Here is a 43,016-nt window from a genome sequence, read left to right on the forward strand (position 1 = left end):
GTGTATAAGAGACAGGTCCCGCCCCCGCGCTCGCCCCCTGCCTGTCGGGGCGCGAGGGCGGGCGCGGGGGCGGCGCGGGCCTGTCTCAGCCGGCAGGGCCGGCCCCACCGCCCGTGCCCAGGTGGTCAGTCCGGCAGCTCGCTCAGTGGCCGCAGGCCGTCCTTCGATGCGCCCCGGTTGAGCATCGTGCCCCGGGTCCGTTCGAAGGCGAGCCGGTACTGGGCGCGTTCCTCCGCCGACAGGTCCTTGTCCGTGCGCAGCGCGCCCGCGATGTCCAGCAGGCGGTGGTTCTTCGCCGCGCCCTCGGCGCCCGCCGTGGACCGCTCGACGGCCGCACCGTCCGCGTCACCCGTGTCGCTCTCCTCCTCCGGCGGGATCGTGACGAAGGTCGGCACGTACCGCGCCTCCACGTCCCACCCGCCACCGGACTTCTTGTGGAACTCGAACCAGCCGATGACGCCTTCCTCGGTCAGCCCGGACGGCACGTCGTGCCGCGCGAGCTGGTTCCCGAGGCCGTACGCGATCCAGGTGCCGTCCACCTTCTCCATCGGCTGCACCACATGCGCGTGGTGGCCGATGACCAGGTCGATCCCGGTCTCCTTCGCGATCCGCCGGCCCAGCTTGAGCTGTGAGGCACTCGGGTCGGGATGGTGCTCCCGCCCCCAGTGGATGCTCAGGATCACCGCCTCCGCCCCCGCCTTGCGCGCGGCCTTCTCGGCGGCGTCGATCGCGTCGATCGAGGTCTTGTTGCCGAGCCAGGGCTTGTCGGCCGGCAGCTCGCGCCCGTTGAACCCGAGGGTGTACGAGAGCTGCGCGACCTTCACGCCCTTCACGTCCATGATCAGCGGCTTCGACCCCTCGGCGGCGCTGCGCGCGGAACCGGTGTGCTTCAGCCCGGCCGTGTCCAGGGCGTCCAGGGTGCGGGTCACGCCACCGGGGCCGTCGTCCAGCATGTGGTTGGACGCGGTCGAGCAGGTGTCGTACCCGGTCGTCTTGATCGCCTTGGTGATCTGCGGCGGCACCAGGAAGTCGGGGAAGCTCCGGAAGGGGCCCTTCGGCCCTGCCACCACCGGCTCGAAGTGGCAGATGGCCAGATCCGCCTTGCTGATCACGGGCTTCACCCCGGCCATGATCTTGTCGAAGTCCGGATCCGGGACGTCGGCGCCGACCTTCTTGCCGACCGCCTCGGGGACCTGGGTGACACCGGCGTCCCGGTACGCCTGCTCAGTCAGCTGCGGGTGGATCAGGATGTCTCCCGCGGCGGCGACGGTGAACGACGGGTCGCCCTTGGGCCCCGCCTCGTCGCTGTCGCCACCGACGAGGGAGCAGCCGGCCGCGGTCGTGGCGAGAAGCGCGAGCGTGAGTGCGACGGTGCTCCGGGGCAGGCGTATGCCTGCGATGGACGTGTTTCGGTGTGTTCTCACCCTGATACTTTCACTCGAACATGAGCCCTGATCCGACCAAAAAGATAACGGCACCGGCAAACCTGTCGCGCACCGCCGTGCTTCTGGCGCTCCTGGTCGCAGCGGTCGCCGTGGTCGTGCCCGCGCTCGACAGGTCCCGCACCGACGACCCGAACCCCGGCCCCGCCCCGACCGACGGGCCCTCGCCCGGTCTGGAGCGCCGGCTCTCCTCGTACGCCACCGGGGTCGTCGCCGACTCCCGCTACCGGCCCCCGGACCGAGCCGAACGCGAGGCCCTGGCCGAAGGCGTCGCGCTCTACGTGGACGGCGAGCGCGCGAAGGGTGAGCGCAGGCTGGCCGAGGTGGACTTCGGCGTACGGATCGTGCGCGACGCGCCGCGCGAGGGGGACGGGCCCGGCCGCCGGTACGCGGAGATCGCCGACCGTACGGACGAGACCCGGCGCGGCTGGGGACGGGTCTACGTCGACTTGGACACCGCGCCGCGCTACAGCGTCCAGGTCCCGCACCCGGTCGCCGACGCGTACACCGACCGGCTCGGCGCGGGCGTACTGCGCGGCGCGCCGGGCGGTGTCCTGGTCATCGCGGGCGCCCACCGCCGGGCGGGCGAGGGGAACGCGGCCGATGTCGCCCACCGCCGGGACACCGTCTTCCACGCGATCTCCGCCGAACTCGTCGCCCGTGGGATGCCCGCCATCCAGGTCCACGGCTACGCCGACCGCAGCGTCCCCGGCCGCGATCTCGTCGTCTCCACCGGCGCGGGCGACCGGGCGCGCTCCCAAGGGCACACGCTCGCGGACGCGTTGGACGACGACGGATTCCGGGTCTGCCGGGCCTGGGAGGACAAGTGCCCGCTCGAAGGGCGGAACAACAAGCAGGGGAGGCTCGCCGCCGACGAGGGGGTGCCGTTCCTGCACGTCGAGGTGAGCCGGGCCGTCCGCGGCGACGCGGCGCGCAGCGCGCGGGCGGTCGCGGCGATGGCGACTGCGGTCCGGGAGTGGGGCGCGGCCACCGGAGGTTGACCGGTCGCCGGCCTGGTCGCGCGAGCACGTGGCCGGAGCCGGGAACCCGACGTCGGGAACCCGGCCCCGTGCCCCCGGGCTACTGGCTCTTGAACGACCGGATCTGGTAGTTGCCCTGGAGGTTGCCCTCCCCGCCGGACGGGGTGGAGCCGACCCGGGAGTTGTAGTTGGTCTGCGTGTAGTACTGCACCCGGTGGTTGGTGTTGTTCCGCACCGAGCGGACGTTCTCCCCGCGCTGGATGAACGAGCAGTCGTCGGCGGTATTGGCCTTCCTCTCCTGGGACCACTGGCATCGGGTCCCGCCGCCGTTCCAGTCGCTGTAGATGCAGAAGTAGCCCGGCGAGCACGAATAGGCCGCGACGGTCGGTGCGACGGCGACGCTGGTGGTCGGAACGATCCCGAGAGCGGCGATCGCGGTGACCGAAGCGACAGCGAGCGAGCGGAGACGAAGCATGGTGAACTCCCTTTCGACGCAGGCACGCAGCAGCGCGATCTCACGCTGGGTGCCTGACTGAATCCTTTGCGTGACGTACGTTGCCATTACTTCCCTCCCACCCCCAGGCGCACAGCTCCCTGACCGGGGGCACCCGAAGCGCACCCGCGCACACCGCGACCGCCGCACGCCTTTCAAGGTCACCGGAGCTAGATCCTGTCCGGGACCGGCCGACGCTGTTCATGTCCGGGACGACTGACCGTTCCGCTACTCCGGGGAGATCCTTCACCGGACGGCTACATGGTGGATTCGCCGTGCTCGTGACAGGAAAAGGGATCACCTTGATGACTCAGCCTCGCCGATCGCACACCACCGTCGGCCGCCTCACGCTGTTCACCGCGCTCGCCGTACTCGCCACCGCCATGCCCCACTCGGCCCTGGCGGCCGGCGAACTGCCCGGCGTGCAGCCGACCGCCGAGACTCCGGCCGTGTACGACGACGAGGCGGGCGGCAACGCGGACGCCGACGACCCGGCGATCTGGCGCAACCCCGCCGACCCGGCCCGCAGCCTCGTCGTCGCCACGCTCAAGGAGGGCGGCCTGCGCGTCTACGACCTGGACGCCCGCGAAGTGCAGTCGGTGCCGGCGCCCGAAGCCCCCGGCCCGGACGACGCCCCCGGCCGGTTCAACAACGTCGACCTCGTACACGGCATGAAGGTCGGCTCCCGCAAGAGCGACCTGGCCGTCACCAGCGATCGAGGCAGTGACCGGCTTCGGATCTACCGTGTCGACGGCGGTAGGTCCCACACCCCGCTCACCGACATCACCGACCCCTCGGCGCCGCCGATCTTCTCCTCCTCGCAGGAGGAGATCAACGAGCAGCGCACCGCGTACGGCCTCGCCACCTGGACCGACCCGGCCAGCAAGCGCTCGTACGCGGTGGTCAGCCAACGCGAGCGCACCGCGCTGCGTCTGCTGGAACTGACCGCGGGCGCCGACGGCACGGTCTCCTACCGCACGGTGCGCACGCTCAAGCTCCCTGCCGAGTTCAAGCTGCCGAATGGCGGGACATGGACCCCGTGCGGCGAGCCGGGCGAACAGCCCCAGGTCGAGGGCATGGTCATCGACCCTGAAACCGGCACGCTCTACGCGGGCCAGGAGAGCGTGGGCATCTGGCGCCTGGGCGCCGACCTGAAGGGCACGCCGAAGCTGATCGACAAGGTCCGCGAATACGGGGTGCCGGGCACCTACGACGAGGAGACGGAGGAGTGCGCCCCTGGAGAGGACCCGGGCTACGGCGGCAAGCGCCTGTCGGCGGACGTCGAGGGCCTCACCCTGATTCACCGCGAGCGCGGCGACGACTACCTGCTCGCCTCCAGCCAGGGCGACAACAGCTTCGCCGCCTACGACCGCGAGAAGAACGGGTACGAGGGCGGCTTCAAGGTGACCGCCGCCTCCGAGACCCTGGACGGCACCGAGGAGAGCGACGGCGCCGCCGTCCTCAACGAGCCGCTCGGCAGGAAGTACCCGAACGGCCTGCTCGTCGTCCAGGACGGCGCCGACAAGCCGGGCGAGCCGGACCGGGACGCCACGAACTTCAAGTTCGTGGACCTGAAGCGCGTCCTGCACGCCCTCGACGACTGATCCACCGGCTCCGCGCCGGCCCGGCGGGCGGCGCGGAGCCTAGAACTCGCCCTCGGCGAGGGCGCGGACGAAGGCCGTCCAGGCGCCGCCGGTGAGGATGAAGGCGGGGCCATGGGGGTTCTTGGAGTCGCGTACGGCCATGGCTCCGCAGGGGAGTTGGGCGCCTTCGACGCATTGGCCGTTGCCGTCGTTGCTGTAGCTCGACTTGAACCAGTCGGCGCCGGAAAGCGCGTCAGCCATGGTTGCCATGCGAATCAAAGCTCCTTCATTGCGCTCTCGATCATGCTCAGAGACTCCTGCGGTCCCGGAGACAGAGCTTGCAACTCGTTGAAGGCGTCCTCGTACGCCTCCACATGTTCGCTACGCCGCAGCACCCAGTGGTCGGCCAAGTGCTCCAGATACACGATGGGCTTCAGGGCGAGGCTATCCGGGAAGCGGAAAGTGGTGAACGCTCCGTTCATCGAGCGATGAAGGCCGGCCTTGAAGGGCACAACCTGGACCTTGACGTTCGGCTCGGAAGCGGCCTCGACCATTCGGGCCAGCTGTGCCTTCATGAGCGAAGGGCCTCCCACCTGTCGGAGCAGCACCGCTTCGTTGATGACTACAGCGAACTTCAGTGGTGGATCCCGGCGAAGTACCTTCTGTCGCCTCAGCCGCAATTCGACCATACGGTCGATGTCCTCCTCTGGCCGTCCCTTGTGGGAATGCCGGTGGAGCACCCGTACATAGTCCGCAGTCTGGAACAGACCCGGAACGTACTCCGAGTTGTAGGCGTGCAGGGCAGCGGCCGAGGATTCCAGGCCAAGGACCGCCTTGGGGCCGGGGCCGATGATTGGGCGATACAGCGTCGATTGCCACCATTCACGCTTCGTCTTGGTGACCGCCGCATACTCCTTGAGCTGTTCGGCCGTCGCCTCGTCAACGCCATAGACCTGGCAGAGCGCCATGATGTCGGAGGGCTCGACGGTCGCGTTGTCTCCCGTCTCCAACCGGGTCAGCTTGGAGGGGCTCCAAAGGAGCTTCTTCACAACATGAGTTGACGTCAACCCTGCCTTCAACCGGATCTGGCGCAGCTCATTGCCGAGCTGCAAGCGACACAGCGTGGGCGTCGCCCTTGTATCCGTCATCGTCCGTTCTCCTCCCTGAGCACAGCTCAGGCGCAAATTTCGCGTCTGCCGGCGACGTTCTGCGTCAGAGCGGGAGTTGTCGCCTGGCAGTGAACGGCCCCGCTACCAACGGAAATTCACAATAGAACTTGTTCGCGCAATTCCAGCAGAACACTTCCGGGGCTCCCGCCCTGATGCGAGGCTATACCCGCAGCTCACCCAACGCAGTCACTTCAACGCATTCCGTGAGCGCGGAGATTCGACGACAAGGACTCCCGATGCCCCCCATCACGCGTAGCGCAACTCTCGCCCCGCCCGCCGCAGTCGACATACGGGACGCCGTCCGCCTCAACATCTCGTTCCGCCCCCACACCCGCCGCGTCGCGCATCTGCGCCGTGTCACCGGCGCGCTTCTGCGGGAGGGCGGCATCGGACAGGACGCGGTCGAGACCGCGCAGCTCCTCGTCAGCGAGATCGTCACCAACGCTGTTGTGCACAGCCGCACCGAACGCGTCCGGTTCTCGCTCTCGTACGACCGGAGCGGCGACGTGCTCATCGAGGTGGATGACGGCTCCCCCGCACGGATCGAGGTCCGTGACCCGGAAACCGACGACGAGACCGGCCGGGGGATACTGCTCGTCGCCGCGCTCGCCCGCGCCTGGGGCCGGCGCGGGACCTGTACCTGGTGCACGGTCGCCAGGGCGGAGGCGTCCACCTCATGACGTTCAACCGCCGTACGCCCGGCGCGCATTGGCGTCACCGGGCGCCGAGGTTCGCCCAGGACTCGCAGACGCTCCGCCGTCTCCTCGCCGCCCTCAGGCGCCGCCACCCCGTCGACCACCCGATCGACCTCGCGACCATCTCCCGCACGGTCGCCGACGCCCTCACTCTCCGGCTCCCCCTGCCCGAGCGTGCCTGGGTGGAGGTGACCACACGCGAACTCCGCGGTCATCTCCAGCTCCTGCTGAGCGAATACGACGGGGACGCCGACGCCCCGCCGACACTCGCGCTCCACGGGGACGCCTACCGGCTACTCACACTCTGCGACACCTTCGACGTGACCACCCCGCCCCTGCACGCGTACGAGCTGATGCGCGCTCTGGCCGAGACCACCCGCTCGTTCGCCGACCTCCACGAAGAGCACCAACAAGACGAACGGGCCAGGGAAAGGAACCAATGAGCGATGCCAGGGCCCAGCTCCTGTACGTCATCGCGGTCACCGCCGTCGGCGGCTCGATCGTCGTGGCCCTGTGGCGCGGTTGCTGACCTCCCTGCTCCCCGAGTTCGAGCACACCGTCTGGTGGCCGCCGCCGCGTCGCACCGCCGCTGCACCGCGATGTCCGAAGGTCCTACGCTTGCCGTTCCGTACGACGAGTCGAGAGGCCCCGCCCCCCATGCCGGCACCCGTGCAGCCCAACGACCGCTTCAGCCGGATGTTCGAGGAGGCGGGCGCGCACTACGCCGCCGGTGCCGTGGAGCAGTTGGGCGTCTACGAGCGGTATCAGCCCGTCGGCGGTGCCTGGTTGCTCAGTGACGAGGTGAGTACCCTGCGCGTCGGAGACGTGACGGTGCATCAGTCGCCGCTGGGCTCGCTCGGACACGACGGCAGCTGGCTGTGGGCCTGGGCGAACGAGCGGACGCACCCGCCCGGGTCGTCGCGGCTGACGCTCGCCAACTGGCTGCGGGAGTTCGGGGAGCGCAACCAGATCTACGAGTTCGTGACACCCCGGCTGGAACTGGCCGGGTTCCCCGATCCCGAACTGGCCGCCCGGCGGCTCGCGTTGCTGAGCCTGGGCGCCCTGGGCACCCGTGGCTTCGCGAGCCTGCCGCTGGAGTCCGGTGCCCGTGCCTTCGTGCTCGTCGACGACGCCGGAGTCCCGGAGGCCGCCTTCGACGGCGGCGCGCTCGTGGTGTCGGGTCTGCTCGACCGGGTGCTGAGCCTGTTCCCGTACGATCCGCGGCTCACGGTGGCGGGATATCTCCGGCGCCACGGGTTCGAGACCCACGAGTCGTCCGACGGGCGGCACGTGTACGGCGAGCGGGACGGGCGCACCATGGCCGTCCGGTTCACCGAGGACGATCTGGTCGCGGCGGTGTCCTACGGCGCCCGTCCGGAGTCCCCGAGTGCCCGGAGCGTGCCCGAGTAGCCCGCAGACGTCTCGTGGCCCTTCGCAGCGTCCTGCCCGGAGCAACCGTGAAACGAGAACCGGCGCCTCTGAGTCCCCGCACACCTCCCGCACAGGGACTCCGAGGCCGCCGTTCACCCGCGCCCGCTTCTCACCGGGCTCCGGCCGCGCCCCGCGCCTGGTGCTGACTGAGCTGGGCCGCCAGCAGGTGGGAGTCGAGCAGGGAGACGTCCGCCGTCCGGTCGGCCTTCGCGTAGCCGGCGAGCATGCGCTTGGTCAGGACGAGTGCCTCGGGCGAGCGCCGTACGAGCGGCCGTGTCCAGGCCGCGACGACCTCGTCCAGTTTCTCCAGCGGGGCGGTCTTGTGCAGGAGACCGAGCCGGTGGGCGGTGGCCGCGTCGAACACGTCGCAGGTGAGCATGAGTTCGCGGATCCTGGCCGACCCGGCTTCGGAGACCAGGCGGCCCATGGCACCTCCCCAGGCGGGTGGGAGCCCGATGCCGACCTCCGGCATTCGGAAGCGACTGGTGTCCGCGCCCGCGCGCAGGTCGCAGAACGAGGCGAGCGCGAGCCCGGCACCGATCACGGAGCCGTGCAGCCGGGCGATGGTGACCGCGTGGGTGTTCTCCAGCGCCTGGCACAGCCGGTGGGCCTTGTCCGCGATGCGCCGCAGTTCCCCTCCCGTGGGGTCCGCCGCGAGCGCGTCCTGGTACTCGTTGCGGTCGGAGCCCAGGCAGAAGTCCGCGCCCAGGGACGACAGCGTCAGGACGCGGATGTCCGGGCGCTCGTGGAGCTCGTCGAGCAGGCGGAGCAGATTGTCGAGGGAGGCGACGTCGAGCACGTCGTCCTGCTCCTCCCGGGGGTTGAGCCGGACATGGAGCACGGGACCGTCCTGCTCGACACCTATCTCCCCGCGGGCGGGGCCGACGAGCGTACGTCTGGTTTTCGTCATGCGAGGGCGACATCCAAGTTCAGCAGGCGCCGGAACGCCACCCGGGGCGCCATCGACGGGCTGCGCACGAGGGTGAGGCGGGGGAAGCGCCGTATCAGTTGACGGAGCAGGATCTGGGCCTCCAGCCGGGCCAGCGGCGCGCCGAGGCAGTAGTGGATGCCTCCGCTGAAGGCGAGGTGGGCGGGCTTGCGCAGCGGGTCGAACAGGTCGGGGTCCTTGTGCCTGGCCGGGTCCCGGTGCGCCGCTCCCACCATGAGGTGGACCATCTCGTCCTTGCCTATCTCCCTGCCGCCCAGGACGCAGTCCCGCGCGGCGACCCTGCTGATGACATGGGTGGGCGGGTCGTAGCGGAGCGTCTCCTCCACGAACGCCGGCACGAGGTCGGGGCGGTCGGCGACGAGGGCCCAGCGCTCCGGGCGCTCGACGAGGAGGAGCGTCATGGTCGTCAGGAGTGTCGCGGTGGTCTCCAGAGCGGCCAGAAGCACGAACAGGGCCAGGAAGTAGACCGCTTCGTCGGCCTTGTCGCGGTCGGGCTCGATGCCGTCCCACGTCCGTATCCAGCGGGACACGGGATCGTCCCCGAGGCGGGTGCGCCGCTCGCGTACCAACTCCATGAAGTAGGTGCGCAGTTCGGCGGTGGCCACGTCGGACCCGGCCAACTGGCTCGCGGAGGGCAGCAGTTCCTGGGTGAAGACCTGGTCGTGGGTCAGCTGCCGCAGACGAGGCCAGTCGGCGGCCGGCAGCCCGAGCCAGTCGCCGATGGTGGCGACCGGCAGCTCCTCGCCCACCAGGGCCGCGAAGTCGGCCTCACCATCGTTTAAACGCGCCGCAAGGGTGTCCAGGAGCTGATCCGTCGTCCGGCTCACGGTCCGGCCGATCTGCTCCACGGCGGTCCGGTCGAACGTGCCGGCCGCCCGGCGCACCCGTGTGTGGTCCGGGGGATTGAGCGCGGCCATCGTGTGGCTCATCTCCTGCGAGGAGGAGGCGTTCCACCGCGTACCCGATCCCTGCCGTTCGCGCCAGGCCCCGTCGGGCTCCAACCAGTCGCGGCTGCGCAACACCTGGTCGCAGACCTCGAAACTTGTCGCGAAAGAGCCGCCCCAGGGGGCCGGGTTGACCTCGCCCCTCGATCGCAGCTCCTCGTATATCGGGAAGGGATCCGCCTGCCCCCTCGTCGTCCGAAGACGCGAGAAGAGGGAGGCGGATTCCCTGCGGCTGTACGACGGAGCTGTGACAACTCCCATGTTGGGGGCCCCTTTCAGAGAACCAACCCGAGGCCTACCCGCATCGATGTTGAGGCATCCACTAACACAGGGGTCTCAGAGGGTTACTTAAATCACTCCCCCCTCGTCCATGCCAGGAATCGGCTGAACATGCCCCCCTTGTGCTGCGGCGCCGAGGACGACGTCGACCGGGGCGCCTGGGCGCCGGAGTGCTGTTCGGCGCCTCCTTGCTGCTGGGGCGTCTGGGGCTGGCCGCGCCCAGCGGCCATCGACGGCACCGTTCGGGGGCTGAAGCGGATCGGGACGGTCACCAGCGAGCGGCTCCACGGAGACGGCGCCCAGGCGAGGGTCTTGAACGGGACACGCATCTCGACATCGGGCAGCCGGTTGAGCAGGGCCTCGACGGCCGCGACCGCGATCACGAACGCCGGGTCCTTGGCGGGGCACGCGTGCGGACCCGCCCCGAAGGCCAAGTGCGCCTTCGCGCTGAGCTGTTGGCGGTGCTCGGTCAGCTTGGGGTCGGTGTTGGCCGCGGCGAAGGAGATCAGCACCGGGTCGTTGGCCCGGACCACCCTGCCGCCCAGCTCGACATCGTGGATCGGGTAGTGGGCCGCGTAGTTGGCGATCGGCGCGTAGTTCCACAGGCTCTGGGCGATGGCGTCCTCGACCGGCAGCCCGCTCTGCCATTCCTCGTCCAGGTAGAGCGCGCTGCTGGTGCCGATGACGGCGGTCAGAGGCGCGGTGCCGCCGGAGAGCAGCGTCACGAGCTGGTGCAGCACCTCCTCGTCGGTCAGCTGAGCCGGGTGCTCCATCAGACGGGTCGTCAGGTCGGCCGCCGGACGGCGCCGCTTGAGAGCGATCAGCTCGGTGAGTGCCCCGCCCAGCACCTCGTCGGCGCCGGGGGTGCCCTCGAAGATGCCGCTGATCCCGGCGATCACGCGGTCGCCGATCTCGGGCGGGCAGCCGAACAGCTCGCTGAAGACCAGCAGTGGCAGCGGCTGGGCGTAGTCGGCCATCACCTCGGCCTGGCCGCGGGGCTCGGAGCTGAAGCGGCTGATCAGGTAGTCGGCGGACTGCTGTGTCTGCCGCACGAGCTGGAGCTCGTTGACCGTGGCGAGACTGTCGGTGACCGCCTGGCGCAGCCGGGCATGGGCCGCGCCGTCGCTGAACAGCGCGTTGGGGCGGTAGCTCATCATCGGCAGCGCCGGGCTGTCCGCGGGGACACGGCCCTCGTTCAGCGCCTTCCAGCGACGCGAGTCGCGGACGAAGGACGCGGGATTCTGCAACACGTACAGGGCGGCGTCGTAGCTGGTGATCAGCTCGACCTGGACGTCCGGGGCGATGTCCACGGGCGCGCTCGGGCCGAACGAACGCAGGTGCGCGTAGTGGCCGTCGGGGTCGGCTCCGAAGGCGGGGCCGTACAGCGGGACGTTCCCGTGGGCGGGGCAGCCTGGGGGTATCTCTTGGGCGTCAAGCGGCTGTTGCATGGTGGCGCTCCTAGCCGAATTGGGACATGAGGTGTTGGACGAGGGTGATGAGCGCCGGCGCCGATGAGCCCTCGTCGCGTACGTCGCACTTGACGACGGGGGTGTCGGCGGTCAGGTTCAGCGCCTCGCGGACTTCTTCGAGCGGGTAGTCCGTGTTGCCCTCGAAGTGATTGACGCCGATGGCGTACGTCAGGCCGAAGCTCTCGACCAGGTCCAGGACGGGGAAGGACTCGTGCAGCCGCTCGGGGTCGACGAGGACCAGTGCGCCGAGCGCGCCGCGGGACAACTCCTCCCACATCTCCTTGAAGCGCTCCTGTCCGGGCGTTCCGAAGAGATAGAGGACGAGCGAGTCACTGAGGGTGAGGCGGCCGAAGTCCATGGCCACGGTGGTGGTCTTCTTGTGGGGTGTGCCGGAGAGGTCGTCGAAACCCTCGCTGGCCTCGGTGATCTCTTCTTCGGTCCGCAGCGGCTCGATCTCGGAGAGACTCGCGATGCAGGTGGTCTTTCCGACTCCGAAGTGCCCCACTATGAGGATCTTCACCGTCTGGGAGACGTCCGGATCCAGGTACACGCGTTACGCTCCGAATCGATTCTTGAGGCCCTCGAGCACGGCGCTGACCAGCTCTCTGTCGACACGTTCGGCGCGCGGTACCGCCCTCCTCACGAGGATGAGGCCGCCCTCCTCCAGCTGCGCCAGCAGAATGCGCACGATGCCCAGCGGCAGGTGTGTGTGCCCGGCCACCTCGGCCACGGACAGGAAACCGTCGGCGACCAGGTCCAGGACCTGGCCCACCTCGGGGGAAAGGGTGCGCGACGCCGCCGACGTGCCCGGTGCCGCCATGACCAGGGTGGTGTGTTCGAACTGGTGGGCCGGAGGCAGGGCCCGCCCGTTCGTGATCACGAAGAGAGGGACCAACGGGGACGTCAGCTCCAGCTCCTGCTCCGGCTCGTCAGGCATGGCCCGCCCTCTCTCCCCGTGCTGCCGGCGTGGTCAGTCTCGGCACCACCTCGTGCAGACGCGTGGTGAACTTCTCGATGTCGCAGTCGTGTTGGGCGGCGGCGGCCAGGAACGCCTCGGGCCCGGCGGCCATCAGGAAGATCCAGCCGTGCTGGAACTCGATGACCGTCTGCCGCCACTCGGCGTCCTCCAGGGCGCCGGCGAACTGCGAGGTGACCCTGCTGTACGCGTGGATGCCCGTCATGGCCGCGGCTATCGTGTCCGCCATGTCCCTGTTCATCCCGCTGGTCGAGCCCCGGGGCAGACCGTCGGACCCCAACAGCAGGGCGTGCCGGGCGCCCTGCACCTCGTCGATCACCCGGTCGAGGTCGGCGAGCACGAATCCCGAATCGCGTCTGCCCTCACGCCTGGTGGGCCCGCTGACCCCGGCACCCGCGTCGTCCTCGGCCTTCAGCCTCGGCGGCGAGGTGAGGTTGTTGCCCAGCCGGGCGACAAGGCGCTGCATACGGAAGGAAATCTGCTGCATGTCCACATCGGGCGCCGCGGCGGCGGCCAGATAGGCCCCCTGTCCCGCCCCGATCAGGAAGCTCCACCCGTGGGAGAACTCGATGATCGTCTGGTTCCACCGCCGGTCCTCCTCGGGACCGGCGAAGTGGGCCGTGGCACGGCTGAGCGACTGCATCCCGGCCATGGCGGCCGAGACCGTACGCACGTCCTTCTCGCCCAGGCCCTCCGTGGCGCCACGGGGGAGGCCGTCCGCAGACAGCAGGACGGCGTGCCGTGCCCGGGGCACGTTGTGCACGATGTCCTCAAGCATCCACGACAGGTCTGCGGTCATGTGTCTTCGGACCCTTCGAGCGGCGTGGCATCAAGGTTGCGGCCGGAAAGCGTGCCGCGCTGGAAGGCCCCCAGGCTGCGACCGGAGAATCGGCTGGGCTCCTCGGGGGCCCGGGGCGCCGGGGGGCCTTCGGGGTCGGGCACGCTCGCGATGGGCGCCTGGCGCGCCCCGCGCTTCGGCAGGCCGTGCGTCGTACGTGACCCGTTGTGCGGTCGCCCCTCGGTGCGCAGGATGTTGCTGACGGGCGCCTCGTAAGCCGACGGTGTCTCCTCCACGGTCCACAGCTCCTCGGGCAACAGGACGACGGCCCGGACGCCGCCGTACCGGGAGACTCCGGTGACATCCACCCGGAAGCCGTACTGCCGCGCGATGAGACCGATCACCGGGAAGCCGAACTTCGGCTGGTTCCCGAGCTGCGACAGCCGCGGGACGATGTCGCCGGAGAGCAGCTCGGTCGCTCGCAGCCGGTCCTCGTCGTTCATGCTGACACCGGCGTCGTCGATGACGATGCACAGGTTGTTCTGGATCCGCTGGAACGTGATCTCGATCGGCGCGTCGTGCTGGGAGAAGCTGGCGGCGTTGTCGAGCAGTTCGGCCACGGCGAGGGCCACGGGAGCGACCGCGGACGCCTTCAGCGCGAGGCCGGTCTGCTGCATGACGGAGACCCGGTGGAAGTTGCGGATCTGCCCCTGGGCGCTGCGCACCACGTCGTAGACGCTGGCGGCCCTCTTGCGGCGGCCGAGCGGCGCGCCGCACATGACGGCGATGCCCTGCGCCTTGCGCGCCATCTGCGCGTTGGCGTGGTTCACTTCCAGCAGGTCGCTGAGCACGGCGTGGCCGCCGTACTTCCGCTGCACGTCGTCCAGGAGCGTCGTCTGCTCCGCCGCGAGGCTCTGCAGGAAGCTGGCGGCGCCCTTGAGGACCGCCTTGGTGTTCTCCTCGGCCGCTTCCTGGGCCTCTCGGAGAGTTCTGTCCAGATCGTTCGTGAATCTCTGCAACTCGGCTCGCGAGAGCTGGAGTTGGCTGTCGGATATGTGAAGCTGGCGCCTCAGCTCGGCGTCGCTCTGCTCTTTCTTGGCCCCCAGCGCTCTGTTGCGGGCTGCGAGTGCCACGACCGCGACAACGGCTATCGCCGCCACCGCAACCAAGCACCACACAAGTGCGTCTTGAATCATGGAAACCTTTCCCGGCGCATGTCATGCGGACGGCGACGGATGCACCTCGCGAGGACCCGCGACACTGCTGCTCGGCGCCGCCCGGCCGCTGTTGGGTGGAGTGCGGGGCGCCGACCGCGAAACAGCGTCTGAGGCTAGTGGATCAAGATCACGGATGCGGGGATGCTATCACCGGCACCCTCTGTGGACCGAGGTCCGCCAGAGCCCTTGATTCGACCGGCATGCCGCCCGTCGGAGGCGTGTTGAAAAGGCGACTGCCTCCGCCACGACCGGCCCTCGTGCTCCCGCCGCCAACCGCTGAGTCATCCAAGGGCCTTCATTTGAGGGACGGGCGATTGCCTGGGACAGGCACATGCCAGCGTCATTAAGAGCCGTAACAAGCTTGGTGCGTGGGCCTGTTCGCCGCCACGGGCGGAAGGGGTCGTTCAGCGGTCGCTTGACCCCAGTGGCTTCACAATGTGAACCGCGCAAAAGCGGCTATTGGCTCGAACACAAAGGGCCCGTCGGCAGGGCGCGACGGAGATGCGACCGCCAAACGATCGATAACGCCGGGTACGGCGATCGGTATGGGGCCGCTCGTGAGGAGAACTTGAGCAGGGCTTGAGGAGCAACCACTCAAAGCACGCATTGGAATCCTCTCCTCAACTCTGCCCGACCGCAAGGTAGTTCAATCATGCTCGACCTTCACGAGGGGGAGAATTGGTGAACGCGACCGTGAATTGCCGTCAGCGGAATTTGAGCTGAACGCGGGGTTCCGTGACGCGGGTCACTTCGGCCCGGCCCGGCGTCATTCCGGTCCGATGTCATTTCCCCTCCGGGGCCACGTCCCCGGTGCGGTGTTCCGGGCGCCGTGTTCCGAGCGCCGTGTATCGAGCGCCGTGTTTCGAGCCCTACGCCCCGGCGCCCTGCCCCGTTCGGTATCACTTCGCGTCGAGTTCACCGACGAAGCGCAGGACCTCGTCCAGCTGATCCATGCTGAGCAGCCGGCTGCGCGGCCGGAGCATGCCGGAGCTGCCGTACGCCCCCAACTCCTGGCAGCGGCGGAGCAGCCAGGCCCAGTCGAGCGACAAGTAGTCTGCCAGCGCCCGCAGCCGGTGCGCCGACGAGGGCCCGTCGATCACGCTGTGTGCGCGGGCATGGTCGATCGCCTGGGTGTACGTACGGACCTGGGACCGCTGATCCGTAGTGCCGACACGCCAGATACCGTCCGAGCGGAGCCAGTTGGCCACGATCACCCGGTCGTCGGGTGCCAGGACGAATTCGTCGATCTGCGAGTACTCCTCCTCGGCGCAGACCCACACGGTCAGTCCGTGCATCTCCATCAGGGCGACGGTGAGGAAGAGCAGGATCCGTTCGTAGGGCTCGCTGTCCCTGACGGGCTGTTCCGGTATGCAGAACGCGTGCCCCGGCCGGACGGACGGATCGGCGCGCCGAGCCGCCGTGCGGGTGAGGTGCTCGTGCTTGTGCCGGAAGAACAGCCAGGCCGCGCCTTCCTCGCCCGTCTGCTCACGCGTCCAGAAGAAGGGCGGTTCGGTCACCTCGCCGAGATGGCGGTCGATGTGCAGCGCGCAGAAGTACGAGCCCAGCCAGGCCGCTCCCACCCGGGACAGTTCGGGTACCGCCGAACGTGCCACGGCTGAGCGGGGCATCGCTAAGTGGCTCTCCAGCTCCCGCTGTTCACTGTCGAGGATGTGGTCGTCCGCGAGGAGGCTGTCCTCCAGGTTGAGCATCGCCCACAGGATGCCGAAGGTCAGATCGTCCAGCCGGTACGGCTTCGGTATCGGCAGCGTCCCGCGCGGATCGGCGTCCAGCTGGTAGCGCGCGCGGGCGGAATCGAGCACGAAAAGCCCCTCGCCGCCGCTGCCGCCGAGCGAGGCCAGCAGCAAGGCGCGACGCGCGGGCTGCACGAACGCGCGTAGATGGGGATTCTCCTCGACAGCGATCGACACGACGTCGTCCTGCGACGTCGCCTCGTACATCTGGGCGGGCACCGCCGTACCGTCGAAGATCCGCAGACCGTCCAGATACCAGAGCCCGCCCGTGCCGGCCGCCGCCTCCGAGGGGGAGAGCGAGGAACTGGACCACAGGGCGTCCATCGAGCGGGCGGTGGCGAGCGACGAACCGTGCGGCAGCCGTGCGGGAACCACCTCGCGGCTGGGTACGCGCTGGAGCAGCAGGTCCACCTCGACGCCGAGCATGTACGCGAGGACGGTCGCGGCGTCGCCCTGGGGCGACTGCGTGCCGGCCAGCCACCGCTTGAAGGTGATCCGGGAGACGGAGACGTTGCCGACGCGGCTGTTGCCGTACTCCTTCGCGGCGCGGCGGGCGGCGAGGCCGAACTGCACGTCGAAGACGGCGAACCTGGCCCAGTTGAGTCGTTCGAGCAGCACCCGCAGGAGGGTCGGCGGGCGCTGCTCGGGGTGGCCGGGGGACCGCTCGGCGGCCCGCCCGGCCGACTTCCCCGCCGTGGTCGCGGCAGTGGCCCCCGGAGAGGTCCCGGCAGCAGTCCCGACCGTCGTCTCGACCGCCGTCTCGACGGGGTGCTCGTTCTTGTCAGGAGGGGTCACGAGCTGAGCCCTCCCCGGGCGACCGGGGCGGCGCGGTCAGATAGTCGAAGCGGAACTGCCATCCGGCTGACTCATCCTCACGGTCTCGTACGCACGGTCTCGAATGCCGAATATCGCGTCTCAGCAGAGACATGATCACTCCGAGTCCGCGCCGCTGTCCAGCAGAACCCTGGCCAGAGGATCGGCGGATAGTCAACAACCTTTACCGATAAGGCAGTTGGTGACGCCGCTGTGTGGGGACGGCGACGACGGGCGGGCGCGCATCCTCGCCGCGCCCCGCCCGCCCCCGGTCAGCTCCCTTTCCGCCCGCCGTGTGAGGCGGGTTTGCGCATCAGCTGGGCCAGCAGCGTCAGGACCCCGAAGAGGAGGATGACCACCAGTCCCGGCCGCAGCATGGACAGCTCCGTGCCGGGCATGATCGCCGCCGTCACGACGGCGAGTCCGAACGCGCCGCCGACCTGGAGCGAACTGTTGAGCATCCCCGCGGCGAGCCCCTGCTCCTCGTCGGGCACCCCGCTGGTCCCGGCGACCATCAGCGTCGCGATGCTGAGCGCGAACCCCACGCCCCACAGCAGCGACGCGGGCAGCAGGACCGTCCACAGATCCGGCTCCGGACCGATGCGCAGCATCAGCAGATAGCAGGGCAGGAAGGCGACGAGCCCGGCCATCAGGATCTTGTTCACACCGAACCTGTTCATCAGGGCGCCGAACTTGGGCCCGATGACGACCACCATGAGCCCGGCGGGCAGCAGGACGAGCGCCATCTGCCACGGCCGCCAGCCCTCCAGGTCCTGGAGGTAGAGGGCCATCACGAACTGGAAGCCCATGGCACCCCCGTACAGCAGCGCGATGCTGATGTTGGCGGTGACCAGCCCCCGGTTACGGAAGATGCCCAGCCGGATCAACGGCTCCCGCACGGTCCGCTCGATCGCGAGGAACCCGGCCAGCAGCAGCCCGGACAGGGCGATCCCGCCGACCGTCCGCCACGACCACCAGCCGGCATCGGCCGCGGAGACCACGGTGAAGACGAGGAGCAGCATGCCGGCGAGCAGGGTGAGCGCGCCGCCGATGTCGAGCCGTGGGCGCTCCGTACGGGGCGGGTCCGGCGGCAGGAAGCGCAGCGCGCCGATCAGCAGCAGTACGGAGAGCGGGATCGGCAGGATGAAGATGGCCCGCCAGTTGAGCCCGGCGAGCAGCCCGCCGACGAGCAGCCCGGAGGAGTACCCCGACGCCTCGAAGACGTTGAAGATCCCGAACGCCTTGTTGCGCTGCGGGCCCTCGGGGAAGGTCGTGGTCAGCAGCGACATGGCCGCGGGCGCGGCGAAGCCGGCCGCCATGCCCTTGACGAAGCGCGAGACGATCAGCAGGACACCGTCGTCGGCGAGCGCGCCGAACAGCGACACGACGGCGAACGCGCCCATCGAGATCACCAGCACCCGCCGCCTGCCGAACAGGTCCGCGACCCGCCCGCCCAGCAACAGGAAACTGCCGAACGCCAGGATGTAGGCGCTCACCAGCCACTGGGCGGTGGCCGTGCTCATCCCCAGCTCGTGCTGGATCTCGGGGATGGCGACGACGATCATCGAGATGTCGAGACCGTCGAGCAGGATCACCCCGCTGAAGATCAGCAGCGAGACCCACAGCCGCGCGGGCCAGCGGCGTGACTCCCCCTGTCGTTCACTCGTGGCCGGGCTGCCTGACATGAGACGTGTCCCCTCACAGTGGATGACTCGCGGTGGATGCCGCGAGCCTCACCCGTGGGACCGGGGCCTGCCAGGTCTCCGCTGTACGTGCGACGGCGGTTCCTGCTACTGACAGGAACACCCACGGCGCGGCCGGCGCGCGTACCGTCCTGACCCATGAACGCCCCGGAGAGGGACCCGCTGGACCCCCACGCCGAGACAGGCGCGTTCCTGCGTACCCGCAGGGCGCGGCTGACCCCGCAGGACGTGGGCCTGCCGGCGTACGGGCGCCACCGCCGGGTGCCGGGCCTGCGGCGCGAGGAGCTGGCGCAGCTCGCCGGGGTGTCGGTCGCGTATCTCACCCGCCTTGAGCAGGGCAGGGGTCACAACGTGTCGCCGGAGGTCCTGGGCGCGCTCTCCCGCGCCCTGCGGCTGACGGACACCGAGCACGAACACCTCACCCGTCTGGCCAAGTGCCACCGGACGAACAGACAGGCCGCGCCCCTGCCGTCCCAGGAGCGGGTACGGCCCGCGCTGCGGGAGATGCTGACGTCCCTGGACGGCGTACCGGCGTACGTAACGGGCTGGCGCTCGGACCTCCTGGCCTGGAACCGCACGGCGGCGGCACTCTTCGGCGACTGGGACCAACTGCCGCCCCGGGAACGGAACTGGGCGCGGCTGGTGTTCCTGCGCCCCGGATCCCGAAGGCTGTTCACGGACTGGGAACCACAGGCGGCAGCCGCCGTGGGCGCCCTGCGCCTGCACGCGAGCTGCCGCCCCGACGACCCGGGGCTGCGGTCACTGGTGGACGAACTCTCCACCGGAAGCGACGACTTCCGCCGCCTCTGGGCCCGCCACGACGTCAAGGAACAACACCACGGCACGACCCGCCTCCACCACCCCCTGGTCGGAGACCTCACGCTCTCCTACGAGACCCTCCAACTCCCGGACGGCTCCGACCAGACCCTCACGATCCACCACGCCGGCCCCGCCTCCCCGACAGCGGAGAACCTCCGCCTCCTGACGAGCTGGGGCACGCCGACCCCGGCACGCAGGTACTGAGCCCGGGCCTCAAGGCGGAGACCGGTGGCTGCCCGTCGTCGGGGTGCCGCGGTCAGGCGCCGATGAGGTGTTCGGCCTGGGTGCGGTCGGTGTGAAGGGCCCAGTAGTCGAGGGCGATGTCGTCGGGTGCGCGGTGGGGGACGCCTTCGGGGGCCTCGGTGCCGATCATCAGGTTGATGGCCACGTTGGCCGCGTAGATGCCTTCGCCGGCAAGGGTGTTGTGGAGGTTGACGGCCCAATTGCGCTGCCCCGCCTGGGCGATGTTGGCGGTGGCGAGCATCGGGTACGGGGTGATGGCGCCGCCGCCGGTGGTGAACAGCAGGGTGCCCGATCCGGCCCGGAGCATCCCGGGCAGCACGGTCTGGGCGGCGGCGACCGCGCCGTAGAGGAGGCTGTCTATCTGCGGTCGCAGGGTGTCGACGGTCACTTCCTTGGGCGAGGTCATGGACAGGCCCGCGTGCGGGGAGAATTCCAGGACGTCGATCCCGCCGAACCGCGTGATCGCCGCGTCGAGCGCGCTGGTGACCTGGGCGGGGTCGGCCACGTCGGCGGGGAAGCCTTCCGCGGTGATGCCGGCCTCGGAGAGTGCGTCGACGAGTGCGTCGAGGTTGGTCTTGGTGCGGGAGATCAGGGCGACGTCGAAGCCGTGGCCGCCGAAGACCCTGGCGATGGACAGGCCCAGGCCCGGTCCGGCTCCGACGATGGCGATGGTGGGCATACGTGCTCCTTGACGAGGGATGGTCGCGGGTCCCGGCCGGGCGAGGGCGCGGGATGTGATGCGGGCTCAGTCCCGGTCGGCCGGCTCCGGCGAGCCGGTGCCGGGCGGCGCCCAGTCGGTGGGGCACGGCGCCTTGAGGGCGTCGAGCATCCGCTGGGACACGGCTCCGAGCTGACGCCGCTGAGCCTTGGTGAGCGGGTCGAAGACCAGGCTGCGCACCGCGTCGAGATGTCCGGGGGCCGCGGCGGCGACCTTGTTCATGCCCTCATCGGTGAGGGTGGCGAGGGTGGAGCGGCCGTCGGAGGGGTCGGGATGCCGGCGTACCCAGCCGCGCTTCTCCAGGCGGATGACCACGTTGGACAGCCTTGAGAGCGTGCTTCCGGCGTACTGGGCGACCTCGCTCATCCGCAGGGTGCGCTCCGGCGCCATCGACAGCGCGGACATCACGACATATTCGAAGTGGGCGATGCCCGCGTCCCGCTGCATCCGCGCCTCCAGCGCGGCCGGCAGCTGGGTCAGCACATAGGCGAACGCGTACCACTGCTGCTGTTCGTCAGCGTCGAGCCAGCGAGGCCCGACGGATTCCCGTGCATCTTCCATGCCCTCAACATACTCCAAGCGTGGAGCGAAGTTCCAAGGAAGTTACTCTTCGCTTGAAGTAATCATGCGATACGTTTGATTCAACCTTGGAATTATTGGATGGAGTGGTGAGGGCTGATGAACGTCGTCCTGTGGGTCGTCGCGAGTGTGCTGGCGGCCGTGTTCCTGCTGGCCGGGGTGATGAAACTCAGCCGTACACCACAGCAGTTGGCTGCCTCGGGACTGGGCTGGGCCGAGGACTTCGGTGCCGGACCTGTCAAGCTCATCGGGGCACTCGAAGCACTCGCCGCCCTCGGTCTGGTCCTCCCGCCGCTGGTCGGCTTCGCGGAGATCCTGGCTCCTTCGGCCGCCACCGGACTCGTGCTGCTGATGACCGGCGCGGCCCTCACCCACGGGCGCCGCGAGGAGTTGCGGACGATCGCCGTCAACGTCGTCCTGCTGGCGCTCGCGGCGGTGGTGGCCTGGGGCCGCTTCGGTCCGTACGCCTTCTAGATCCAATGTGAGCACGGACCACGAACAGAGAGGGAAACGCGCCCACTCCGGTCCACGGCGAGGCCGGTAGGGAGCAGGCACGATGGAAGACGTGGCCGGCGACGTCGACCTCAACCGGTTTCCCTGCCTACCTGCCGGCCGGCGACCGGACCTCGCAGGAAGCGTGGCGGCTGCCGGCGAGCCGGAACGCCGATCCGGCCGCACCACCGGCGCAGCCCTCGCGCTCCGCGCCGACCCCCACACGAAGGAGCACCCTGTGAACGGGACCCCCGCCGCCCGCCCCCTGGCCCTGGTGACCGGAGCCTCTGCCGGTATCGGCTACGAACTCGCCCTGCTGTTCGCCATCAACGGCTTCGACCTGGTGGCCACCGGCCGCAGCGAGAAGACCGAGCAGGTGGCCGCCGAGCTCGCACACCACGGCGGTGAGGTCATCCCCGTACGAGCCGACCTCGCCCGGGCCGACGGCGTGGAGGCGGTGTGGCGCGCGGTGGAGATGACCGGCCGGCCCCTGGAGGCGGCGGTCCTCAATGCCGGACGCAGCATCGGCGGGCCGTTCCTCGACACCGATCTCGACGACGAACTCGCCCTGATCGACCTCAACGTCACCTCCGTCGTCCATCTGGCCAAACACGTGGCCCGGCACATGGTGGCCAACGGCCGGGGCCGCATCCTCATCACCTCATCGCTGTCCGCCACCCTGCCCACGCCCTACGAGACCGTCTACGGGCCCTCCCGCGCCTTCACCCGTATGTTCGCGCTCGGCCTGCGCGAAGAACTCAAGGAACACGCCGTCAGCGTCACCACCCTCATGCCCGGCGCCACCGACAGCGACTTCCACGCCCGTGCCGGCATGAACGACACCGCCTTCGGGGCCGGCATGAAGAAGAACAGCCGCAAGGACGTCGCACGCCAAGGCTTCCTGGCCCTGATGAGTGGGAAAGCCGAGGTGGTCGCAGGCGACGCGGCCACCCGGCGCACCGCCCTCAAGCACCGCCTCATGCCCGAACCCCTCAAGGCCGCCCGCCACGCGCGCCAGGCCCGGCCCCGATCCTGATCCCGCTCCCACGGGGCGAAGCCGGGGCCGCGTGACGGGACGTCGTCTCCCTCGTCCAACGGTCACCAACCGACCAGCGGCCAAGGGCGAACTGACATGAGCTGGAACGAAGAAGAGGACAACCGCACCTACCAGGTGCTCGTCAACCACGAGGAGCAGCACAGCCTCTGGCTGGCAGACCGGGAAATCCCGGCCGGATGGCGCGCGGAGGGCAAGACCGGTTCCAAGGCCGACTGCCTGACGCACATCAACGAGGTGTGGACGGACATGCGGCCGTTGAGCCTGCGCAAGAGGATGGAAGAGGCAGCCGAACAGAGCTAGGACTTCCCAGACCGATCACACGACGCAGAACCACGACCGACCGGACAAGACCCAGCCGGGCGTTCGGCCACGGGAGCGGCACGGCCGTGATCACGGCAGAGGGCCAGTTCGAGAGGATCATCCCTCTGAACTGGCCCTTGGCTTTGCCCCGGCAGGATTCGAACCTGCGACACCCGCTTCGGGAATTCCCTGGACGGTGCTGTGACCTGCGTAAATGTCTGCTGATAGCTGCCTGGCCCGGGGAAACTCCCCTCAGCGGTTCTCACGTCTTCGCGAGGCTTCCCGTCCTCGTGTGCGCCGAATCCGTTCTGACTGGGTCGGAGACAGCAACCTTCCCGGCTGTGCTGAGGTGGCAACGCGATCGGAGTAGGTGCAGCCCCGAGGTCCGCGGCGCCTTGCGGTATGCATTCTGAGGCATATACCGTTGGTTGCATGATGGAGCGGTGGCAGATCGAGATCGAGCCTGAGGTGCGGGACTGGCTGGAACTCCTTCCGTTCCGTCTCTACCGGCGGGTCGAGGACAAGACGGACCGACTGTTGGACGAGCCGACGACCCTTGGCGAGCCGTACTCGCGGCATCTGGGAGGCAAGCTCCGTGAGCTCCGCTTTGACTTGGACGGTGAGGCCGTACGCATTCCGTACTGGCTGGCGCCGGGACAACGGATCGTGCTGCTGACGGTCTTCCGCAAGACGAGGATGCGTGAAGCAGCGGAAGTCGAGCGTGCGCACCAAGTCCAGAAGGTCTGCGAGGCCGAGCACGGCCATGCCCAGTACACGTACGAACGGCGCAAGGAGAGCTGATGAACCACAGCACGTGGCGGACGCGCCGGACCCGGCAACTCGCGGGGGAGGCGGTGGAGTACGACCAGGAGTACGTCGACGCCCGCTTGGCCGGCGACCTCGGCCAGGCGGTCTACGACCGTCGCATCGAGCTCGGCCTGTCCCAGATGGAGCTGGCGGAGCGGGCCGGGATGACACAGCCCCAGGTCTCCCGGATGGAGGGCGGCGACACCGTGCCGACTCTTCCGCTGCTGCGGCGCTTGGCCAAGGCCCTGGACGGCACTCTCAACCTGACCATCGACGAAGGCGACTCGCACGTCAGTTTCACCCCGCACGCCGCCTGAGTCACCGAAGGGCACTTACGAGAGTCCGTAGGTGCCCTTTTCCCATGTGCCCCGGCAGGATTCGAACCTGCGACACACGCTTTAGGGGTGGGATCGAATCCTGCCGGGGTGTGCCTGGGCATGCCGCATGATGCTGTTCTTCCTGATCAGAGCCTTAGAGATTCACTGTATGACGGCTCTCTTCGCGTCGTCCGCTCACACAGCGCTCACGCAAGTGAGTAGGTGTCGAACTGACCGAGATCGCCGGGGCCCGGTCGAGCCCGCGACGTGTGTAGGAAACTGGGGCATCGATCTTGGACGCGGCCGGCTGTCCAATATTGTCTTCAGTACCCCGGACGACCCCGTCCAGCTCCTCAGGCGCGGCTTAAGCCAGATCCAGGACCGCAGCGAACTCGTAGACGACGGCCTCGCCGAGACCGGCCTGACCATTCAACCCGCCTGCACACCGAGCGGCATGACCAGTTCACGGAAGGCTTCCTGGACGTCTGCGCGTCTTTCCTGGCGGGCGCGGAGGAGTTTGAAGCCGTGGAGCCAGGCGAAGGGGTTTCCATTGTCGGGACGCACGCCAAAATCGACGCCGTCAGTTCATCGGCGTTGCGAGCAGCTTCCGGTAGCCGCCGCTGCAGAATTCTGTATTTCTAGATAGGGCGCGATAAAGTGCCGCCTTCCAGTGATTTACGCCCTTCCTTTCGGCTCCTCGAGCCAAGGCGCTAAGAGCCGATCGCAGCCCTGAATCACCAAAGCAATCGTATGTTTCATCGTATAGATCAACTTGATCCGTTAGCTCGGCTACGGCCTCCATCTGGTAGAAATCGAAAAGACCAAGTATCTCGAATTGCTTTTCAACCCTCTCGAAGGTGAGCTTGTCAAGCTCGTCGGAGCGGTGCAAGGAGTATCTGATCGAGACGGTATTGTCGACATTTATCTCCGCGAGTAGCATTTCTTTGTCCGGGAATTCGTCGAAGTATGCGTGAAACATGAGCAAGCCGTCTACCCTGTCGCACTCATCACCCTTTAGTCGATTGCATCTTTCGCAAACGGGGATAAGGTTGTCGGCTAGGATTGAATATTCTGGGAAGTGATTCTTTGGGAGGAAGTGATCGAGGGCGCAGACCTGGGCTCTTTCGCACAGCGGGCACCTATAGTTGCGAGACAGCGCTGTCTGGAAGATCGAGTTCCTGAGATCCTCCAGCGGGCGGCCCCTGTCCAGAAGCGCGTAATTTCCCAGAAGCGCCTTGGTGAGCACATCGGAACCGTTCGCGAGCGACGTAAACCGGCGAATATCCCGCAGTGCGTCCTCGTAGTCGCCGTAAGCGTCGATGATTCCCGTGCGCACGCCCATGAGGACCCGTCGAGAGGACGGACGTCTCCGGCTCACAGCGAGATCAAGATCGGCCAGACGGTCCCTGTCTGGGCGAGGGAGTCGAATCATCTCCCGGGCCGATCGCGACTGATGCTCGTCAGGTAAGAAATGGACTGCGCACTCATCTCGCCGTCGAACAGCTCCAGGATCTCATCCAGGGGGAAACTCTCCTGCATGGACCGGAGAGTTGAGTGATAGTCGGTCGCACTGCTGTCCAAGTTGAATACGTGGCGTGTCAGTAATCCTACATTTTCAGCGAAAGTTTCGATCTCCGGGGTGGCAACGAGTGTGAGGTCTCCGAATCGCTGCAGGACTCTGACGTAACGTCTGGGGACTTCCTGAAGGAGGACCGGGGAGTGCGTCGCCATCACGGCGTAGGAGTCGAACTGATCCAGGGATATGTTGATGCTTTTGAGCAGGGCGGCCAATAGTGGAGGGTGCAGGTGGGATTCGGGTTCGTCGATGAGAACCAGTGATCCGGGCTCCAGGTGAGCCACAAGCTGCACGACAATGTTGAGTACGAGTTTGTGCCCGGTGCTGAGACCCGAAAAGGAATCCCGCCACGAATCACTGTCGAAAGCGAAGGTGTCGGACAGCTCGACCCGTTTGAACGAGGGCTCTCGGCTCAGCGGATCGAGGGCTGCCACCAGTCTCTGTTTACGCTCGGGAGTACTGGCCCTGACGAGGGCGGACATGATGTCACCCTGGATCTCCTCGGAGCCTTTGAGTGACCCGGTGCGCGGCGCGTCCGAACCAATACTGCGATCGTATCTCCGAAGCCCGCAGTAGGTGTATCCGGAGACCTCGCCGCTGAATTCCAGCCGCTCCTCTTCCTGCCGGTTCTTCCCTGGCAGATCGAACGTGTCGAAAGCGCTGTAGGAGATGGCAATTACTGAGGAGAATCGTGGCGCACCGGCCCCTTCGGAGAATTCTCCATACCGCCGGACGAAGCTCTCGTCAGCTCGGTCGGCGAGGTCCGCATGCGCAGTGTTGGCCAGGTTGGCAAGGAGCTGCGTTTTTCCGCATCCGTTGTAACCCACGACGACGTTGATGCGGCCGGGCAGGGGATGGCGGTCCGCGAAACCAAAGCGAATGGAGAAGGCTTCGCCTCCAACACTCGTTCTGAATGTGAATGAAAGCGCGCTGTCCCGCGGGGCTGTTGCTCCTCCAAGCAGGGCTGTGGCGTCTCTAAGCGCGAGTTCGGCGTTTCCGTAGCGCAGAAGTGAGGAGGTCATTGCTGGCTCGTTGGCGAACGATTCCCTGAGCGAGGGGTCGATGACGATGTCTCGGAGTCCCAACAGAACACTGTCGCGCAATTCACCGGGAAGTCCGTGCAGTGCTTCGTAGTAGGAAAATGCCTGCCCGAGTGAGCAGTAGCTGTCATCGAGTTGGACGAAACTTTCGGGGAGTTCCGTGGCGCCACCGTGTTGCCCTCTTTTGATGATCTTGACGGATCCTAGGTCGATGGACGCCTCTCTCCGTGATGGGTAGAGATGGGCATCGAACATGGTTTTAAATCCGAAGTCATCCCAGAGGTCACGCCGGAGAACGAGTGCCGGAAGGCTGGACGGCACGGTGAAGCCCTCGCTGCGAGGCACTACAAGAAAATGCATCAGCGTACTCCAGTCGTGTGTTCTCTGTGCCCGGCCATGGACCCGCCCTGACTCAGGAGGTAGACCGGAGCATCTTCGAATGGCACGTGCAGGGCATCTCCGCCGGAACTGATTAGAGCGAACTGCTAGGCGCCGTGAGCGCAGGGGTGCCAGTGCAGCGGGCGGGGCGCGGAAAGTGGCCCTGCCCGCTGCTCGGCCGGTCAGTCGAAGAGGCTCTGCAATCTCGACTCGATCCAGCCGGGTCGCCGAAGCAGCTCGAACGTATCGACCGCGACGACCGCGCGCTGCGGCGGTTCGCTGCCCGGAACCGGGTTCTCGAAGGACTCGAACACCTCGAAGCCCTCTGCCTCCAGCGAGGCCAGCGCTCCGCCCACACGCTTCGAGCGGGCAGGACCGGTCCAGGACTCGAGGGGATGGGTGATGAGGACAGCGAGGTCCTCGTGTTGGGTGTCTTTCAGGACTGGAAGGCCATGGGAGGAGTCGGCCTTCCAGTGCGAGAAGCTTCTGGCGAACTGCTCGGCGCGCTGGAACGCATAGACCTCCTCAGCGGCGAAGTCCAGGTTCTTCCCATTGAGCAGTTCGACCATCTGTACGGCTAGGCGCCAATCGAGCAGCGGGTGATAGGCGCTGTTGCTGTAGTCGCGCAGGCAGTCGTAGCAGGACGAATCGCATGGCGCGGCCACCAAGGTGCCGGAGCGGTGGCCAGTGAGATCGGCCGCGACCTCACGTGCGGCGAGCAGGAATTCGGCAGGGCGCTTCCCTAGCCAGGTCGAATATCCGGCACCGTTCTCCAATGTGTCCGAGAGGAAGACTTGTGCCTGGACACTCCCCTCCTCTTCTCCCCGGACGGGGTACAGGCCCGCCGCGAGTTCTCGTCCGTCGATGTCCAGTAGCCTGACGGCAGCGAGCTTGAAAACCGTACCGAGTGAGAGCCAAGCGGCCCGTGCGGCCATGCGTCTCGGGTCGAGAGCCAGATCGGCGGGTTGGTCGCGAAGGCCGACCAGGAGAACGTCGGTCAGTTTCGACGAGGCCAGTGCCAGCTTTTCTTCGTTGCTGACTGAGGGCCTGGTGGGCAGGCCCAGATCTTTCGCCCGGTCGGCATCGGCCAGGAGTCTCGTGTCCAGCAGACCGTCGTGTCCCTTGACCTTGCCGAACTGGTATCCCTCGCCGGCTCCCGCGTTGACCACCACGATGCGTCCCTCGCCACTCCTGAATTCAGCGGCCTCAGTCCAGCGTGGGACAAGCGCTGATGTGGTGTCGAGGGTGAGGCGTGCGGAGAACGCGCGTGGTGTGAACTCGAAGGTGCCGTCGTAGTCCTGAGCTTTGTAGCTGGTGCGAAAGCCGAGCGGCTGACACGAGGGAAGGACCCGGTAGTCGCCGGCTTCTCCCGCGGTGGCCCCACACACCGGACACGCATGCTCGGATTCGCGGAGATTGACGGATAGGCACTTTGCGCAGATGCCTACCGTGAGGCGATCACCGTCCGGGGCCTTGCCGGGCAGCCACTGCCCGCCGGCCGGCTCGTACGTCACGAGGCCGACCGCCGTGTGCAACGCCTTGTCCTTGACTACTTCGCCGCCGGGGGCCCATTCGGAAATGGCGATGTCGATGTCCCGGTCGATGGCATCAGTGAGTTCCGGTCCGTGAGGCTTCTGATGGTGCAGGTTGCGGACCCGGGTGGGGAACCCGAACATGGGGAGCACCCCATGCTCCGCGAGCGACTGACTGAGCGGGCCCGCATCCGGCGCGTTCGCCGCCACTTCCTCGATCTCGGCATAGAGCCGGGAAGTGGCCCACGACACCAGTTCATTCAGCGAAGGCGCGTCGGGGGACGCCCCTTGCGAGAGGACCTGAACCGCGTGTCTCTTCGCGGCGTCGTTTCCGGCCAGCCAGGTACGGATGCCATCCCGAACCTGCGGCCATCCACTGACCGTGCCGAAGGGCCCGTGGACATTGCGTCCCGGATCCCAGCCGGGCGTTCCCTCGACCGATCGGAAGGCGAGGGTCAGCAGACTTGCGGCGTAGCAGCGGCGCAGGATCTCCAGGCGATCGAGATCCACGTATGGGCTCGGCGAGGGGTCGCCGGTGATGCGATCGGGGTGTTGGAAGTAGTGATCGTCATGGGTCCTGGTGCCACGGCAGAGGGTCAGTGCGATGGACAGGTGGTCTAGCCGGCGGCCGGCCCGGCCCACACGCTGCTGGTAGTTGAAGCGCTGTGGTGGCATGTTCGCCATGACCACCGCGCGGAGCGCGCCGATGTCGACGCCAGCCTCCATCGTGGTGGTGACACTGAGCAGGTCAACCTCATCGACCAGCTCGATGTCCTGCCCGCTTAGGAAGACCGATTGGAAGAGGGCTTGCCGGGCCTGTGCGTCGTCGTTGTCGGTCTGGCCAGTCAGCTCTTCGCAGTGGAGCCTAAAGGGGAGCCCAGCCTTGCGGGCCAAGAAGGTGTAGTAGTCGTTCACGGTGACAGAACTTGGGTTGAGAGGTTCGGCGACGAGAAGTGAGCTGCGGCAGAAGGCGCAGACGCCCGCGGAGCTGTGCAGGTGCCCTCTGGTGCAGCGTTCACAGCGCCATTGTGTCCCCCCGGCCAGGACGATCCTGATCTTCTGCCCTTCGATCCGAGGCTCTGCGTCGCTTAGGCCCAGGGCATTCTTCACCTCCTGGAGCAGTGCGTCCGGGAACACATGATGACGCTGTGCGACGACGTTTATGTACTTTCTCGCCGCCGTGTGCAGATTCGACGGCGGTTCAGGCCTCTGCTCCTGAAACTGTCGGCGCACGCCTAGCAGCCTTAGAGTAGACAGGCAGACTTGGTGGAACACCTCGTCATCAAGCAATCGGCTCTTGGAGGTGAGGTTCTGCACGGCATAGCCGATGCCGAGCGACTCTAGGTCGCGGCCGCCCCCTGCGAAGACCGCCTGCTGGACTTGGGCCTGTACTGTCCGGTGGATTTCGGAGCTGAGGACGCGGAGATCGTTGGTGAGGGAAGCGTCGTGCCGTGGAACCGGGACGCCGCTGGTCCAGTCGTAGAGTTTGGTCCAGCTCCGTGACTCTGTGCTTTCGCTCAGCGATAAAGCGGGGCCACCGGGATGCACCCCATACGCGACGGCTTGCGTGCTGACTTCGTTGCCGAGTTCGACAAGCGTTGGGCCCCTATGCTTGCTCCGGTAGTCAGCCAGTACGCGTTTGAACTCAGGAGTGAGGCTGTTATGGGCCAGGGCGACCACCGCTGGAACTAGATCGGGTGAACCGGACGCAGCGAGCTTGGCCAGCGCGGCTTGACCTGCTTGGTTCCCCTTGATGCCCTCTGCAGCCAGGGCCACAAGATCTTCCGGTTGGTCGAGGGTGGCGATCACAAGCTGTCTGACCAGGTCCTGATAGTGCGATCGTTCCAGGCCCGCCGAGATGCGAGCGGCGTCCTGTCGGCTGTCTGAGAAGACGACGATCTTCGTCTGCAGCTGCCTCTTGAGGGCATCGGTCAGTACCTGGTTGGACTTCTCAAAACCTGTACCCATGGTGCGGATGGGGGACCTGGAACGTGACGGGTCCTCGAACTGGCGGACATTCTTGAAGATCTCCTTGTCCTCCCCGCAGCAGGGACAGACCGTGGGAAAGGCGCGAACCTTCCCGAGGCGGTCGTGCGGTTGGCTCTGTGCCACTAGCAGGTATCCGTTGTTCTCGTCGTCCGGGTAGCTACCAACCTTGCCGCTCACGGGATCCAGCACAGCCGGAACAAAGGTGAACGTGTATTCCGGCCGATTCCTCGCCCCCGGTCGGCCACCCTTGTGTTTGTGCGGCGATACGTCGAGATCGGAGCGTTCTCCCACGGTGGGCAGAAAGATGCTGTACACATCGGCGGTGCGATCGAGGCGCGCTTTGTCAGGAAGGGATTCGAGATCGGTCGCGGTGGAGACCAGGTAGCGCCTGGTGGGGTCGTGGCCGATGACCGGAGAATTGAATCCGCCGAGGAAGACCTCTCCGCACGTGTCGCAGTACAGCAACTCCAGGACGCGAGCACCGCATTCACAGGCATACCTGGGGCGGCTGTAGAGCTTTCCGACCAGCCGGTCCGCCGGTGACTCCGCGGTGCGTGGTCGGACCTCCGAGCAGTTGCGATCCGCGCACGCCCACATGCCGGTGACGTTCCGGAAGAACAGGTGGAGCCGGAATCGTGAGCCGACATCCGCCTCCCCGTCGAGGCGCGAGATGAGTGCGTCGGTGGCGTCCAGCGCTTTAATGCGTGCGAGGCCAGGGAAGAGCCTGGCGGACACGTCGGTCAGCGGCTTCGCTCGGGGGGAATCATCCTCGGCGCTCGCTCTGAACGCGGCCTGCAGTGCCGCGTGCCGGTCAGGAAGTGGCGGCAGGGCCACCGATCCTTGACCACCGGTGTCCGCCCAGGGCATGAGATCGGTCCTGCCCTTGGTCCGGACACGTTCACCGGCCAGCACGGAGAAGCGGTCGGCTGACCGTCCGAAGAAATCGCTCAGAAACTTCCGGTCCACCGGGTTCTCCGGATCCATGGAGGCGGAGGTGGCGATCACGGACAGCTGGTCGGAGTCGGTGGACAACCCGAGCCGGTCGATGAGCTTGCGCAGGAGGTAGGAAACCTCAGTGCCCTGAGTCCCTCTGTACATGTGGAGCTCGTCCACGACCAGGCTGAAGACGTTGTCTTTGGAACTATGCAGCCAGTCGCGGGTCCGATCGAAGATGGGATCCTCATCTCGGCGCATGAGCATGATGTTGAGCATGCTGTAGTTGGTGATGAGGATGTCCGGCGGAGCGACCTGCATGTCCCAGCGAGAACGCATCTCGGCCCCGAATGGACGCTGGAGGAAGTAGCGGGCTTCTTCGTCCTTCACGAGGCCGTCCGCGATGCGCTGCTCCAGCTGGCGGCTTCGGTCCTCCATTGAGGCCAGAGTCCTGCGCAGTTCCTTCATTTTGGAGGAGTTCGGCTTGAAGGCCAGCTCCAGCGGGCCTGCGACCGGGGTGCGGCCGGTGTAGCGTCCGAAGTGGAAGCGGTTGCCGTCACGGTGGCTGTCGAACCAGCCGCGTGCGTCCGGTGCGTCCAGGCTGCGACGTAGCCTGATCAGCTGGTCCTCCACCAGCGCGTTCATTGGATAGAGCAACATGGCTCGCATTGCTGCAGGCCGTCCGCTGCCGTGGCGTTGGTCTTGCCAGTCCCGTGACGTGCGCCACCAAGGCTGCTCGGCATCCTGGTGCCCTGCTGCGGCCCACCGACGTGATTCAGCAGTCAGCCTGGCGAGCACCGGGACGAGGAAGGCCTCGGTCTTCCCGGAACCGGTTCCGGACGTCACCACGATGTCCTCGCCCTGTCTGTTTGACCTCAGCGCGTCCGCCTGGTGGGTGTAAAGCCTGGGGATTCCCCGGAGAAGCCCGGCTCCTAGAAGTTCGGCGAACTCTGGAAGACCTATCTCCGCCGTCAGCTCTTCCAGGGTCTGGGCTGACTGCACGTATTGGGGCAACAGCTCCAGGTACGGCTCCTGAAAGAGAACCCCGGGGGTGCGGAGCAGTGCTCTGAGTTCCTCGCCCACCGATGAGTCACGAAGGGAGTAGGCGGTGCCGTAGTACCGCTGGAAGTACTCGGCGAGCCGGCCGTGCACGGCCGACGGTGAGATACCAGACATGAAGATCCTCGCGGGTTCCAAATTCAGGGGACGAGTTGAAGTTTCTGGTACAGGGATTTGGCCACCTGTCTGGCGAATGGCTCGTCTATGTTGACGTACTTGACGTAGCTCTTGCGCTCAGGGTTCGGCTGTCCGTCGAGCGCTACCTGTGATTTCAGTGCGGTGAGTTGCGGCAGCAGCCCGCTGCGCAGCACGGCAGCGCGGGCGTGGAGGTGCGGCAACTGCATGCGTCTGGGGGCGTAGAGTTCCCGCCGCTGTGCGTTGTACCGCAGCACCCAGCGTTCTGCGCGGGCGAGTTCGGCGTACACCACCGTGCGCTTGTCGGCAATGAAGCCGCTCATGCCGATCCAGTAGATATAACGGTGGGTGTTGTAACGCTGATATCGGTAGGCGCCGTGGAGAGGTGGCTCGCCGTGGCCTTCGACATCAGTCCAGATGTCACTTCCTCCCTCGGACATCTTCTGCGGCTCGATGCCGCCAGGCCCACGCTGTACGCCACGCTCGGTAAGCATTTCTTGGAAGCGGGGAAGACGCAGAGCGAGTTGATCCGCGGCACGGTCCTCGAAGGCAATGCCGAGTGCCTCACAGAGAGCGCGGCAGTCCTCAGGATCCGCCAGTGTCACCATCCGCACTGACGGGCCGTCGGCTTGCCGAAGCGGCGGAAGCGGCACCACGGACTGCGCGAGGGTGGCGATGTCGGAGTCAGGGTCCTCGTGCAGCCGTTCCAGCCGCTGCATGAGCCAGAGCGGCCTTTGCCCCACCAGGAGCGCGTGCCCTCCGGAATTGGGCATGGTGGTGAGGAGCGGTGGCGTCACGCTCCAGATCCGGGCCTCCCAGTCCACTTCGGCGTGACCGAGAACCTGCAGGTTGTATAGCGCGATGCGCCAGTCCGGCGCGGAACCTTCCTGCTTGCCCTTCTCCAGCCATGCGTAAGTGTCGCGGAAGGCATCGAGGCTCCCGGCGCCGCGTTCGGAGCACCACAGGAGCAGCTCGTCGTGCACGATTCACTTCCCTGACGTGTAGTCGGTCCAGTCTTGTGCACAGGCAACTGCGGTTGTGGTGATATTTCCCGAGGTCAGCCTGCGCCAGTCGGCTTCGCTGAGAAATTTCCAGCTCCCTGAAGGCGTGCCATACGTGCCGGTTTGGACGACCGGAGCTCTCCAGACCCTGGCGTTCCGGGAACTGGTCACTTGAAGCAGCCATAGAGCTTGGAAAGGCAGAGAAACAAGCAGAGGTTCGATGTCGATCGCGTGAGGCACGTGGTTCATGGTGGCGATCCAGGCCGGTGCTTCGGGAACGAGCTGGGCAGCGAGGCGATTCCCGCCCAGGGCGTAGATCGAGCCGCCGAGGCGCAGGAGGCTCATCGAAGGAAGCGGGGCGCGCTGATAGTTTCCGAAGAATGAGCCGGACAAATGGCCGGGAGGCAGCCAGGGGGCGCGCGCCGACGGACCTGCCGTGTTCTGGATCCTGCTGGGGATGGTGGCCAGCTTGTCGCTCCTCGGAGGGAGCGCTAGCAGTGGCAGGGCAACGCTCTCCCGGTAGCGCTCGACCAGGGTGAAGGTGAGCTTGCGATTCCCAACCTCGATCTGGTGCTCGCCGGCGGAGCGCACCCAATCCGCCAGCCGGATCGTGATCGTGTCCGTCGCTGCAGGGGAAACCGGCGGCAAGGGCACCCCGTTGATGGTGACAGCGCGCGGATGATCATCGGGAGTCGTCGGCAGAACCAGGTCGGGTGCGTACCCGAGGAGGAAGGTATGTCTGCCGCCATCGATGCGGAGGCCGCCCGACAGTCGGGCCAACTGCTGGTGCAGCGGCGCCAGCGGGCCGACTATGCCGGGGGTCTTCGCGGATCGGGTCGGTGTGTAGCCGCTGAACAACGTCCAGCCGGGCGGCACCTGAACTCTGCGGGGCTGGCGTACGGCGTCTGACCCACAGGCGAGCATCACCGCCTCGGCCTGTGCTGCGAAGGCACTCTTCACCAATACCCGATGCGGCACCCCGATTTCTGCTGTATTGACGGACGTCCATTTCCCGACCAGGTCGTTGGCCTGGAGGACATAGAGGTCGCGGGCCGGGAGTATCAGTGTGGCGGCGTCGGCGGTGAGTTCGAGCGCCGATCCCAGAGTGAGCTTCTGGTTCGGAGGCGCGAGAGGTAACCATTCCGCGCCTGAGGGAACCCTGATGACGTCGCCGTTCAGACTGAGCGATTCGAGACGGAGGTGGGAGGGAACGCGGGCTGCGATGCCGTACGGGAAACCGCCGGCATCGGTCGTGAGAGACAAGGGCACACACGGCAAGCCAGCGGCGTTTCTCGGGAGTCCGTCGTAGTGGGTGAGTTCCTGCTGCAGGATGCTCGCCAGGATCGGTCGCAGCGCCGGCGATGCCAGAGCGCGGTGGATTCGCGGGCTGGGCCGATTGAGCCGTATCCACTCCTGGAACCGGGCGAGGAGTTCCGCTTCGGGGACGGAATCTCCCGGCTGCGCTCCGATCGCTGACAGGAACAGCCCGACCTGCACGCGGTCGGATCCGACCAGAACGGCTTGGGACAGGGACCAGCCGATGTTGACCTGGGTGGGATGGGGAATAGCGGAGGGCAGGCCTCGGCGGCCCCGCTCGTGCTCGGTCAGCCACCACTTCAGGTGATCCCACAGGGTGGGGACGATCACGTCGTAGCCGTCTGGAATGCCGGAGCCTTCGTTCAGGCCGAGTAGCTCGCGAAGCGGGCCGTAGTAGGAGAATCTGCCAAGCGCGGTGCCCTCGGAGCGGTTCATCCGGGAGGCGGCGAGCACGGTCGCCGCGAGCACAGCGATGAACGGCGGAGTGCCGACGGCCCCATGCCGTCGCCACTGGCGAGCGCGGGAGGCGATGCCGTCGAAGGGGCCGCGGCCGAAGACTACGCTCCTGATGGCGGCCCGGAAGTCGTCAGCGGCAGCCGGGAGAGCCACGGCGACCTTGGTCCGACTAGTCATCAGGTCGGCCAACAGGGCATCATCCACTGACAGGTACACCGGGGTTTCCGCTTCGCGGATGGCGAAGAAGTGTTCCGTGAGCGTTCTGTTCCAACCGTCATAGTCCATGGGCAACCCCCCTAATTTGCGTAGGAAGAAGTTAGCCCATCGGTGGGACATTGGCCGCTTTTCGAACGTGCGTTGGATATTTTTCCGCCGCTGGCGTCCGTGCAGCTGCAGGACTGCCTTGACAATCGAGGTTTTCTCCGGTGAGCTCCCTGTGTCAAGACTCTGAGCAGATCAACTCCGAGGAGTGCCTCCGTTGACCGCCGCACGATCGTCACCGGGAACCCGTCCCATGGGGAAGGTGCTTTCTCTCTTCACCGGAGCGGGTGGTCTTGACGTAGGTCTGGAACGCGCGGGGCTGGACACCGTCGCCTGCGTGGAACTCGACGCCGACGCCAGGTCCGTACTCGCGGCCAACCGGCCGGGATGGGCCCTGCCCGGCGATGGAGACGTCAACACGGCTGCCCAGCAGCTCCTTCCCCGGGCGCTGGGCATGAAGCCCGGCGAACTCGAACTCATCGCGGGGGGGCCGCCATGTCAACCTTTCTCCAAGGCTGCGCAGTGGGCTTCGACGGCGCGCAGCGGCATGCAAGACGACCGGGCCAGATGTGTGCACGGGATGCTCGACCTGGTGGAGAGTTTCCTACCCAAGGCATTGCTCATCGAGAACGTCGAGGGATTCCTGCGAGGCAAGGACAACGCCTCCGAGGTCATCGAGGAGGGACTCGCGGGCATCAATGACCGGCATGGCACTTCCTATGGGCTGGTGGCTGAGGTCGTCGACGCGGCCGACTTTGGGGTACCACAGCAACGGCGCCGGGCCATCGGCATCGCCTACCGGGACGGTGCGGAGGTCCACCTGCCGGAGGCCACCCACGCGGATAGCCCGATGCGGGCCTGGGACGTGCTCTGGGATCTCGAAGAGAACGAGAAGCCTCCCGCCACAGGGCAATGGGCGGCGTTGTTGCCTTCCATCCCCGAAGGAGGCAACTACCTCCATCTCACGGCCCGCGGTGACGGGGAGGAACTCTTTGGCTGGCGAACCCGGTACTGGTCGTTTCTGCTGAAGCTGGCCAAGGACCGCCCGTCCTGGACCTTGCCGGCGTCTCCCGGACCGAGTACAGGGCCGTTTCACTGGGACAATCGGCCCCTGTCCGTGCGGGAGCAGATGCGCTTGCAGACCTTTCCTGACGAATGGCGCATCGACCACCCGTTCCGTGCCGGTCGACGGATGGTAGGCAACGCGACCCCTCCGCTTCTTGCAGAGGTGTTGGGGCGGACCATTGTTGGAGACCTTGAACTGGGCGAGGCTTCAGCCAGGACTCGCCTCCTGGGGGGAGCACCCTCTTTGTTGCCCGTGCGTCAGCTGAGGGTCCCGCGTGCCGTCGCGCCCGTTCCAATACCTGAGGCGTACCAACCGCAGGTGGGTGTCAAGGAGGCTCATCCAGGCGAGGGGATTGGACCTTCGCCTCGACGGTTGACGACGAGCGGTTGACCTACCCGTTCCCCTTGATGAACCTTCATCGAAGGAGAGCCCACGCCGCTCGCACCTAGACGGCGCGTTGTGGCGGGTGCCGGTCGACGGATGGCCCAGATCGTCACGGTGAGCACGGGCGAGGCCGGTGACGGCTGGCTCTGCCCGATGACCTCGTATCCTTACTGTCGCATCGTCGGTCCGGCGATGCGCCAACGCGTTCGCTCCACACTGCGGGGCGCGGTGAACGCCGCGATTGCACAGAGCTGGAGCGCGTGCTCGACGGCGCGGGCCTGGTAGCACCCCGGATGTCCTTCAACTCGCCCATCTCAGCCAGGTCGTCGCCGCTGAGGATCAACTGGCCGTAGTACCCCTGGTACTCAGGCCTCAGAGTGCCCCGCATCAGCGACTCAAGGCGCTCGACCAGCTTCTCGTATCGGCGCTGAGCCAGTTCGTCCTTCGCGGGCATGTCGCACAGCTCCCCACCGTTGCTCGCAGCAGCGTGTGTGCCATATGAGTGCCGTGAGTACGAAGGCCCTCCCGCCCGTAGGACGGAAGGGCCTCTGACCAGGCGTTTTGCTGTGCCCCCGGCAGGATTCGAACCTGCGACACCCGCTTTAGGAGAGCGGCGCTATCCAATGAGGGCGCGCTTTCTACACTGCCTCTGACCTGTTGCGATACCCCTTGCGCGCCCGTGCCCGGTCGTCCATGTAGATCAACTGGGAGCTATCTGGGAGCCGATCTTGGTTCTCTGGGTGTTTGACCAGGTCAACGCGACCCCACAGGGTTGCCAAGCCCAGATTGCGCATCGCGGCCTCGAAGATCTCTTCCAGCCCGTCGAGTCGTTCCTGGCGCATCGCCGGCGTCGGATGCTGGTACACGCCCTTGATGCCCGGCCGCTTGTGGCCGGCCTGCTCGAAGGCCAGCGAAGCCCGGACGCCGATCTGGTCCTGATACGAATCCGCGGTGTGCCGCAGGCTGCGCATCGTCATCCCCGACGCCAGCGGTTCCCACGAGGCGCGTGCTGACGTGCCCTGCCGCTGCTCCCGCTCCGGTCGGCCGTCAGCCGCGGGCCGCATGACCTTGGTCCAGTTGGGGCGGCGCCACCACTTCCCGTTTACCGTGCTGAGCGGGAAATCGTGCGGCCAGTCGGCAAGGTGATAGGCCCAGAGCCGGGCGAGGAACGGCGGGAGATCCAGATCACGAACTCGCCATGTCGTCTTGACCGGTTCGAGTTTCAGGACTGTGCCGAGTTTCTTGCCGTTCTCGTCGCGTTCCTGGTATTCCGATACCTCCTGCACCACGCGCAGGACCGGGCATTCGAACCATCCATTTCCCCAGCGCTGCCTACGTGTCAATAGCGCATTGTCTTTATGTAGTCCCTGGCCCTCGCCCCAGTTAATTCCGGTGAATCCCGCTGTAAGGATGTGCAAACCGTTTGCTGGGCCAAGCCGGGTGGCCACCAAAAGGATTTGCTCCGGGGTGTGCGCGCGGTCCTCTTCGCTTGTGCGCGGCACCACAACGGTTGGAGTGTGGACTACTGACGGTGTGCGGCGCCGTCCGTAGAGCGGATTCACTTTCAGGTATCGCGCGTCGACCGCCGCCGTGAGCAGCGTCGACAAGAACGAGACGGTGTGCCCTCTGGTGACGTCGTCGTACGGCAGCGTCATCTGCCACGAGTCGACGTCGAACCACGAGAGGCCGATCAGTGGGGTGTGCTCCCACTTCGGCAGGATCCGCTCGTCCAGGTGCTCCCACCGCTTGTCCACGGTCCGGCCGCGCTTCGGCCGCTCGGCCATGAACTTCCGGGCCCACACGCCGAGGTGCGTACGCATCAGGTCGGGGTCGACCCAGGTGCCGGCGCGGATCTCCGCTTCCTGGTCCTCGCCCCAGTCCTCGGCTTGTGCCTTCGTGCGGAACCCAGGCTCGCTCGGCAGCGTGCCGTCAGGCTTCCTGTATCGCGCGCGCCACGGCCGCTTGCCGCTCCCGCGTTTCTCGGCGTACGCCATCCGGTTCCTCCGGTCAGCCGTGGCCCCTGCGCTGCTGTGCGGCGCGGGCACGCACGGCGTCGATGATCTCGATCCGGTCTGCCTCTGACAGGTCCATGAGCCAGACCGCCGCCTCTTTGGCGTCGCTCATGTCCGCGTACGGCGGCGCGGCCGCCGTGACAGCGGCCGGCTCAAGGGGCGTGCCGTCCCGGTAGGCGGCGCTGATGGTGCCCGCCTTGAGTTGGAGAGCCCGCTCCCAGGCACCGCGCCTGCTCCGCTGGATCTCGGTGCGGTCCCGTTCCGTGACGCTCACGGTGGACGAGTCGATGCCGATGATCTTCGCGAGGGCGCCCTGGGTGAGGTCCAGCTGCACGCGGCGGGCTCTGAGCTGTTGCCCGACGGAGGTGGGGGAGGTCTGGCTCATGTCACAGAATCGTGACAGGAAGACTAGGAAAAGTCTAGGAGAACCATAGGAAGTGGCCAGGTCAGGGCCGGTTTGGCTAGTTGTACACCCTAGGTTATCCCTTGCTAATCCCTAGGGATTCTGGTTTCCTCTCGGTTATGCCCCTACGAACGGACGGGGGCGCGCTCCGCAAGAGGCGCCTGCTCAAGGGACTCACGATCGTTGAGTTCGCACGTCAGGCGGAGTACAGCGCCCATCAAGTCAGCCAGATCGAGCTCGGCCACGAGAACGCCGGCCCCAACTTCTTGCGCACGGCGTCACGGATTCTCGACTGCGACATCGAGGACATCACCAACGGTGTGATCCCGCGCCGTAGCCCCGCTGCGGCTAGGGGCGCGGCGTGAGTACGCCGACTCTCGTCGACATGGCCGAGCTGCCGCCGCTGCGCGATGACGTCCTGTATGACGCCGAGCAGGCGGGCCGGTACATCGGCCGGACGCCGATCTGGCTCAAGCGCGCGGCTCGCGCGGATCAGATTCCTGCGCGTCGGGTCGGTCGCTTCTGGAAGTGGAGCGCGGCGAACATCCGTTCGATTGTCGCGGGTGAGCCGCATGTCCCCCAGCGCCGCAAGCGCGCCCGCCGTCCTGCCTGACCCGCCACGTAAAAGGGGCCGCCCGGCGCGACCCGGAGCGGCCCCGGCCCACCTGAAACCTCAACGAAAGAGGCGAGCCATGCCTGAGACTACCGATCCTCGAACGGTGCCGGTGCCGCCGGCGGCCGAAGCCCCCCGTATGCGGGTGCCGTCGGCCGAGCTGGACCAACTCCGCACCCACGCCGCGACGTTGCAGTCCGTCCGCCAGGCCGTCATCAACCTCACCGCGGGGCGCCCCGACACGCACATGATGACCGTGGGCGAGCTGCGCGCCGCCGTGATCGCCCCGCCCGCCGCCGGCGTCGCGCTCCCGGTCACCTGGTCCGGTCACCTGGTTGGCCCGACCGGCGGCGGCCCCCGTGCGCAGACCCTGCTCCCGCTCGTCACGTCGTACGGCACCCCGGCCTGCCTTTCGCTCTCGGACGACGAGCGGGCACGCCTGGCCGGCAAGCTCGCCGCGACGCTGCATCCGGCCGAGACCTGCACCACCCCTCGGTGCGGTGGCTCCGAGGGTGAGCTGGACCTCTACGTGGACGACGACGCCCCGGCCCGGCGCGGGTGGATCGCTGTGCGGGTCTGCGGCACCAGCGGCCCGATCCGCTGGTGGTGCTCCCCGGCCTGCGCCGGATCCGCCATCACGGCGGCCGGCGCCGACATCGCCGCCGCCGACCGGGCGTTCGCCGCCGCGCCTGTCCAGCAGGGGGAGACGTTCATCGACCCCTGCCGCCCGTGCGGGTGCCCGAAGCGCTTCGGGCGGCACGCCGACGGCTGCGCCGAGGCGACCCTGACGGCGGACGCCGCGTTCGCCGCCGCCCTCCCTCAGATGATGACCACGGCCGTGCAGGTGATCACCGACTCCCGCAGGGTCACCCCGGGCGCGGTACGTGCCGACATGGACGCGGTCTTCGGCGGCCCGGCCGAGCTGCCCGTGCCCACCGGCGAGGCCGTCTCCCAGATCAAGGCCGACGCGGTGCGGGCGGTCGCCGACTTCCGCGGGATCAGCCCCGCCGAGGTACTGGCCGAGGTCCAGGCCCTCGCCGACGGCGACGCCGCCCTCGCCCAGGCCGACGACGAGGACGCGGCCGGGGGTGCCCGGTGACGACTGCTCTGGACACGTACCTGGGCTGGGATCTCCTCGCCCACCGGCCGGACTGCAAGCGCCCGGCCTGGGTCGCTGACATCAAGATCACCAACACGTACGCGTCGCGCTCGCACTACCGGGACGACGAGGCGCGGAAGCACGCCTGCCCGAACGAGGACTGCGGCCACCGCGGCTCGTTCGAGGAGACGACCGTACGGCTCGTCTGCGCCTCGTGCTCGCTGGCGTACGTGATCCGTGGCGAGGACGTCCGCCACAGCACCGAGCCCCTGCGGTACCTGCGCTACGGGCTGCCCCCGCGCAAGTTGGCCGGGCTGTTCCTCTACCCGGCTGAGCCGTCCCTCGACTTCGGCCGCCTCAGCAGCGACGAGCCGCACGACTTCGTCGTCACCGCGTCGAAGGTCGACCGGGTCACCGCGGACGACGTCGTCGGCGTCATCACCCAGGGGCGGGGCAAGCGCGGCGGCATCCTGTGGGCCGCCACCGCCGTGCAGGACCCCACCGGCCAGTACTCCGGGCTGAGTTACGGCACCGGCGTCAAGTTCGCGCACGCCACCGACGAGCCGCGTACCGTCGCGGCCGCCGCGAAGTGGGTCGCCGCCCGCCTCGCCGAGAAGACCACCCGTATCGCGGGCTGCGGTCACTCGGCCGACAAGGTCCCGGCGGGGGGTGTGCGCCGTGGCTGAGGCAGCGCTGGGGCGCGACGCCCTGCGGGCGATCGGACGCGACGGCCTGGTCCTGCCCCGTGCCCCGTACCCGGGGCAGAAGTGGAAGCCGACGACGCCGGCGGAGACGCACCTGGTGGCCGAGGCGCGTCGGTTGGACGGTCACCGCCGGAAGCTGCTGGCCGAGATCGCGCGCATGCAGCTCGCAGCGAACCGGGATCGCGCGGCGCGCCGAGGCGGTCGCCGACCGGTGGCGCCGGTGTTCGTGGAGCCGCTGACGGAGCGGGATGTTGAGGTTCTGGCCGCTGCTGCGGCGGGCGAGTCGGAGACCGAGACGGCCGACCGTCTGGGGCTGACGACGTCCGGGGTGAAGAGTCGCCGCACCACGGCGCGGCTGCGCCTCGGAGCGCCCACGTTCGCGCGGGCGCTCGTGATCGCGACGGCCGCCGGCGTCATCAGCCCCGCCGGGGGTGTGCAGTGATCGCCGCCCTGTTCCTGGCGCTCCTCGTCGTCGTCACGGTGTTCGTCACGGCGGGGCTGGTCCCCGCGCTGCTGCTGCTCGCCGCCGGGGGCGTGCTCGTCGCGGCCTGCCTGCTGCTCCTGGTCGTGGCCCTGGCTCTGGCCGGTGCGGTCGCGTGGTGGCGGGCCCGTCCCACCGCGCCGGTGCGGGATTCCCGGACCTGGGTCGCGGTCTGGTGGCTGACTGCCGCCCGGCTGGTCCGTCCGGCGCGCGCTCCCCGGGCCCGGCCCGCGCGGGTGCGGGTGTGGCCCGGTACTGCCCCCGGCCCCCTTCTGTACCGCTACCGCTACCACCGCAAGGACACCCAGTGAGAGACGCCCTCGACCTCCTATCTGCCCTGTTCTCCCCGCTCGGGATCTGGCTGGCCGTCACCGTCCTGATGGGGGTGGCCATGCAGCTGATCCTCCTCGGTACGGCGGCCGCCGGGATCGCACGCCGTACCGCCGACATGGTCCGTACGGTGCGCGGCCGCCGCCTGGCGGCCGAGGACGACGACGGCGGCGAGTGGGACATCGTCTCCCCGCCGCCGGGCCAGCAGCACCAGGCCCCGTGAGCCCCCGGCGGGCGGGAGAC

Annotated in this window: 42 protein-coding genes, 1 tRNA gene and 1 pseudogene; 19 read left to right on the plus strand and 25 right to left on the minus strand. The window is 67.6% G+C overall.

Annotation, left to right across the window (positions count from 1 at the left end):
* Positions 1–125: 125 nt before the first annotated feature.
* The gene (locus P3L51_RS14695) at positions 126–1,424 is read right to left on the minus strand and encodes a CapA family protein (RefSeq protein ID WP_354605643.1); all 1,299 of its coding nucleotides are present in this window, start codon (positions 1,422–1,424) and stop codon (positions 126–128) included.
* 20 nt (positions 1,425–1,444) lie between these two features.
* Between P3L51_RS14695 and P3L51_RS14700 the strand changes: the two genes are divergently transcribed.
* The gene (locus P3L51_RS14700; RefSeq protein WP_354605644.1) at positions 1,445–2,443 is read left to right on the plus strand and encodes a hypothetical protein; all 999 of its coding nucleotides are present in this window, start codon (positions 1,445–1,447) and stop codon (positions 2,441–2,443) included.
* A gap of 79 nt (positions 2,444–2,522) precedes the next feature.
* Here P3L51_RS14700 and P3L51_RS14705 read toward each other — a convergent pair whose 3' ends face one another.
* Positions 2,523–2,897: a peptidase inhibitor family I36 protein gene (locus P3L51_RS14705; RefSeq protein ID WP_354605684.1), complete on the minus strand. Its 375-nt coding sequence runs from the start codon at positions 2,895–2,897 to the stop codon at positions 2,523–2,525.
* Positions 2,898–3,220: 323 nt separating this feature from the next.
* Between P3L51_RS14705 and P3L51_RS14710 the strand changes: the two genes are divergently transcribed.
* Positions 3,221–4,519, plus strand: coding sequence for a phytase (locus P3L51_RS14710; RefSeq protein WP_354605645.1), 1,299 nt, complete (start codon positions 3,221–3,223; stop codon positions 4,517–4,519).
* Between the two features lie 39 nt (positions 4,520–4,558).
* Here P3L51_RS14710 and P3L51_RS14715 read toward each other — a convergent pair whose 3' ends face one another.
* A complete protein-coding gene (locus tag P3L51_RS14715) occupies positions 4,559–4,768 on the minus strand; it encodes a DUF397 domain-containing protein (RefSeq protein ID WP_354605646.1) in 210 nt (69 codons plus the stop codon).
* A gap of 5 nt (positions 4,769–4,773) precedes the next feature.
* Positions 4,774–5,610, minus strand: coding sequence for a helix-turn-helix domain-containing protein (locus P3L51_RS14720; protein ID WP_354605647.1), 837 nt, complete (start codon positions 5,608–5,610; stop codon positions 4,774–4,776).
* Between the two features lie 293 nt (positions 5,611–5,903).
* Here P3L51_RS14720 and P3L51_RS14725 point away from each other — a divergent pair, with 293 nt between their 5' ends.
* The 3 genes from P3L51_RS14725 (at position 5,904) to P3L51_RS14735 (ending at position 7,772) form a co-directional block, all read left to right on the plus strand.
* On the plus strand, positions 5,904–6,347 hold the full coding sequence (locus P3L51_RS14725) for an ATP-binding protein (RefSeq protein ID WP_354605648.1): 444 nt from the start codon (positions 5,904–5,906) through the stop codon (positions 6,345–6,347).
* Positions 6,344–6,805, plus strand: coding sequence for a DUF6415 family natural product biosynthesis protein (locus P3L51_RS14730; RefSeq protein WP_354605649.1), 462 nt, complete (start codon positions 6,344–6,346; stop codon positions 6,803–6,805). Before P3L51_RS14725 ends, P3L51_RS14730 begins: the two co-directional genes overlap by 4 nt.
* Positions 6,806–7,019: 214 nt before the next feature.
* The gene (locus tag P3L51_RS14735; protein WP_354605650.1) at positions 7,020–7,772 is read left to right on the plus strand and encodes a DUF6882 domain-containing protein; all 753 of its coding nucleotides are present in this window, start codon (positions 7,020–7,022) and stop codon (positions 7,770–7,772) included.
* Positions 7,773–7,902: 130 nt separating this feature from the next.
* On the opposite strand, the gene P3L51_RS14740 is transcribed toward P3L51_RS14735, so the two are convergent.
* From P3L51_RS14740 to P3L51_RS14780, 9 genes are all read right to left on the minus strand, one after another.
* Positions 7,903–8,703, minus strand: coding sequence for an enoyl-CoA hydratase/isomerase family protein (locus tag P3L51_RS14740; RefSeq protein WP_354605651.1), 801 nt, complete (start codon positions 8,701–8,703; stop codon positions 7,903–7,905).
* Positions 8,700–9,947: a cytochrome P450 gene (locus P3L51_RS14745; protein ID WP_354605652.1), complete on the minus strand. Its 1,248-nt coding sequence runs from the start codon at positions 9,945–9,947 to the stop codon at positions 8,700–8,702. Before P3L51_RS14745 ends, P3L51_RS14740 begins: the two co-directional genes overlap by 4 nt.
* A 92-nt stretch (positions 9,948–10,039) precedes the next feature.
* Positions 10,040–11,413, minus strand: a complete 1,374-nt coding sequence (locus P3L51_RS14750) for a cytochrome P450 family protein (RefSeq protein ID WP_354605653.1) — start codon at positions 11,411–11,413, stop codon at positions 10,040–10,042.
* Positions 11,414–11,423: 10 nt separating this feature from the next.
* On the minus strand, positions 11,424–11,984 hold the full coding sequence (locus P3L51_RS14755; RefSeq protein WP_354605654.1) for a GTP-binding protein: 561 nt from the start codon (positions 11,982–11,984) through the stop codon (positions 11,424–11,426).
* 3 nt (positions 11,985–11,987) lie between these two features.
* Positions 11,988–12,371 (minus strand): DUF742 domain-containing protein, encoded by a 384-nt coding sequence (locus P3L51_RS14760; RefSeq protein ID WP_354605655.1) that lies wholly within the window; start codon positions 12,369–12,371, stop codon positions 11,988–11,990.
* The gene (locus P3L51_RS14765; RefSeq protein WP_354605656.1) at positions 12,364–13,209 is read right to left on the minus strand and encodes a roadblock/LC7 domain-containing protein; all 846 of its coding nucleotides are present in this window, start codon (positions 13,207–13,209) and stop codon (positions 12,364–12,366) included. The genes P3L51_RS14760 and P3L51_RS14765 overlap by 8 nt, the downstream gene beginning before the upstream one ends.
* A complete protein-coding gene (locus P3L51_RS14770) occupies positions 13,206–14,321 on the minus strand; it encodes an ATP-binding protein (RefSeq protein ID WP_354605657.1) in 1,116 nt (371 codons plus the stop codon). The genes P3L51_RS14765 and P3L51_RS14770 overlap by 4 nt, the downstream gene beginning before the upstream one ends.
* A 983-nt stretch (positions 14,322–15,304) precedes the next feature.
* Positions 15,305–16,951: a hypothetical protein gene (locus tag P3L51_RS14775; protein WP_354605658.1), complete on the minus strand. Its 1,647-nt coding sequence runs from the start codon at positions 16,949–16,951 to the stop codon at positions 15,305–15,307.
* Positions 16,952–17,241: 290 nt separating this feature from the next.
* A complete protein-coding gene (locus P3L51_RS14780) occupies positions 17,242–18,654 on the minus strand; it encodes an MFS transporter (protein ID WP_354605659.1) in 1,413 nt (470 codons plus the stop codon).
* Between the two features lie 156 nt (positions 18,655–18,810).
* Between P3L51_RS14780 and P3L51_RS14785 the strand changes: the two genes are divergently transcribed.
* A complete protein-coding gene (locus tag P3L51_RS14785; RefSeq protein ID WP_354605660.1) occupies positions 18,811–19,695 on the plus strand; it encodes a helix-turn-helix transcriptional regulator in 885 nt (294 codons plus the stop codon).
* Between the two features lie 52 nt (positions 19,696–19,747).
* Here the strand turns inward: P3L51_RS14785 and P3L51_RS14790 are convergent, their stop codons facing one another.
* Together P3L51_RS14790 and P3L51_RS14795 are read right to left on the minus strand one after the other, a co-directional pair.
* Positions 19,748–20,413, minus strand: coding sequence for an SDR family NAD(P)-dependent oxidoreductase (locus P3L51_RS14790; protein WP_354605661.1), 666 nt, complete (start codon positions 20,411–20,413; stop codon positions 19,748–19,750).
* A 66-nt stretch (positions 20,414–20,479) separates the two neighbouring features.
* Positions 20,480–21,013, minus strand: coding sequence for a MarR family winged helix-turn-helix transcriptional regulator (locus P3L51_RS14795; RefSeq protein WP_354605662.1), 534 nt, complete (start codon positions 21,011–21,013; stop codon positions 20,480–20,482).
* A gap of 117 nt (positions 21,014–21,130) precedes the next feature.
* On the opposite strand from P3L51_RS14795, the gene P3L51_RS14800 reads away from it, so the two are divergent.
* From P3L51_RS14800 to P3L51_RS14820, 5 genes are all read left to right on the plus strand, one after another.
* Complete coding sequence (locus tag P3L51_RS14800; RefSeq protein WP_354605663.1) at positions 21,131–21,505, plus strand: DoxX family protein; 375 nt, start codon at positions 21,131–21,133, stop codon at positions 21,503–21,505.
* A gap of 256 nt (positions 21,506–21,761) precedes the next feature.
* A complete protein-coding gene (locus tag P3L51_RS14805) occupies positions 21,762–22,559 on the plus strand; it encodes an SDR family NAD(P)-dependent oxidoreductase (protein WP_354605664.1) in 798 nt (265 codons plus the stop codon).
* Positions 22,560–22,655: 96 nt separating this feature from the next.
* Positions 22,656–22,880 (plus strand): MbtH family protein, encoded by a 225-nt coding sequence (locus P3L51_RS14810; protein ID WP_354605665.1) that lies wholly within the window; start codon positions 22,656–22,658, stop codon positions 22,878–22,880.
* Between the two features lie 432 nt (positions 22,881–23,312).
* A complete protein-coding gene (locus tag P3L51_RS14815; protein ID WP_354605666.1) occupies positions 23,313–23,681 on the plus strand; it encodes a type II toxin-antitoxin system RelE/ParE family toxin in 369 nt (122 codons plus the stop codon).
* The gene (locus P3L51_RS14820; protein WP_354605667.1) at positions 23,681–24,004 is read left to right on the plus strand and encodes a helix-turn-helix domain-containing protein; all 324 of its coding nucleotides are present in this window, start codon (positions 23,681–23,683) and stop codon (positions 24,002–24,004) included. Before P3L51_RS14815 ends, P3L51_RS14820 begins: the two co-directional genes overlap by 1 nt.
* A 429-nt stretch (positions 24,005–24,433) precedes the next feature.
* On the opposite strand, the gene P3L51_RS14825 is transcribed toward P3L51_RS14820, so the two are convergent.
* The 6 genes from P3L51_RS14825 to P3L51_RS14850 all read right to left on the minus strand — a co-directional run bounded on the left by P3L51_RS14825 (position 24,434) and on the right by P3L51_RS14850 (position 35,705).
* Positions 24,434–24,568: a hypothetical protein gene (locus tag P3L51_RS14825; RefSeq protein WP_354605668.1), complete on the minus strand. Its 135-nt coding sequence runs from the start codon at positions 24,566–24,568 to the stop codon at positions 24,434–24,436.
* 16 nt (positions 24,569–24,584) lie between these two features.
* A complete protein-coding gene (locus P3L51_RS14830; protein WP_354605669.1) occupies positions 24,585–25,340 on the minus strand; it encodes an HNH endonuclease in 756 nt (251 codons plus the stop codon).
* Positions 25,341–25,432: 92 nt separating this feature from the next.
* Positions 25,433–26,980 (minus strand): AAA family ATPase, encoded by a 1,548-nt coding sequence (locus P3L51_RS14835; protein ID WP_354605670.1) that lies wholly within the window; start codon positions 26,978–26,980, stop codon positions 25,433–25,435.
* Positions 26,981–27,180: 200 nt separating this feature from the next.
* On the minus strand, positions 27,181–32,628 hold the full coding sequence (locus P3L51_RS14840; RefSeq protein WP_354605671.1) for a DEAD/DEAH box helicase: 5,448 nt from the start codon (positions 32,626–32,628) through the stop codon (positions 27,181–27,183).
* A gap of 23 nt (positions 32,629–32,651) precedes the next feature.
* Complete coding sequence (locus P3L51_RS14845) at positions 32,652–33,629, minus strand: hypothetical protein (RefSeq protein WP_354605672.1); 978 nt, start codon at positions 33,627–33,629, stop codon at positions 32,652–32,654.
* A gap of 3 nt (positions 33,630–33,632) precedes the next feature.
* Positions 33,633–35,705 (minus strand): hypothetical protein, encoded by a 2,073-nt coding sequence (locus P3L51_RS14850; protein WP_354605673.1) that lies wholly within the window; start codon positions 35,703–35,705, stop codon positions 33,633–33,635.
* A gap of 229 nt (positions 35,706–35,934) precedes the next feature.
* Here P3L51_RS14850 and P3L51_RS14855 point away from each other — a divergent pair, with 229 nt between their 5' ends.
* A complete protein-coding gene (locus P3L51_RS14855; protein ID WP_354605674.1) occupies positions 35,935–37,137 on the plus strand; it encodes a DNA cytosine methyltransferase in 1,203 nt (400 codons plus the stop codon).
* Between the two features lie 86 nt (positions 37,138–37,223).
* Here P3L51_RS14855 and P3L51_RS14860 read toward each other — a convergent pair.
* The 4 genes and pseudogenes from P3L51_RS14860 to P3L51_RS14875 form a co-directional block, all read right to left on the minus strand.
* Positions 37,224–37,298, minus strand: a pseudogene (locus tag P3L51_RS14860) (GNAT family N-acetyltransferase); the annotation flags it as partial.
* A 400-nt stretch (positions 37,299–37,698) separates the two neighbouring features.
* Positions 37,699–37,762, minus strand: a tRNA-Ser gene (locus tag P3L51_RS14865).
* Between the two features lie 7 nt (positions 37,763–37,769).
* A complete protein-coding gene (locus P3L51_RS14870) occupies positions 37,770–39,125 on the minus strand; it encodes a hypothetical protein (RefSeq protein ID WP_354605675.1) in 1,356 nt (451 codons plus the stop codon).
* 13 nt (positions 39,126–39,138) lie between these two features.
* Positions 39,139–39,528: a helix-turn-helix domain-containing protein gene (locus P3L51_RS14875; RefSeq protein WP_354605676.1), complete on the minus strand. Its 390-nt coding sequence runs from the start codon at positions 39,526–39,528 to the stop codon at positions 39,139–39,141.
* 137 nt (positions 39,529–39,665) lie between these two features.
* Here P3L51_RS14875 and P3L51_RS14880 point away from each other — a divergent pair, with 137 nt between their 5' ends.
* The 7 genes from P3L51_RS14880 (at position 39,666) to P3L51_RS14910 (ending at position 42,996) form a co-directional block, all read left to right on the plus strand.
* Positions 39,666–39,911 (plus strand): helix-turn-helix domain-containing protein, encoded by a 246-nt coding sequence (locus P3L51_RS14880; RefSeq protein WP_354605677.1) that lies wholly within the window; start codon positions 39,666–39,668, stop codon positions 39,909–39,911.
* A gap of 20 nt (positions 39,912–39,931) precedes the next feature.
* Positions 39,932–40,159, plus strand: a complete 228-nt coding sequence (locus P3L51_RS14885) for a hypothetical protein (RefSeq protein ID WP_354605678.1) — start codon at positions 39,932–39,934, stop codon at positions 40,157–40,159.
* Between the two features lie 79 nt (positions 40,160–40,238).
* The gene (locus tag P3L51_RS14890; RefSeq protein WP_354605679.1) at positions 40,239–41,258 is read left to right on the plus strand and encodes a hypothetical protein; all 1,020 of its coding nucleotides are present in this window, start codon (positions 40,239–40,241) and stop codon (positions 41,256–41,258) included.
* Positions 41,255–41,944 carry a hypothetical protein gene (locus P3L51_RS14895; RefSeq protein WP_354605680.1) on the plus strand — a complete coding sequence of 230 codons (690 nt, stop codon included), beginning with the start codon at positions 41,255–41,257 and terminating at the stop codon, positions 41,942–41,944. Before P3L51_RS14890 ends, P3L51_RS14895 begins: the two co-directional genes overlap by 4 nt.
* Complete coding sequence (locus P3L51_RS14900) at positions 41,937–42,404, plus strand: helix-turn-helix transcriptional regulator (RefSeq protein WP_354605681.1); 468 nt, start codon at positions 41,937–41,939, stop codon at positions 42,402–42,404. Before P3L51_RS14895 ends, P3L51_RS14900 begins: the two co-directional genes overlap by 8 nt.
* The gene (locus P3L51_RS14905) at positions 42,401–42,754 is read left to right on the plus strand and encodes a hypothetical protein (protein ID WP_354605682.1); all 354 of its coding nucleotides are present in this window, start codon (positions 42,401–42,403) and stop codon (positions 42,752–42,754) included. The genes P3L51_RS14900 and P3L51_RS14905 overlap by 4 nt, the downstream gene beginning before the upstream one ends.
* A complete protein-coding gene (locus tag P3L51_RS14910) occupies positions 42,751–42,996 on the plus strand; it encodes a hypothetical protein (RefSeq protein WP_354605683.1) in 246 nt (81 codons plus the stop codon). Before P3L51_RS14905 ends, P3L51_RS14910 begins: the two co-directional genes overlap by 4 nt.
* Positions 42,997–43,016 lie beyond the last annotated feature (20 nt).

Origin of the sequence: Streptomyces panacea, from assembly GCF_040560175.1 — a bacterium.
In the GTDB taxonomy this organism is placed as follows: domain Bacteria; phylum Actinomycetota; class Actinomycetes; order Streptomycetales; family Streptomycetaceae; genus Streptomyces; species Streptomyces panacea.

Coding starts and splice junctions, on each gene's coding strand:
- P3L51_RS14700 (WP_354605644.1), top strand. CDS start 1,445: ATGAGCCCTGATCCGACCAAAAAGATAACGGCACCGGCAAACCTGTCG.
- P3L51_RS14705 (WP_354605684.1), bottom strand. CDS start 2,897: ATGCTTCGTCTCCGCTCGCTCGCTGTCGCTTCGGTCACCGCGATCGCC.
- P3L51_RS14710 (WP_354605645.1), top strand. CDS start 3,221: ATGACTCAGCCTCGCCGATCGCACACCACCGTCGGCCGCCTCACGCTG.
- P3L51_RS14715 (WP_354605646.1), bottom strand. CDS start 4,768: ATGGCAACCATGGCTGACGCGCTTTCCGGCGCCGACTGGTTCAAGTCG.
- P3L51_RS14725 (WP_354605648.1), top strand. CDS start 5,904: ATGCCCCCCATCACGCGTAGCGCAACTCTCGCCCCGCCCGCCGCAGTC.
- P3L51_RS14730 (WP_354605649.1), top strand. CDS start 6,344: ATGACGTTCAACCGCCGTACGCCCGGCGCGCATTGGCGTCACCGGGCG.
- P3L51_RS14735 (WP_354605650.1), top strand. CDS start 7,020: ATGCCGGCACCCGTGCAGCCCAACGACCGCTTCAGCCGGATGTTCGAG.
- P3L51_RS14740 (WP_354605651.1), bottom strand. CDS start 8,703: ATGACGAAAACCAGACGTACGCTCGTCGGCCCCGCCCGCGGGGAGATA.
- P3L51_RS14745 (WP_354605652.1), bottom strand. CDS start 9,947: ATGGGAGTTGTCACAGCTCCGTCGTACAGCCGCAGGGAATCCGCCTCC.
- P3L51_RS14750 (WP_354605653.1), bottom strand. CDS start 11,413: ATGCAACAGCCGCTTGACGCCCAAGAGATACCCCCAGGCTGCCCCGCC.
- P3L51_RS14760 (WP_354605655.1), bottom strand. CDS start 12,371: ATGCCTGACGAGCCGGAGCAGGAGCTGGAGCTGACGTCCCCGTTGGTC.
- P3L51_RS14765 (WP_354605656.1), bottom strand. CDS start 13,209: ATGACCGCAGACCTGTCGTGGATGCTTGAGGACATCGTGCACAACGTG.
- P3L51_RS14780 (WP_354605659.1), bottom strand. CDS start 18,654: ATGTCAGGCAGCCCGGCCACGAGTGAACGACAGGGGGAGTCACGCCGC.
- P3L51_RS14785 (WP_354605660.1), top strand. CDS start 18,811: ATGAACGCCCCGGAGAGGGACCCGCTGGACCCCCACGCCGAGACAGGC.
- P3L51_RS14790 (WP_354605661.1), bottom strand. CDS start 20,413: ATGCCCACCATCGCCATCGTCGGAGCCGGACCGGGCCTGGGCCTGTCC.
- P3L51_RS14795 (WP_354605662.1), bottom strand. CDS start 21,013: ATGGAAGATGCACGGGAATCCGTCGGGCCTCGCTGGCTCGACGCTGAC.
- P3L51_RS14800 (WP_354605663.1), top strand. CDS start 21,131: ATGAACGTCGTCCTGTGGGTCGTCGCGAGTGTGCTGGCGGCCGTGTTC.
- P3L51_RS14810 (WP_354605665.1), top strand. CDS start 22,656: ATGAGCTGGAACGAAGAAGAGGACAACCGCACCTACCAGGTGCTCGTC.
- P3L51_RS14815 (WP_354605666.1), top strand. CDS start 23,313: ATGATGGAGCGGTGGCAGATCGAGATCGAGCCTGAGGTGCGGGACTGG.
- P3L51_RS14820 (WP_354605667.1), top strand. CDS start 23,681: ATGAACCACAGCACGTGGCGGACGCGCCGGACCCGGCAACTCGCGGGG.
- P3L51_RS14835 (WP_354605670.1), bottom strand. CDS start 26,980: ATGCATTTTCTTGTAGTGCCTCGCAGCGAGGGCTTCACCGTGCCGTCC.
- P3L51_RS14840 (WP_354605671.1), bottom strand. CDS start 32,628: ATGTCTGGTATCTCACCGTCGGCCGTGCACGGCCGGCTCGCCGAGTAC.
- P3L51_RS14850 (WP_354605673.1), bottom strand. CDS start 35,705: ATGGACTATGACGGTTGGAACAGAACGCTCACGGAACACTTCTTCGCC.
- P3L51_RS14855 (WP_354605674.1), top strand. CDS start 35,935: ATGGGGAAGGTGCTTTCTCTCTTCACCGGAGCGGGTGGTCTTGACGTA.
- P3L51_RS14870 (WP_354605675.1), bottom strand. CDS start 39,125: ATGGCGTACGCCGAGAAACGCGGGAGCGGCAAGCGGCCGTGGCGCGCG.
- P3L51_RS14875 (WP_354605676.1), bottom strand. CDS start 39,528: ATGAGCCAGACCTCCCCCACCTCCGTCGGGCAACAGCTCAGAGCCCGC.
- P3L51_RS14880 (WP_354605677.1), top strand. CDS start 39,666: ATGCCCCTACGAACGGACGGGGGCGCGCTCCGCAAGAGGCGCCTGCTC.
- P3L51_RS14885 (WP_354605678.1), top strand. CDS start 39,932: ATGGCCGAGCTGCCGCCGCTGCGCGATGACGTCCTGTATGACGCCGAG.
- P3L51_RS14890 (WP_354605679.1), top strand. CDS start 40,239: ATGCCTGAGACTACCGATCCTCGAACGGTGCCGGTGCCGCCGGCGGCC.